General features: G+C 53.2%; 49 protein-coding genes, 2 tRNA genes and 1 pseudogene (1 of these 52 running past the window's edge). 33 read left to right on the forward strand and 19 right to left on the reverse strand.

Annotation, left to right across the window (positions count from 1 at the left end; all coding sequences use genetic code 11):
* A pseudogene (locus AMM48_RS15730) lies at positions 1 to 1,072 on the reverse strand (methyl-accepting chemotaxis protein); the annotation flags it as partial.
* Positions 1,073 to 1,616: 544 nt separating this feature from the next.
* Between AMM48_RS15730 and AMM48_RS15735 the strand changes: the two are divergent.
* From AMM48_RS15735 to AMM48_RS15810, 15 genes are all read left to right on the forward strand, one after another.
* On the forward strand, positions 1,617 to 2,363 hold the full coding sequence (locus AMM48_RS15735; protein WP_102784816.1) for a YebC/PmpR family DNA-binding transcriptional regulator: 747 nt from the start codon (positions 1,617 to 1,619) through the stop codon (positions 2,361 to 2,363).
* A 79-nt stretch (positions 2,364 to 2,442) separates the two neighbouring features.
* Entirely contained in the window at positions 2,443 to 2,991 is a 549-nt protein-coding gene (gene ruvC / locus AMM48_RS15740) for a crossover junction endodeoxyribonuclease RuvC (protein ID WP_102784817.1), read from the forward strand.
* Complete coding sequence (ruvA, locus tag AMM48_RS15745; protein ID WP_102784818.1) at positions 2,988 to 3,689, forward strand: Holliday junction branch migration protein RuvA; 702 nt, start codon at positions 2,988 to 2,990, stop codon at positions 3,687 to 3,689. The genes ruvC and ruvA overlap by 4 nt, the downstream gene beginning before the upstream one ends.
* Positions 3,686 to 4,762 carry a Holliday junction branch migration DNA helicase RuvB gene (gene ruvB, locus AMM48_RS15750; RefSeq protein ID WP_101304872.1) on the forward strand — a complete coding sequence of 359 codons (1,077 nt, stop codon included), beginning with the start codon at positions 3,686 to 3,688 and terminating at the stop codon, positions 4,760 to 4,762. The genes ruvA and ruvB overlap by 4 nt, the downstream gene beginning before the upstream one ends.
* Positions 4,759 to 5,220 (forward strand): YbgC/FadM family acyl-CoA thioesterase, encoded by a 462-nt coding sequence (locus AMM48_RS15755; RefSeq protein WP_102784819.1) that lies wholly within the window; start codon positions 4,759 to 4,761, stop codon positions 5,218 to 5,220. The genes ruvB and AMM48_RS15755 overlap by 4 nt, the downstream gene beginning before the upstream one ends.
* A 7-nt stretch (positions 5,221 to 5,227) precedes the next feature.
* A complete protein-coding gene (gene tolQ / locus AMM48_RS15760; protein WP_102784820.1) occupies positions 5,228 to 5,959 on the forward strand; it encodes a protein TolQ in 732 nt (243 codons plus the stop codon).
* A gap of 2 nt (positions 5,960 to 5,961) precedes the next feature.
* Positions 5,962 to 6,417, forward strand: coding sequence for a protein TolR (gene tolR / locus AMM48_RS15765; protein WP_022730348.1), 456 nt, complete (start codon positions 5,962 to 5,964; stop codon positions 6,415 to 6,417).
* Between the two features lie 6 nt (positions 6,418 to 6,423).
* Complete coding sequence (locus AMM48_RS22205; RefSeq protein ID WP_158246476.1) at positions 6,424 to 7,383, forward strand: energy transducer TonB; 960 nt, start codon at positions 6,424 to 6,426, stop codon at positions 7,381 to 7,383.
* A 41-nt stretch (positions 7,384 to 7,424) separates the two neighbouring features.
* On the forward strand, positions 7,425 to 8,795 hold the full coding sequence (gene tolB / locus AMM48_RS15780) for a Tol-Pal system beta propeller repeat protein TolB (RefSeq protein ID WP_102784823.1): 1,371 nt from the start codon (positions 7,425 to 7,427) through the stop codon (positions 8,793 to 8,795).
* Between the two features lie 128 nt (positions 8,796 to 8,923).
* On the forward strand, positions 8,924 to 9,418 hold the full coding sequence (gene pal, locus AMM48_RS15785) for a peptidoglycan-associated lipoprotein Pal (RefSeq protein ID WP_022730351.1): 495 nt from the start codon (positions 8,924 to 8,926) through the stop codon (positions 9,416 to 9,418).
* Between the two features lie 405 nt (positions 9,419 to 9,823).
* Positions 9,824 to 10,990: a tol-pal system protein YbgF gene (gene ybgF, locus AMM48_RS15790; RefSeq protein WP_244271256.1), complete on the forward strand. Its 1,167-nt coding sequence runs from the start codon at positions 9,824 to 9,826 to the stop codon at positions 10,988 to 10,990.
* 26 nt (positions 10,991 to 11,016) lie between these two features.
* A complete protein-coding gene (gene tilS, locus AMM48_RS15795) occupies positions 11,017 to 12,474 on the forward strand; it encodes a tRNA lysidine(34) synthetase TilS (protein WP_102784824.1) in 1,458 nt (485 codons plus the stop codon).
* 86 nt (positions 12,475 to 12,560) lie between these two features.
* A complete protein-coding gene (gene ftsH / locus AMM48_RS15800) occupies positions 12,561 to 14,504 on the forward strand; it encodes an ATP-dependent zinc metalloprotease FtsH (protein ID WP_102784825.1) in 1,944 nt (647 codons plus the stop codon).
* Positions 14,505 to 14,517: 13 nt separating this feature from the next.
* Positions 14,518 to 15,633, forward strand: a complete 1,116-nt coding sequence (gene folP, locus AMM48_RS15805; protein ID WP_102784826.1) for a dihydropteroate synthase — start codon at positions 14,518 to 14,520, stop codon at positions 15,631 to 15,633.
* A gap of 305 nt (positions 15,634 to 15,938) precedes the next feature.
* Positions 15,939 to 16,679: a response regulator transcription factor gene (locus AMM48_RS15810; RefSeq protein ID WP_244271257.1), complete on the forward strand. Its 741-nt coding sequence runs from the start codon at positions 15,939 to 15,941 to the stop codon at positions 16,677 to 16,679.
* Positions 16,680 to 16,693: 14 nt separating this feature from the next.
* Here AMM48_RS15810 and AMM48_RS15815 read toward each other — a convergent pair whose 3' ends face one another.
* Positions 16,694 to 18,709: a sensor histidine kinase gene (locus tag AMM48_RS15815; RefSeq protein WP_158246477.1), complete on the reverse strand. Its 2,016-nt coding sequence runs from the start codon at positions 18,707 to 18,709 to the stop codon at positions 16,694 to 16,696.
* Positions 18,710 to 18,780: 71 nt separating this feature from the next.
* Complete coding sequence (locus AMM48_RS15820) at positions 18,781 to 20,871, reverse strand: ATP-binding protein (RefSeq protein ID WP_102784829.1); 2,091 nt, start codon at positions 20,869 to 20,871, stop codon at positions 18,781 to 18,783.
* A 212-nt stretch (positions 20,872 to 21,083) separates the two neighbouring features.
* Between AMM48_RS15820 and glmM the strand changes: the two genes are divergently transcribed.
* From glmM to AMM48_RS15840, 4 genes are read left to right on the forward strand one after another with little or no spacing between them, the layout of a single operon-like run.
* Entirely contained in the window at positions 21,084 to 22,433 is a 1,350-nt protein-coding gene (glmM, locus tag AMM48_RS15825; protein ID WP_102785117.1) for a phosphoglucosamine mutase, read from the forward strand.
* Between the two features lie 59 nt (positions 22,434 to 22,492).
* The gene (gene thiD, locus AMM48_RS15830; protein WP_102784830.1) at positions 22,493 to 23,290 is read left to right on the forward strand and encodes a bifunctional hydroxymethylpyrimidine kinase/phosphomethylpyrimidine kinase; all 798 of its coding nucleotides are present in this window, start codon (positions 22,493 to 22,495) and stop codon (positions 23,288 to 23,290) included.
* Between the two features lie 37 nt (positions 23,291 to 23,327).
* Entirely contained in the window at positions 23,328 to 23,909 is a 582-nt protein-coding gene (locus tag AMM48_RS15835) for a DinB family protein (protein WP_102784831.1), read from the forward strand.
* On the forward strand, positions 23,902 to 24,255 hold the full coding sequence (locus AMM48_RS15840; protein ID WP_102784832.1) for a hypothetical protein: 354 nt from the start codon (positions 23,902 to 23,904) through the stop codon (positions 24,253 to 24,255). The genes AMM48_RS15835 and AMM48_RS15840 overlap by 8 nt, the downstream gene beginning before the upstream one ends.
* Before the next feature lie 6 nt (positions 24,256 to 24,261).
* On the opposite strand, the gene AMM48_RS15845 is transcribed toward AMM48_RS15840, so the two are convergent.
* Positions 24,262 to 25,137: an AEC family transporter gene (locus AMM48_RS15845; RefSeq protein WP_022730363.1), complete on the reverse strand. Its 876-nt coding sequence runs from the start codon at positions 25,135 to 25,137 to the stop codon at positions 24,262 to 24,264.
* Positions 25,138 to 25,326: 189 nt separating this feature from the next.
* On the opposite strand from AMM48_RS15845, the gene gmhB reads away from it, so the two are divergent.
* Positions 25,327 to 25,968 carry a D-glycero-beta-D-manno-heptose 1,7-bisphosphate 7-phosphatase gene (gmhB, locus tag AMM48_RS15850; RefSeq protein ID WP_102784833.1) on the forward strand — a complete coding sequence of 214 codons (642 nt, stop codon included), beginning with the start codon at positions 25,327 to 25,329 and terminating at the stop codon, positions 25,966 to 25,968.
* Positions 25,969 to 25,979: 11 nt separating this feature from the next.
* Here gmhB and AMM48_RS15855 read toward each other — a convergent pair whose 3' ends face one another.
* Positions 25,980 to 28,049 carry a tetratricopeptide repeat protein gene (locus AMM48_RS15855; RefSeq protein ID WP_102784834.1) on the reverse strand — a complete coding sequence of 690 codons (2,070 nt, stop codon included), beginning with the start codon at positions 28,047 to 28,049 and terminating at the stop codon, positions 25,980 to 25,982.
* A gap of 525 nt (positions 28,050 to 28,574) precedes the next feature.
* On the opposite strand from AMM48_RS15855, the gene ilvD reads away from it, so the two are divergent.
* Positions 28,575 to 30,428 (forward strand): dihydroxy-acid dehydratase, encoded by a 1,854-nt coding sequence (gene ilvD, locus AMM48_RS15860; RefSeq protein ID WP_102784835.1) that lies wholly within the window; start codon positions 28,575 to 28,577, stop codon positions 30,426 to 30,428.
* A 91-nt stretch (positions 30,429 to 30,519) separates the two neighbouring features.
* Here ilvD and ald read toward each other — a convergent pair whose 3' ends face one another.
* Positions 30,520 to 31,635 carry an alanine dehydrogenase gene (ald, locus tag AMM48_RS15865; RefSeq protein WP_102784836.1) on the reverse strand — a complete coding sequence of 372 codons (1,116 nt, stop codon included), beginning with the start codon at positions 31,633 to 31,635 and terminating at the stop codon, positions 30,520 to 30,522.
* 226 nt (positions 31,636 to 31,861) lie between these two features.
* Between ald and AMM48_RS15870 the strand changes: the two genes are divergently transcribed.
* Positions 31,862 to 32,320 carry an Lrp/AsnC family transcriptional regulator gene (locus AMM48_RS15870; RefSeq protein ID WP_022730369.1) on the forward strand — a complete coding sequence of 153 codons (459 nt, stop codon included), beginning with the start codon at positions 31,862 to 31,864 and terminating at the stop codon, positions 32,318 to 32,320.
* On the opposite strand, the gene AMM48_RS15875 is transcribed toward AMM48_RS15870, so the two are convergent.
* Positions 32,321 to 33,418 carry a M48 family metallopeptidase gene (locus AMM48_RS15875; RefSeq protein ID WP_158246478.1) on the reverse strand — a complete coding sequence of 366 codons (1,098 nt, stop codon included), beginning with the start codon at positions 33,416 to 33,418 and terminating at the stop codon, positions 32,321 to 32,323.
* Between the two features lie 10 nt (positions 33,419 to 33,428).
* Positions 33,429 to 34,832 carry a DUF898 family protein gene (locus AMM48_RS15880; protein ID WP_102784838.1) on the reverse strand — a complete coding sequence of 468 codons (1,404 nt, stop codon included), beginning with the start codon at positions 34,830 to 34,832 and terminating at the stop codon, positions 33,429 to 33,431.
* A 382-nt stretch (positions 34,833 to 35,214) separates the two neighbouring features.
* On the opposite strand from AMM48_RS15880, the gene AMM48_RS15885 reads away from it, so the two are divergent.
* Complete coding sequence (locus AMM48_RS15885; protein ID WP_101304892.1) at positions 35,215 to 35,931, forward strand: TetR family transcriptional regulator; 717 nt, start codon at positions 35,215 to 35,217, stop codon at positions 35,929 to 35,931.
* Between the two features lie 101 nt (positions 35,932 to 36,032).
* On the opposite strand, the gene AMM48_RS15890 is transcribed toward AMM48_RS15885, so the two are convergent.
* From AMM48_RS15890 to AMM48_RS15910, 5 genes are all read right to left on the reverse strand, one after another.
* Entirely contained in the window at positions 36,033 to 36,866 is an 834-nt protein-coding gene (locus AMM48_RS15890) for an ABC transporter permease subunit (protein ID WP_102784839.1), read from the reverse strand.
* Positions 36,863 to 37,804, reverse strand: coding sequence for an ABC transporter permease subunit (locus AMM48_RS15895; protein WP_102784840.1), 942 nt, complete (start codon positions 37,802 to 37,804; stop codon positions 36,863 to 36,865). Before AMM48_RS15895 ends, AMM48_RS15890 begins: the two co-directional genes overlap by 4 nt.
* Complete coding sequence (potA, locus tag AMM48_RS15900; protein ID WP_102784841.1) at positions 37,801 to 38,967, reverse strand: polyamine ABC transporter ATP-binding protein; 1,167 nt, start codon at positions 38,965 to 38,967, stop codon at positions 37,801 to 37,803. Before potA ends, AMM48_RS15895 begins: the two co-directional genes overlap by 4 nt.
* A gap of 412 nt (positions 38,968 to 39,379) precedes the next feature.
* Positions 39,380 to 40,486: a polyamine ABC transporter substrate-binding protein gene (locus AMM48_RS15905; protein WP_102784842.1), complete on the reverse strand. Its 1,107-nt coding sequence runs from the start codon at positions 40,484 to 40,486 to the stop codon at positions 39,380 to 39,382.
* Between the two features lie 224 nt (positions 40,487 to 40,710).
* The gene (locus AMM48_RS15910; protein ID WP_102784843.1) at positions 40,711 to 42,060 is read right to left on the reverse strand and encodes a glutamine synthetase family protein; all 1,350 of its coding nucleotides are present in this window, start codon (positions 42,058 to 42,060) and stop codon (positions 40,711 to 40,713) included.
* 270 nt (positions 42,061 to 42,330) lie between these two features.
* Between AMM48_RS15910 and dgcN the strand changes: the two genes are divergently transcribed.
* The 3 genes from dgcN to AMM48_RS15925 all read left to right on the forward strand — a co-directional run bounded on the left by dgcN (position 42,331) and on the right by AMM48_RS15925 (position 45,927).
* The gene (dgcN, locus tag AMM48_RS15915; protein WP_101304897.1) at positions 42,331 to 43,335 is read left to right on the forward strand and encodes an N-acetyltransferase DgcN; all 1,005 of its coding nucleotides are present in this window, start codon (positions 42,331 to 42,333) and stop codon (positions 43,333 to 43,335) included.
* A gap of 2 nt (positions 43,336 to 43,337) precedes the next feature.
* Positions 43,338 to 44,318, forward strand: coding sequence for an N-acetyl-D-Glu racemase DgcA (gene dgcA / locus AMM48_RS15920; RefSeq protein WP_102784844.1), 981 nt, complete (start codon positions 43,338 to 43,340; stop codon positions 44,316 to 44,318).
* Positions 44,319 to 44,709: 391 nt separating this feature from the next.
* Positions 44,710 to 45,927 carry a GGDEF domain-containing protein gene (locus AMM48_RS15925; protein ID WP_244271258.1) on the forward strand — a complete coding sequence of 406 codons (1,218 nt, stop codon included), beginning with the start codon at positions 44,710 to 44,712 and terminating at the stop codon, positions 45,925 to 45,927.
* A gap of 828 nt (positions 45,928 to 46,755) precedes the next feature.
* Here the strand turns inward: AMM48_RS15925 and AMM48_RS15930 are convergent.
* From AMM48_RS15930 to AMM48_RS15940, 3 genes are all read right to left on the reverse strand, one after another.
* Positions 46,756 to 47,025, reverse strand: coding sequence for a hypothetical protein (locus AMM48_RS15930; RefSeq protein ID WP_146030417.1), 270 nt, complete (start codon positions 47,023 to 47,025; stop codon positions 46,756 to 46,758).
* 182 nt (positions 47,026 to 47,207) lie between these two features.
* Entirely contained in the window at positions 47,208 to 47,792 is a 585-nt protein-coding gene (locus tag AMM48_RS15935; RefSeq protein ID WP_101304901.1) for a GNAT family N-acetyltransferase, read from the reverse strand.
* Positions 47,792 to 48,658: an N-formylglutamate amidohydrolase gene (locus AMM48_RS15940; protein ID WP_102785118.1), complete on the reverse strand. Its 867-nt coding sequence runs from the start codon at positions 48,656 to 48,658 to the stop codon at positions 47,792 to 47,794. The genes AMM48_RS15935 and AMM48_RS15940 overlap by 1 nt, the downstream gene beginning before the upstream one ends.
* Positions 48,659 to 48,892: 234 nt before the next feature.
* Here AMM48_RS15940 and AMM48_RS15945 point away from each other — a divergent pair.
* Together AMM48_RS15945 and AMM48_RS15950 are read left to right on the forward strand one after the other, a co-directional pair.
* A tRNA-Val gene (locus AMM48_RS15945) sits at positions 48,893 to 48,969 on the forward strand.
* A 17-nt stretch (positions 48,970 to 48,986) separates the two neighbouring features.
* Positions 48,987 to 49,063: transfer RNA gene (locus tag AMM48_RS15950), tRNA-Val, on the forward strand.
* Positions 49,064 to 49,138: 75 nt separating this feature from the next.
* Here the strand turns inward: AMM48_RS15950 and AMM48_RS15955 are convergent.
* Positions 49,139 to 49,828 (reverse strand): FadR/GntR family transcriptional regulator, encoded by a 690-nt coding sequence (locus AMM48_RS15955; RefSeq protein WP_102784847.1) that lies wholly within the window; start codon positions 49,826 to 49,828, stop codon positions 49,139 to 49,141.
* A 175-nt stretch (positions 49,829 to 50,003) separates the two neighbouring features.
* On the opposite strand from AMM48_RS15955, the gene AMM48_RS15960 reads away from it, so the two are divergent.
* From AMM48_RS15960 to hydA, 5 genes are all read left to right on the forward strand, one after another.
* The gene (locus AMM48_RS15960; RefSeq protein WP_102784848.1) at positions 50,004 to 50,801 is read left to right on the forward strand and encodes an ABC transporter substrate-binding protein; all 798 of its coding nucleotides are present in this window, start codon (positions 50,004 to 50,006) and stop codon (positions 50,799 to 50,801) included.
* 79 nt (positions 50,802 to 50,880) lie between these two features.
* Positions 50,881 to 51,549, forward strand: coding sequence for an amino acid ABC transporter permease (locus AMM48_RS15965; RefSeq protein WP_102784849.1), 669 nt, complete (start codon positions 50,881 to 50,883; stop codon positions 51,547 to 51,549).
* Positions 51,549 to 52,286 carry an amino acid ABC transporter ATP-binding protein gene (locus tag AMM48_RS15970; RefSeq protein WP_102784850.1) on the forward strand — a complete coding sequence of 246 codons (738 nt, stop codon included), beginning with the start codon at positions 51,549 to 51,551 and terminating at the stop codon, positions 52,284 to 52,286. The genes AMM48_RS15965 and AMM48_RS15970 overlap by 1 nt, the downstream gene beginning before the upstream one ends.
* 35 nt (positions 52,287 to 52,321) lie before the next feature.
* Positions 52,322 to 53,584, forward strand: a complete 1,263-nt coding sequence (locus AMM48_RS15975; protein WP_102784851.1) for a cysteine desulfurase-like protein — start codon at positions 52,322 to 52,324, stop codon at positions 53,582 to 53,584.
* A 25-nt stretch (positions 53,585 to 53,609) separates the two neighbouring features.
* Complete coding sequence (gene hydA / locus AMM48_RS15980; protein WP_102784852.1) at positions 53,610 to 55,013, forward strand: dihydropyrimidinase; 1,404 nt, start codon at positions 53,610 to 53,612, stop codon at positions 55,011 to 55,013.
* A 138-nt stretch (positions 55,014 to 55,151) separates the two neighbouring features.
* On the opposite strand, the gene AMM48_RS15985 is transcribed toward hydA, so the two are convergent.
* Both AMM48_RS15985 and rbbA read right to left on the reverse strand, forming a co-directional pair.
* The gene (locus AMM48_RS15985; RefSeq protein WP_102784853.1) at positions 55,152 to 56,297 is read right to left on the reverse strand and encodes an ABC transporter permease; all 1,146 of its coding nucleotides are present in this window, start codon (positions 56,295 to 56,297) and stop codon (positions 55,152 to 55,154) included.
* A gap of 3 nt (positions 56,298 to 56,300) precedes the next feature.
* Positions 56,301 to 57,671: the 3' end of a ribosome-associated ATPase/putative transporter RbbA gene (gene rbbA, locus AMM48_RS15990; RefSeq protein WP_102784854.1), read on the reverse strand. 1,398 nt of this gene lie beyond the right edge of the window; 1,371 of the gene's 2,769 nt are visible here — the last part of the coding sequence; its start codon lies beyond the right edge, outside the window; the stop codon is at positions 56,301 to 56,303.

Raw genomic sequence — 57,671 nt, forward strand, 5'->3', positions numbered from 1 at the left:
GCAATCCGCCAAGACGGCGCAGTACGTTGCCACGAACATAGAGGACATAAATCGCAAGCGAAATCAGGATCGCAGCAATTGCAACCACGAACAACGCGGTCAGGCCTTGTTTTTGGACAACTTTTGCCTCGTCTGCAGCGGCGTCGACTTCAGCGTTTAGGGCTGTGACCAGCTCATTTACACTATTGCGCATCGCGGTGGCATATTCGGCACTTTGAACAACCAGTGCCTGACTGCTTTCGGTCGCGGCAAGTTCACGTTTGCGAAGATCGGGAAGGCTGCCGTCGCCAATCGAAAGCGCCTGCATTTTGTCGATCAGATCAACATAGAATGTCTTGAGACGATCGTTGTCGAGCGCCTCCAGCTTGTCGAGTGCATCGGTATAAACACCACGAATACGAACAGGAATGATCGAAAGACGAACAGCCTGTGTTTCCGTCGTGCTGGCAATAATCATGTTGGACGCAGCAGAGCCAAGGCGCTCGATCTCTAGGATCGGCGTGCGCGTATCAATCGCAGATGCCAGTTTCAGGAAGGTCTCAAGGATTTGTTCCTTGCTCTCGCTATACTGGCGTGAGGAGTCCTCCGCGAATGACGCCGCATATTGCCCGCCTTGGGAAATGTCGTTCTGGGTATAGGACAGAACCGGCTTCAAAGTATCGGCATATCGCTTTGCCAGGTTCTGGAATTCTGTCAGCTTCTCGGCTTTTTCATTGGAGACGGAAAACCGTTCCTGAGTAACTGTATGAAGCTGCTCAAGCGTACCCTGAAGAAGGTTGCGACTGTCATTGATGCTGGCGATGACTTCTGGCATGAAACCGGTGGCTTCAATTTCGTTGATGTCAGTCACCAGTGCCGAAAGACGCACAGCAAGTTCATCATTGATGGCAATTTCTTCTTCGGTATTTGCCGCGGCAACGATACGTGGTGCGATGGCAACAATTTCTGCACTACCGGTTGCCAGTCGTTGTGCGGCGGCAATTGGTGGAAGTTTTTCCTCGGTGATGGTCGTAAGCGCATCACCGAATTTGGTAAATGATACGCCACCGACAACAGCCGAAACGACAGCCATCAATCCAACCACAGCAAACGAAATCAATAATTTGCTTTGGACCCCGAATTTAGTTCCCATTCTTTCTACCTTTTTGTTTCCTGACTTTTCCCTGACAGCTTCTGCGTCCGTCGAGGTTCTTGTAACCGCCCGGGTGGGTGAACCCATTGATTTTGTGGGCAGTCGTACAATCCCTAAGAGTTCTTTTTTGTTTATTGCCTAAGCGATACCCATTAATGGAAGAATATTATCGCGACTGCAACATTTAACCTTTAGTCGCATAAAAAACTCAATGGAAATTTGTGTGTGCGAGCCGGTGCAACATCGTTATCTGATGGCAAACATGGTTTTCGACCTGTCGTTTCGCTAAGCATGGCTGGACCTTGCAGGGTAAACAGGCTATAGGAGCGGTCGAAATTTTCGTTCGTGCGTTTTGCAGATGCCGCACTTTATTATATCTGCAAATGCCCGGACAGGCTGGCCTGAATGGGGCATGCTCATAGGGCCAGCGTGGTGCCAGTCGGCACCGATCCACATGAAGTTCAATGAATACAGGTTGTAGGTTATGGCCGGCCATTCCCAATTTAAGAACATTATGCACCGCAAAGGTGCCCAGGATAAAAAACGCGCCAAGATCTTCACCAAGATTGCGCGCGAAATTACCGTTGCTGCAAAAATCAGTGACGATATCGATAGCAACCCGCGTCTTCGTGCGGCAATTTCCGCAGGGCGTGCTCAGAACATGCCCAAGGACAACATCGAACGTGCCATCAAAAAGGCGACCGGTGCTGGCGAAGGCGATAACTACGAAGAAGTCCGCTACGAAGGATACGGCACCGCAGGTGTTGCCGTCATCGTCGAAGCGTTGACCGATAATCGTAATCGTACCGCATCCGAGGTCCGTGCTGCTTTCACCAAAAGCGGTGGTAACCTTGGTGAAACCGGTTCAGTTGGCTTCATGTTCAACCGTCTTGGCGAAATCGTTTATCCGGCGAGCGTTGCGGGTGCTGACGAAATCTTTGAAGCCGCCCTCGAAGCTGGGGCTGCCAATGTTGAGTCTGACGATGACAGCCATATCGTTGATACCGAGCTCGAAGACCTCAACACGGTACGCGAAGCTTTGACCGAAAAATTCGGTGACCCGGAAAGTGCCAAAATGGTGTTCCGTGCCGTCACCGAGGCGGATGTCACAATCGATCAGGCCCAAAGCATCATGAAGCTTGTTGATGTTCTTGAAGACAACGATGACGTTCAGAATGTCTGGACCAACGTTGCCTGGACCGACGAAATTGTCGCTGGCCTCGATAACTAATTAGTATTTGCCAACACCCGCCTTTCGCTTTTGAATGGCGGGTGTTTTGTATCTAATCGGTAAATTATAGGGTGACACTGTGGTCAGAGTCCTCGGGATTGATCCCGGTCTTCAACGTACTGGCTGGGGGGTGATAGACCTTCAGGACAACCGCATGCGTCATGTTGCCAACGGGGTTGTGAGCTCGACCCAGTCTCTGTCGCTTGCCGAACGTCTTGATCAGCTCCATACCGGATTGATGGAAGTGATTGAAACATGGACCCCTGACGAGGCCGCGGTCGAAGAAACCTTTGTGAACAAGAACCCTGTTTCAACGCTAAAACTTGGTCAGGCACGTGGTGTTGCCTTGCTTGCCCCGGCACGAAGTGGCATCCCGGTAACGGAATATACACCCAATGCCGTCAAAAAGACGGTGGTCGGTGCCGGTCACGCAGCCAAACAACAGGTTGAAATGATGGTGTCGACCTTGCTGCCGGGATGTGAAATTGCCGGGGCCGATGCCGCCGATGCGCTTGCAGTTGCTATTTGTCACGCGCAACATGCTGGAAACCGCGCTCTTGCCGCAACCATGGCAGCCAAACCGACAGGCAACAGCAGACCAACAGGGAATGGGAGAAAATACAGGTGATCGCGAAACTGCGTGGAATTATCGATTTCATCGGCGAAGACAGCGTCATTATAGATGTGAATGGCGTTGGCTATCTTGTTTTTGCATCCCGTCGGACCCTGTCGATGCTGCCTGCAAAGGGCGGTGATGCAGGCTTGATGATCGAAACCCATGTCCGTGAAGATCATATTCATCTGTATGGATTTGCCGACAACGCCGAGAAGCAGTGGTTTTCGCTTTTGACCACGGTGCAAGGTGTTGGCGCAAAAGTCGCCTTGGCCCTTTTATCTGTTTTGAGCCCGACCGATCTTTTGCGCGCCTTGGCCGCACAGGATACAACGGCACTCTGTCGTGCGCCGGGCATTGGCCCCAAGGTCGCCACACGTATTGTTGGTGAACTTAAAGACAAGGCCGCCAAGCTGAACCTTGGCCCGGTTGCCGCCCCGGCACCTGTCACAGAGGCCGCTGCACCAGCCAAAACAGCCTCAAAATCAAAGAAAACGTCAAAATCATCCGATGATGTGAGTGGCGACACAGCAAGTGTTGAGCCGATTGTTGATGATGGTGTGGTGTTGGCCGATGCCGTATCGGCCCTTGTCAATCTTGGCTATGGCCGGTCCGAGGCCTTTGGTGCGGTCGGAAAGGCCGCCCAGTTGGCCGGTGAGGACAAGTCGATTGATACTCTGATCCGCTTGGGACTAAAGGAGCTTAGCGCGTGAGCGAGGAAGAAGACCGTCTGCTCAGTGGCGAGCGTCGCGACGAAGATCAACAGGATGGATCGTTGCGTCCGCGTCGGTTGGACGATTTTACCGGCCAGAAAGAAGTGCGTGAAAACCTTGATGTCTTTATTCGGGCTGCCCGGGCCCGCGAAGAAGCCATGGACCATGTTCTGTTCTTCGGTCCGCCCGGTCTTGGTAAAACCACCTTGTCGCAAATCGTTGCCAGTGAACTAGGTGTCGGCTTTCGCGCAACGTCGGGGCCGGTCATTTCCAAGGCCGGTGATCTTGCCGCCTTGCTGACAAACCTTCAGCCACGTGATGTTCTGTTCATTGATGAAATTCACCGTCTGAACCCGGCCGTCGAAGAAATTCTGTATCCGGCGATGGAAGACTTCCAGCTTGATCTGATCATTGGCGAAGGTCCGGCCGCACGGTCTGTACGGATTGATTTACCCCCCTTTACCCTTGTCGGGGCGACAACCCGTTCGGGGCTTTTGACCACACCGCTGCGTGATCGGTTTGGTATTCCGTTGCGTCTTCGATTCTACGAACCCGAAGAACTCGTCACCATCGTTGCCCGTGGTGCGAAACTTTTGAATTTCGATATGACCCGCGAAGGGGCCATGGAGATCGCACGCCGGTCGCGCGGAACACCGCGTATTGCCGGACGTTTGTTGCGCCGGGTGCGCGATTTTGCATCTGTGGCAGAAAAATCACCGGTTGATAAATTTATTGCCGATGCAGCTTTGATCCGGCTTGAGGTCGATAACCTTGGTCTGGACAGTCAGGATCGGCGCTATTTGAATTGTATCGCCGGAAACTATGGCGGCGGCCCTGTCGGGGTCGATACGCTTGCTGCTGCCCTGTCTGAAGAACGCGATACAATCGAAGACGTGATCGAACCTTATTTGCTGCAACAAGGGTTGATCCAGCGCACGCCACGTGGCCGTATGCTTGGGATTAAGGGGTTTAAGCACCTTGGTCTGACACCGCCACGCGAAGCAGGGGGCGTACCACTTTCTGATCTGTTTGATGGTCAGGTTGATGGCCCGGCGGGGGATCAATCAGAATGACACAAAACGATCATGACGCGTTGCTGGGCTATCTTGATGGCAACCGGCATATCTATCCGTTGATTGTGTTTTACGAGGATACGGATGCGGGCGGTATTGTCTATCACGCCAACTATCTTGCATTTGCCGAGCGTGCACGTTCAGCGATGCTTAACCTGTTGGGCTTTACCAATCGTAATGTTGCAGAACGCCACAAAGTTGCCATAGCCGTTCGACACTGTACGCTCGATTTTCGTCGTGCGGCCCGGTTGGAAGACCGTCTTACGGTGGAAAGCCGCGTGATAAAGCTTGGGGGTGCGTCGCTTGGGTTCGAACAAAAAGTGATGCGCGATCACGAGGAACTTGTGGTGATCGAGATTTATCTCGCCTGCATGTCGCTTGAAGACCTTCGGGCTCAAAGACTGCCCGAAGAACTGAGAACAGCGTTCAATCGCTATCTGGATGTGGACAAGGACTAAAGAGAATATGGAAAATCAAGTGGTCGACGCGGTAACGCTGGGGCAGTCGGTCATGTCGCATGACATGTCTCTGTGGGGGCTTTTCATGCAGGCTGGGCTGGTCGTCAAAGTCGTGATGATCGGACTGTTAATGGCTTCGGTCTGGGTATGGGCTATCGTTATCGAAAAAATGCTGCGCCTTCGCAAGTTGCGCGCGCAGGCTGGTACTTTTGAAGAAGCCTTTTGGTCGGGCGGTTCGCTCGAAGATCTGTATGACCGGATTGCCGATAAGCCGCGCGATCCGATGTCAGCGATTTTTGTCTCGGCCATGCGCGAATGGCGCCGGTCGAATGCCCGTGGGATCAAGGGCGATACAATGCGCGCACGTTTGCAGCAGCGCCTTGAAAGAGCCATGGAAACGACGCTTGGTCGTGAAATGGACCGGGTGGAACGTTATATGACGTTCCTGGCATCGGTCGGCTCAACCGCGCCGTTTGTTGGTCTGTTCGGAACCGTTTGGGGCATCATGGTATCGTTCCAGGCGATTGCTGCGTCGAAAAACACATCGCTTGCGGTGGTTGCGCCGGGGATTGCCGAAGCACTTTTGGCAACCGCAATGGGCCTTGTTGCCGCTATCCCTGCGGTGGTGGCCTACAACAAGATTTCCAGCGACCTGAACCGGTATAACAACCGTCTCGAAGCATTCGTTGATGAGTTTACTTCGATCTTGTCGCGCCAACTTGACGACGCGAGAGACTGATCATGGGCGCACAGCTTTCATCCCGATCAGGTGGCAGCGGACGTCGCGGGCGTCGTAACAACCGCCGTGCCGCCATGAGCGACATCAACGTCACACCGATGGTGGACGTGATGCTGGTTCTGCTGGTGATCTTTATGGTCGCGGCACCGCTGATGACGGTTGGCGTCGACGTCGACCTGCCTGAAACCAGTGCGGCCCCGATGACCGGGCAGGATGAGCCGCTTGTGGTATCGGTTTCGCGCGAGGGCACTATCTATATTATGGACAGTGAAATCGCACAGGAAACCCTGACCGAAAAACTCGATGCCATCACCGACAACAAACAGGAAACCCGCATTTTTGTACGCGGTGACAAGGCCATTGATTACGGCCGTGTGATGGAAGTGATGGGACTGATCAAGGATGCCGGCTTTACCAAGGTCGCCCTGATCGCTGAATTGCCCAAAAAGGGTTCGTAACCAGACATGCTGCGCTACGCTCTCATATCGTTTGGTTTGCATTTTGTGCTGTTTTTGATCGCATGGTTCGGTTTGCCCGACCTGTTCGAAGAAACGCCAATGGATTTGCAATCGATCTCGGTCGAAGTTGTGACGGTGGATGAATTTTCCGCCGCACCGACCAAGGCCTTGCCAAAGCCCGAGCCGAAAGAAAAGCCAAAACCTAAACCGGTTGCAAAGCCAGAACCCAAGCCAGAGCCAAAACCGGTGGCGAAGCCTGAGCCGAAACCAGAACCGAAGCCTGAGCCGAAACCAGAACCGAAACCAGAACCGAAACCAGAACCGAAACCGGTTCCCAAGCCCGAGCCGGTTCCGACGCCCGAGGTGAAAAAACAGCCGGAACCGACACCGGAACCACAACCTGTTAAGGAATTGGCCGAAGTAACGCCGCAAAGCAAACCGACGCCACCTAAACCTGAACCGGTCAAAAAGACCGAACCGAAAAAGGAAGAGCCCAAGAAGGAGGAGCCGAAAAAGCGCCTTCTGGACAATATCCTAAAGGACGTTCGCAAGCTTAAGGAAACATCAGAAGCCAGCCCAACAGAGCCGCAGCCCGAGGAAACCCCGGAAGAAAATGCGAGCGAAGTGGTGGCAACCCGGCTTGATGCGAATCTGACCATGAGCGAACTTGATGCGGTCAAACGTCAGATTGAAAAATGCTGGAGCCCACCGGCTGGGGCGAAGGAAGCAGGCGCGTTTGCGGTGGAAATCCATGTCAGCGCAAACCCGGACGGGACTGTTCGACAGGCGCGAATCAGCAACCTGAACGATATTCAGGGTGATGCATCACGTCGAACAATTGCGGAAAGTGCACTTCGAGCTGTGCTAAATCCGCAATGCAGCCCTCTGAAACTGCCGCTGGATAAATACGAAATGTGGCGCACATTCACGTTCAATTTTGACATGCGTGAAATGTTGGGCCTTTGAGTTATAAGTTCTTGAACACGCGTGGAAAATAGCGAGGCAGGATGACGATCAAGACCAACGTACGAACACAAAATATGGTGAGCCGCGGCCTGGCAGGGCTGTGCGCGCTTGCTGTCGTCGCTGGCCTGAATTTTGGTTTCATTGCGCCGGCACAGGCAGAACTTCGGATTGATATCACCAGAGGTGAGCTTAAACCGATGCCAATTGCTGTTGCCCGGTTCCCGGGCGACGGGGTTGCCGAAACGGAAATCGGTCAGAACATGACGCAGGTCATAAGTGCTGATCTGGAACGTTCGGGGCTGTTTTCGCCGATCAATGAAAAGGCGTTTATCCAAAGTGCCGCGTCGCTTGCGGTGAACCCGAACTTTGCCGAGTGGCGCGCGATTAATGCGCAGGCCCTGGTGAATGGACGGGTGGTCACCGAAGCAAACGGTCTTCTGCGTGTTGAATTCCGCCTGTGGGACGTGTTGGCTGAAAACCAGATGGCGGGTGTTGCGTATCGCACACAACCCAATAACTGGCGCCGCATTGCCCATAAGATCGCTGATGAAATCTATAAGCGGATCACAGGCGAAAGCGGTTACTTCGATACCCGTATTGTTTATGTTTCGGAAACAGGTCCGGCTGATAACCGCAATAAGCGGTTGGCGATCATGGATCAAGATGGTGCAAACCACCGGTTCCTGTCCGATGGTCGGTTCCTTGTGCTGAACCCGCGGTTCTCGCCGACAGCACAGGAAGTGGTCTATATGTCGTACTTTAACGACAAGCCACGCGTGTATGTTTTGGATATTGATACCGGCGAGTTGGAATTGCTGGGCGATTTTCCGGGGATGACTTTCGCGCCCCGATTCGCACCAGACGGCAACTCGGTTGTGATGTCGCAGGCGTTAGACGGTAACAGCGAAGTTTATGAACTTGACCTTCGCACCCGTGAAAAACGTCAGCTTACGCGACATCCTGCCGTGGATACGTCGCCATCCTACTCGCCAGATGGGTCGCGCATTGCGTTCAACTCCGATCGCAGCGGCGCACAACAAATCTATGTGATGAATGCCGACGGTAGCGGCGTACAGCGCATCAGTTTCGGTGGTGGACTTTATTCCACCCCGGTCTGGTCGCCACGCGGAGACCTGATTGCATTCACGAAATCGCAAGGAGGAAGGTTCTATATCGGCGTAATGCGGCCAGACGGTAGTGGAGAAAGACTGCTGGCCGAAGGGTTTCTCGTAGAGGGCCCAACATGGGCGCCGAACGGCCGGGTGTTGATGTATCATCGCCAGCATCCGTCCAAGGACGGAACCAAGGATCGCTTTCGTTTGTATTCGATTGATCTGACAGGTTATAACGAGCGAGAGATCGTTACACCTGCGGATGGGTCGGATCCTGCATGGTCGCCCTTGATTCCCTGATATCTCAAGAGTATAGTCATCGCGAAGCACTGAATGCGATTCGCTTAAATCGCGGGCATTTTCGGTGTCGCGAGACATGGAAAACACCAACTCGGGCGAATGCGTCCGGTGTTAAGGGGAAATTTTAAATGAAACTTCGTATTCTCAGCGTCTTTGCTGCTGCCGCCCTTCTGGCTGCATGTGAAACTGCTCCTGATAGCTCAGCTACCACCGGTGGCGAAGGTGTATCGACTGTAAACCAGCCGTCTACCAGCACCTCGCTTTCCGAAAGCAGCCCTGAGTGGTTTGCTGTTAACGTTGGTGACCGCGTATTCTTTGGCCTGGACAAATATGACCTGGCTGGTGAAGCACGTCGCACCCTCGAACTGCAGGCTGCTTGGCTGAAAAAATACCCGCAGTACAAAGTTGTTGTTGAAGGTCATGCCGACGAACGCGGCACCCGTGAATACAACCTTGCACTCGGCGAACGTCGCGCAAGCTCGGTCAAAGATTATCTGATCGCTCTGGGCATTGACCCGTCGCGCGTTGAAACCATTTCCTATGGCAAAGAGCGCCCTGTTGCTCTTGGCCATGACGAAGAAAGCTGGGCCAAAAACCGCCGCTCTGTATCGGTTATCCGTTAAGCGCGTGTGGGCTAAAGCCTGACTGAATATCAAGGCGCCTGTCCCGTTTGGGGCAGGCGCCTTATTTTTGCCGCCTGAAAATGTTTGAAAATGTAGTCGTGCCCTGTTCAAATCGGCATTTGGTAATATTGCATTGACGACAAAGGATCGAGAGGCTGTTGCATTTAATGTGTCCCTTTTTGCCAGACGCATCCTGCGATACTGGAAGGATAAGGTCCGTAGAAGCGCAGCGTGACTATGGTTACAAGGGGTGACATACCAATGCAGAGAGACATCCCGGTCCGAAGGGTTTGCTTTTCGCGGCGTTTCGCTGCGTTATATTGTTTCGCCGATGCGCCGCATCATCCTGCACGCAGTGCTTTGCCAAACGACACGCCAAAAAACAAACAAAATGGAGCAGATTAAATGCACCAGGCTCTGATGATGATCCGAGTTCGCTCAACCACTGAAACACAGGAAATCGTGGAGTCGGCAAATCGCGCTGAAACCGTTTCCCGCCTAACCGGCCGTGGAAAAGTGGCTGTATCTGTTCGCAAAGGTCCTGGCTTGTTGGTTGCTTTGACGATTGGCGCTCTGGTGGGGATGACGTCCCTCGGATCGGTTTCGGCCTTTGCTCAGGATGCAAACGTTGGCCGGCAGGTCGAACAGCTGCGCAAGGATCTCGATTTGCTGCAGCGTTATGTTTACCGCGAAGGCCCGCCCGCAGGTGATGCCGCCTCGGCGGTAACCGGTGGTGATCCATCGACCCCGGCGGCGGCCCGTCAGCAAGTACAGATCAATGATCTGCAACGCTCTGCAACCCAGTTGACCGGGCAGATCGAACAGTTTGATTTTCGAATCCGCAAAATGGAAGACCGCCTTGAACGGTTGGTCTCCGACATCGATTTTCGCCTGACACAGCTTGAAAACGGTTCGGGTGCCGGTTCTGGTGCGCCACTTGCCAATAATGGCAACGGCGCATCGGCAGAACCGCTTGCGGGTAGTGCTGCGGGCCAGACCGCAGGATCCACAGGTGGCGCCGCTGGTAACGGTTCGGCCGGTTCGGGCGAACCTCTTAATGATCGTGGCACCAAACTGTTTGGTGTAATCGAAAACGAGGGCCAACCACCGCAAATTCCATCCGGAGCGGCTGCGGGTGCGTCTGCCGGGGCGGCGGCGACCGCGACGCAAAGTGCGGCTGCTGGCGTGACGCCAGAAGAGCAATATCGCAATGCCTTTGGCTTGCTGCGCCGTCAGGAGTTTTCCGAAGCCGAAAGCGCGCTTTCGACCTTTGTTAAAGATCATCCCAACGATCCGCTGGCCGGTAATGCGCAATATTGGTTAGGTGAAACCTATTATGTGCGCGGCGAATTTGAAAATGCTGCCATCGCCTTTACCGAAGGTTTCCAAACCTATCCCGACAGCACGAAGGCACCCGATAACCTTCTCAAGCTCGGTATGTCGCTGGCCAATCTTGGCAAGAATGAAGATGCCTGCACGACCTTTGGGCACCTGATCGATAACTTCCCGAATGCATCGGCAGTTGTCCTTGATCGCGCGCGTCAGGAACGCAAAAGTCGTGGGTGTTCATAAGCGAGAGACCCGAAGAATGCGGCATTATGAGCAATCCCGATAAGCCAACGACAGATGATCGCGCGGCGTCCGATGGTACACCATTGGACGCCGTTGCTTTTGCGCATCTGATAGATGGTTTCGCGCCATTTGAAACCGCCCCTGTTTTGGCGGTTGCGGTGTCTGGCGGGGCTGACAGCGTGGCCTTGGCACTGCTGGCACACGAATGGGCGCAAACGCGGGGCGGTAAAATTGTCGCAATGACAGTGGATCATGGCTTGCGGTCAGATTCTGCGCATGAAGCCAAATGGGTCGGGCAGGCATTGCGCACACACGGGATTGACCACATTGTTCTGCCGTGGCTTGGCGATAAGCCAAGCGGCGCGGTGCAAGAACGCGCACGTATTGCCCGCTATGATTTGCTTGATCAGGCCTGTGCCACACGTGGCATTCTTCATCTTTTGGTCGCCCACCATCTCGATGATCAAATCGAAACCATTGCCATGCGCGATTCCCACGGGACGAAACCGATGGGACGTGCGGGCATGTCTTCGCGTCGTTTTCTAAAATCCGTTCGGTTGCTGCGTCCGTTTTTGTCCGTGGCAAAAAACGATTTGATTGCGACACTGAAGGCACGCGGGCAGGACTGGGTCGAAGATCCGTCCAATCAGAACCCGAAATTTGAACGCGTGCGGATTCGTAAAGATACAAGGATCACGGTTGCCGCGGATCAGGAAAACATTCCATCTGATGCGGTGGAGACCCGTCTTGCGCTCGAAGAAGCGATTGCCAATGTTCTGGCCCGGTCAGTGATGATCCTGCCGGTTGGGGTTGCGGTTGTTGATACGGCGGGAATTTATCGCTCTCAGGACCGCGATGTCCGCTGCTATGCCCTTGGTCAGGTCATTCGAACCATCGGTGGGGCGGCGTATATGCCGTCTTTTGATGCCTTAGCCAACCTGCTCGACGTCGCATATAAAGATGCGTCACACCGCAGCAGTTTGGGCGGATGTGTCATTCATCGCAAATCAGACCGGATTTATATCTTCCGCGAAGTTGGCCGCATGGATAAAACTCCGATGGTCATTGACCCCGACGTTTTGCGTTCTGGTGGATGTGTGCGGTGGGATAATCGCTTTGAATGGGCCGCTTTAGCGCCTGTTTTTCCCCCGTTGGCAGGGATATGGATTGGGCCGCTGGTGCTTTGTGATGTGTTTCACACGAAGGCATTTCGCGCCGCATTTGGGGAAATAGTCGGATTTATTGCTGATTTACCCCGCGCAGCCCTTGCATCCATGCCTGCTCTCTACGATAAAGAAGGCTTGCGATCCGTTGGCGGGCTTGAGGTTTCGGCACTTTCCGACGTATTATCCGCAGCCGGTTGTGTGACGCCCCAGAGTAGGGGGGGAAATGCAATTGATGGACGATGGCGGTTTGCACCTCACACCCCTTTGTGGGAAAGTGGGTTCAAATCGTTACCGAAACCCGTCAGCCTACTTGCGTAGCCGAGGCTTTTGACTATTTGTTAGCCATGCCTTGCGCAGGAGTATTGTGCGCGACGGTAGAAATATTTTGCGACCAGTAGCTTGGAATGAATATGGGAAAAAATCTCGCACTGTGGGTTATCATTGCCATCCTTTTGGTGGCCTTGTTTAACCTGTTTCAGTCGCCTTCTGGACAGTCCGGTCAATCGTCGATGGCGTTTTCGGACTTCCTGGCAGAAGTTGATACCGGCCAGATTTCAGAAGTCACAATTCAGGGCAATACCCTGAGTGCGCAAACGCGCGATGGTCGCTCTGTTAATGTTTACACCCCCGATTACCCGAACCTTGTTGAAAGACTCAACGAAAAGGGCGTTCGGATTATCGCAAAACCGGAAGAAAGCCTGTCGCCGCTGATGAGTGCGCTGATCAGCTGGTTGCCGATGCTGCTGATCATCGGGGTTTGGATTTTCTTCATGCGTCAGATGCAGGGCGGTGGCGGCAAAGCCATGGGCTTTGGCAAATCAAAGGCGAAAATGCTGACCGAAAAATCCGGTCGGGTTACCTTTGAAGACGTCGCAGGCATCGAAGAAGCCAAAAACGAACTTGAAGAAGTTGTCGACTTCCTGCGCGATCCGCAGAAGTTCCAGCGTCTTGGCGGTAAAATCCCCAAAGGCATGTTGCTGGTCGGTCCTCCGGGCACGGGTAAAACGCTTCTGGCACGTGCGATTGCGGGCGAAGCAAACGTACCGTTCTTCACCATTTCGGGTTCGGACTTTGTCGAAATGTTTGTTGGTGTTGGTGCATCTCGTGTGCGCGACATGTTCGAACAGGGCAAAAAGAACGCTCCTTGCATCATCTTTATCGATGAGATCGATGCTGTCGGTCGTCATCGTGGTGCCGGTCTTGGTGGCGGTAACGATGAACGTGAACAGACGCTCAACCAGCTTCTGGTTGAGATGGATGGTTTTGAGGCCAACGAAGGTGTGATCCTTGTTGCCGCAACCAACCGTCCGGATGTTCTCGATCCGGCGTTGCTGCGTCCGGGCCGTTTTGACCGTCAGGTTGTTGTGCCGAACCCCGATCTTGAAGGCCGTGAACGCATTCTTGGTGTGCACGCCCGCAAAGTTCCGCTGGGTCCGGACGTTGAGCTGCGCACGGTGGCACGTGGCACCCCGGGTTTCTCGGGTGCTGATCTTGCAAACCTTGTCAATGAGGCTGCCCTTCTTGCCGCCCGTCTTGGCAAGCGTGTAGTCACCATGGCCGACTTTGAAAATGCCAAGGATAAAGTCATGATGGGGGCGGAACGCCGTTCCATGATCATGACGGATGACGAGAAAAAGCTGACAGCCTATCACGAAGGCGGTCACGCACTTGTTGCACTCCATACACCGGCGTCCGATCCGATCCACAAGGCAACCATCATTCCGCGCGGTCGTGCGTTGGGGATGGTGATGCGTTTGCCTGAACGTGATCAGGTCTCGAAATCCTATGAACAGCTGATTTCTGATCTGGCTGTTGCCATGGGGGGCCGTGTTGCCGAAGAGCTTATCTTTGGCAAGGACAAGGTCACAACCGGTGCGTCTTCGGACATCAATATGGTGACGCAATATGCGCGCAAGATGGTGACCGAATGGGGCTTCTCGGATGTTCTTGGTAACGTCAAATATGCCGACAACCAGGAAGAAGTGTTCCTTGGCCATAGTGTCGCACAGCACAAGAATGTTTCGGAAAAAACCGCTCAGCTGATTGATGACGAAGTCCGTCGTTATTCTGATGAGGCCTATGAATTCGCCAAGCGGGTTCTGACCGAATATCTTGATGATTTGCACATTCTTGCCAAAGGGCTTTTGGAATACGAAACCCTGTCGGGCAAAGAAATCGACGCGCTTCTGCGTGGCGAGGAAATCAACCGTTCTGGCCATTCAAGTGGCAGTAACGGCAAAGATTCCGGTGGACGTCGCTCCACCGTGCCAAGCTCGGGCGCTGCACGTAAAGACAGCCCGGATGAAGGTGGCGGGGATATGTCCCCTGAGCCGCAGCCGGGCAGCTAACAGAAAGAGACTGATGGACAAGATCACTCGATCGGTCCTGCGAAGCCCCGCCGATGTGCGGGGCTTTGCTGATTTTGACGGACCGCTTTATTATGCACCTACCGGTTTCATCGACCATTCCGATGATCCCAATACACTCCCGCTGGCCGGATCGCGCCGCGGCTTTTCGGCCCTTGAAATTATTCGTCGCCGTGAAGGCGGTGGTGCCGAAAGCATGATCCTGCCGCTCCTTGCTCTTGAAGGCTGGGTTCAAAATAGCGGGCGTGTTGATGAAATTAACAATGTGCTTGATCGTTTGATGACCAAGCGCGCCGATTTTGCCGGACTTGATATGGCTTCATGCCACGTCATGGGCATTGTCAATGTGACACCTGACAGCTTTTCTGATGGCGGGGATTACAACACGACCGAGCAGGCGATTGCCCGGGGGCGTGAACTTGCCGACTTTGGCGCATCAATCCTTGATATTGGCGGGGAATCCACCCGTCCGGGGGCGGATGACGTTACCGAGGCTGAGGAAATCGACCGTGTCGTGCCCGTGATCCGTGCTTTGGCCGAGAAGGGCCATGTGGTTTCGATTGATACACGCCACGCCAATGTGATGGAAGCCGCCATAGAGGCCGGTGCTGCCATCATTAATGACGTCACTGGGCTCGAAGGCGATGAACGATCGCTTGAGGTGGCTGCACGTTTGGGGGCACCTGTAATGCTGATGCATATGCAGGGCGAGCCTGGCACCATGCAGGTCGATCCGCAATATGATTGTGCCGTTCTTGATGTGTATGACTATCTGCTTGATCGCATCGAAAGTTGCGAACGAGCCGGGATATCGCGCGACAAGATTTGTATTGATCCGGGGATTGGTTTTGGTAAGACGCTGTCGCATAACCTTGAGTTGCTGTCGCGGTTGGCGGTTTTCCACGGTTTGGGATGTCCAATTTTGCTTGGAACGTCGCGCAAATCGTTCATCGGGAAAATTGATCCCAAAGCAGATCCAAAACAAAGGCTCGGTGGATCAATTGCATCTGCCGTCAATGGATGGCGGCACGGGGCGCAGGTAATTCGCGTCCATGATGTTCAAGAAACCGTGCAGGCGATCTCGGTCGCGAGTTCGACGGCTCTGGTATAGGAAGCTCAGCTTACCTTTGCTTCCTGTATAGGTTGTCATTTTTACCCGATTGATTAAAAGCAAGACCGTTCAACATTTTAGGGGTGTATATCCTTTTGGTTGGGTCTTGCTTTTTTTATATTTGGAATCTGGCATTTTCTGACCTTTTGCGGTTGAGGCTTGCGCATTTGCAAACCGCACCACATACCAAAGAGTGAAATAAACAAAGTGGCGCAAAGTCACGCTTATTGGTTGAGTAAACGAGCTACTGCAAAGGTCTGTATATGAACGGAATTGTTGGCCTGACCGAGGTCGGAAACAAAAGTATGACATCAAGTCGAAGTCTGACGGCGCAATGTGTGTTTGTCGTAGAAGACAACACCGATCTTAATAAGGATCTGTGCGAGTATCTTGAGATGTGCGGCTTTGACGTGATTGGTTGCGAAACCGGTGCGAGTTTTTTTCGCGCGCTTAAGGCTAAACAGCCCGATGCAGTGATCCTTGATATCATGCTGCCCGATGCCGACGGCTATGATCTTGCCAAATACGTCCGTCAGAACATTGATTGCGGTATCATGATGCTGACGTCCCTGTCGGGGATGGATCATCACTTGACAGGCTACAAGTCCGGTGCCGACGTCTATCTGACCAAAGATAGCCCTTTGTCGGTAATAGAAGCCGCTTTGCAGCCGTTATTGCGCCGTTCCTCGCGTGCAGACGAGGGTGCTGATGCCGCTGGTATGGAAGCGGGCTGGGTTCTTGATCTGCTCAATTGGACATTGGTTAATCCGCTTGGGAAGTCGGCATCCTTGACCGCAACCGAACGGACAATCATCAAGTTATTGATTGACGCGAACGGGGCATGGTTGACCCGGCCGGAAATCGTTATCGCCTTGAGGAAGGCCGATACGGCTGAAAACTGCCGCAACCTTGATACGGCAATCCGACGTGTGCGCCAGAAGGTTCTCAAGGAAATTGGTGAAGAGCTTCCGATACGCACAGCATATGGTCGTGGCTATGCCTTCACATCGCTTGGCGCCGTTTCCGGTGAAACAGAAAACCTTTGACGTTTGGTGCGCCATCACGCAAGTGGTGCCGCGCTGTCCTGATTGGAAGTTTCGCACGGTAGCAGCACACACAGCGCAATTCCCATCGGCCCCAGATCACGCAATTTGATTGACCCGCCGTGCGCGTCAACAATGCGTTGTGAAATATGCAGGCCAAGCGCACTGCGCAGGGCCTTTGTTTCCATTTCGCGGCGAAACAGCGCATTTCCAATCAAACGGATTTCATCGCTATCAAGTCCTTCGCCCTGACAGGGTATTGATATTTCCGCCAGCCAGTTACTTTGCGCGCGCGCGGTAATATGGATTGGTTGTCCATGGGCAAAACGCCGTGACGTTTCGACCAGGTTGGTCATCGCCAGACCAATCAGTGTTTCATCGATATAGGCTTCAACACCGTTGGTTCCCGTACAGGTCACCAGAATTTCGGCATCATCGCGTGTCGTATTGGCGACGAAATCATTCATGAAATGATCCAGCCCGACAAGTTCGCGCGCCAACGAGAATTCCTTGTCGTCAATACCATCCTTGCTTAGGAAAATATCAACCAGACGGGCAAGTTTTCGGGCTTGAAGCTCAATGCGTTTTAGCCGGTTCTGAATATCATCGCTGTGATCCTGTAAACGGAGCATCAGCATTTCTGACGAACGTTGAATAACCGCAAGCGGGGTTCGGAATTCATGCGACAGCATTGAAATCAACTTGCGCTGTTCACCGACAAGCGATGTTGTTTCTTCGGCTCTGGTCGATGCGAAGACCTGTTCCCTGTCCATTTGGGTCAGACGTATGGCCATCAATATGCCCATCGCGATGATGTGGAAAATGAAGGTGAATTGATGGAGGCCGATGCGTATCGGGGTGACCTCGATAAGTCCCGCATGGGCCAATTGCAACATGATGACAGGGCCGCAAGGCAAGGCAAGGGCTATCAAATACGCCCAAAGCGTCTTGTTTCTGATATCTGCGGCAAGCCTTTTGACAAGAACCAAACAGGCGCAGGCCATGAAAAGTGCGACAGACGGAACGATATAGGTGCCAAACACGGTATAGAGTTCATTGGTCGTACCAATGAGAAAACTTAAAATGACGATGCAGTAGGCACATCCGAGCCAAAACAAAATTGGTGTGCGTTGGCGAAATTCAAGAATATGTATCCATAAAAAGACAACGGCTGCCTGTGAAACGATGTTGGTGGTCCCAATGAGAAAATCATTCATCCACGGGATTTCCGAGCGCAGCTGACTTAATCCGACACCATTTACAAGTGAAATGAGCATGCCAGCACACGCAATCCCGATGCCATAGCTGACAACAACCGCATCGCGGGCGATAAGCCCAAGGCTGAAATACGTAATGCCAAGGGTGAGAAACACCCCAAAGAAGATGTTTGTTGCCAGATTGCGAAGCGTCATTGATGAAATAAGGTCTTTGGCCTGCCAAAGGGTGACAGTTAGCAAGTTCGTACTGTTACTTTGTACCCGGATAAACAGGTGATACGCACCCGCATCAAGTTTCGGCCAAGATGCGACATGCGTGCCGCTGGTAAAGGGGCGCTTGCGCGCAGGAATGCGGTCGCCCATGCTTTCCTGCCAAATGGCATCGGAAAGCTTGGCCGTTGCGACATCCTCAAAAAGATACAGATCTATATGATTAAGATAGCTTGGATTGGCCTCAATGTATGGGGGGGCGGTCAACATCTGATCGACGCCGAAATCGATCCTGTACCAGATGATATCTGACGTATACCCAAACGATGGGATTGATGTGCTTTGCTGAAAGTCGTCAAACGGCAGTTGGCGAACATCATCAAGTGACATCTGCTGGCTTTGGTCGACATACCATGACAGATAGGGTGTCAGATCAAGCTTGCCGGGAAGATCACCGTTTAAAACAATTTTATCGGTGTGCCCGGTGGTTAGTGGCGTAGTCCCATGCGCGTGCAGACCATTGGGCCCACCAATCATTGCGACGATCAGGGCGACGAACAAGATGAACAAAATGCGCGGTAACTTGGTGCGTATCAAGGTGGCCACGGGCGTTCGGCCCACGTTTTGACGTGCGGTTAAGACGGTCCACATATGACGGTGGAATGATGTGAAGGCGCTCATGACGGCGCACCATCGTCATCTTGTGTTCGGGGCTTTTTTCGCGATACATGGGGGGCGGCCAAACCAAAGAAGTTTTGACGGGACGCTTTGACCGTTTCTTCCCGGTTATAGGGAATTTTGATCATTACCGTTGTGCCGGATGTCTCGCCGACACTGATCGACATCGACCCATTATGAGATTGCACTATACGGTTGGTGATGTGCAGGCCCAGACCAACACCTTGTGTGACACCTGCGTCGCGTCCACGGTAAAACGCGTTGGATACATTCGTCAGATCGTCAATGGGAATGCCCGGTCCGGCATCGATAACACGGATATAGACAAATCCATTCGACGACCGATTGCATGCGACCCAGACAGGAGCGTCGGGGGCGTATTTACGGGCATTGTCGATCAAGTTGATGATCGCGCGTTCAAACAGAATGCGATCAATATCGACAATGGCAAAATCGATATTTTTCAAGCTGACTTTCTGGTCCGGGATTTCACGGTTCCGTCGATTGATCAAATCACTTAGCAACTGATCAATGTTGGTCGGCTGCAAGGATGTTGTGAAGTTCGCACTATCGAGCGTTTCCTTGGTCAAAAAGGCATCGACCAACCCCGAAAGCTGACCGGCATTCCCACGAATGGTGGCAAGACGGCTGTGAACAGGGGCAGGCTCATTGCGTAAATGCAGGCCGAGAATTTCTGCTGATCGCTGAATGATCGCCAGTGGTGTTCGAAATTCGTGCGACAGCATGGTTATGAAAGTCCGCTGTTCGCCAGCAAGCTGATCGGCCCGCGCATTGGTTTGATGCGCATCAAACCAATTGTAGGTCAGTCTCTGGGTGCGATAGGCCATCGCAATTGCAACCATCACAAGATGTATCGACGAGCTAAGCGGGTAGACCTTGGTTGTAAAGGCTGTGATCGGCAGGATACCCAGCAGTGTCAAAACATGGATGTTGGCCGCAAGGGTCGGCAGAGCAAGTGCGATCAAAAAGAAGCTGTTCGATGCCAGACGCCTTTCACGATAGCTGACGTAAATCAGATACATCAAAAGCGTGAACAGCAAAATCACATTGGGAATAAAGAAGATCTGCGTGAAATAGATATAGGCATCCGATATCGCAGTGACCGAACCGATCATCGCCAATATGGAAAAGGCCATCATCACCCGAAACAGAACCGGGTTATAGTGATCAAGTCTGACGATATGGGTCCACATCGCGACACTGGCGCCCAAGGCAAACGCGGTTCCTGTTCCGGTAATAAGGTCGCTGGCAAGTGGCCAAATCCCCTTTAGCAGAAGCTGGGCATATCCTGACGTACCAAGGTTGAACAGAAAGACAGATAAAACATATCCGCTGTACCACAGCACCGATTTGTCGCGTGATATGATGCCAAAGGTCAGATAAACACCAAACCCGATCAGCAGAACACCCAGAAAACTGCTTTCAACAAGGTTATGTTCTTCGGTGTCGGAAATAAGCTCCGCCTCGGGGTATAGTTTGGCATGGAAAACATGGGCGCTGTTGGTGCGCACACCGATCATCAACCAATAGTGTCCTGATGGTAAATCCGGCCATTCTGATAAATGCCGGAGGCTGATCAAACTGTCTTTCGTGTTGGGGATCCGGTCACCAACAACATTTTTCCAGATGACATTGCGCGTCTCATCGTCAATCACGGTCAGGCGGATCTCGTTGAGATACGGCTCCCCCAATTCGATGAAGGCCCGTGAAATGTCATTGCCTTGCGGCGCGGTAAGCGAAAAGGCCAGCCGATACCAAATAATGCGTGGGGTGTAACCGGGCCCTGCGGTGCTGGCAACGGGTTCAAATTCAGAAGACGGAATATCAATCAGTTGGGCAGGATCGGTGACGTTGCGATCAGATGTCAGGCGCTCCATAAACCGGTTTAGATCGATACTTGTTGTCGCGCCATTTGCCGGCAACACAAGGTGTGCCATATCAGTCCGTGCCGATGCAGGCGGCGAAAACCATGTGATGGATGCGATAAGGGCAATCGTCAGGACACTTATGACGTCGCGCCAAGTCAACATCTGGCGAAAATCGCGCAAAGCGCCCCCAATTTCAGACAATTAAACAAGTCTATTTTTGATAGCGTTTTTTTTTGATCAGGTCATCGGTTTTATCAGAATAGTCTGATGGTAGCGCGTTAACGGAATGGTCGCCAACAAGGCGTTAAAATGTGTCACTTGCCGGTAGCATTGAAACGTCACTTTGATATAACCGGCAGTCAGGATTTATGGACCGGGCGTTAAAAACCGGCACACAGACAGAGAACACAAGCATGAGCCGCAAATATTTTGGCACCGACGGCATTCGCGGAACCGCCAATACCGCACCCATGACCGCCGAAGTCGCACTAAAGGTCGGTATGGCCGCGGGCAACTACTTCACCCGTGGTGATCACCGCCACAAAGTTGTGATCGGCAAGGACACGCGTCTGTCTGGCTACATGCTTGAACCAGCGTTGGTGGCGGGCTTTACGTCCATGGGCATGGACGTGATGTTGGTCGGGCCAATGCCGACCCCCGCTGTTGCCATGCTGACCAAATCGATGCGTGCCGATATCGGTGTGATGATTTCAGCATCCCACAATCCGTTTCAGGATAATGGCATTAAGCTATTTGGCCCGGATGGTTTCAAACTGTCTGACGAGGTGGAACTTGAAATCGAAGCGCTGATGGACAGTGATCTGTCGCATAAGCTCGTTCCGGCAAATGCGCTTGGCCGTGCACAGCGTATTGACGATGCCCCCGGGCGCTATATCGAAGCTGTGAAATCATCGCTTCCGGGTAGTGTCACACTCGAAGGGCTCCGCATTGTTCTTGATTGCGCTAATGGTGCGGCTTATTCGGTTGCACCGAAAGTCCTGCGCGAACTTGGTGCCGAAGTGGTTGAAATCGGCACAAAACCCAACGGTCTGAACATCAATGACCAGTGCGGTTCGACCCATACCAAAACCATGTGTGATCGGGTCCTGTCTGAAAAGGCCGATGTCGGGATTGCCCTTGATGGGGATGCAGATCGTATTCAGATGTGCGATGAAAAAGGCCATCTGATTGACGGTGATCAGTTGATGGGGCTTGTGACCACGCACTGGAAACGCACCGGTCAGCTGCGCGGCAATGCGCTGGTGGCGACCGTGATGTCCAATCTGGGGCTTGAACGCTATCTTGAAAGCAATGGTTTGCGTCTGATCCGAACCAAGGTGGGGGACCGCTATGTGGTTGAACAGATGCGTGCACTTGATTGCAATGTTGGCGGTGAGCAGTCGGGCCATATTGTTCTGTCTGATTTTGCCTCAACCGGCGATGGTCTTCTGGCCGGGCTGCAGGTCTTGGCCGTTCTGGCATCGCGCAGCGGGCCGGTGTCTGAAATGAGCCGCGTATTTGAACCGCTGCCGCAGATTTTGAAAAATGTCCGCTATGCCGCCGGGGCTGATCCGCTGTCACAAAGTAGTGTGATCGATGCAATTTCTTCGGCTGAAAAGGCCTTTAATGGCGATGGGCGTGTTTTGATCCGAAAATCAGGAACTGAACCGCTGATCCGCGTCATGGCCGAAGGCGATGACGCCATAAAGGTCGAACAGATCGTTGATAGCATCGTTGCTGAAATCACCGCTGTTGCGGGCTGATTTCTGGATGGTTTCGTGAAGATACTTACGTGGGTTTTAGGGCGTTAAGGAGGACGATCATGAAGGGTCGCGTCTTGATTATTGCCGGTTCTGATTGTTCCGGCGGGGCAGGTATTCAGGCCGATATCAAATCGGTTACCGCCCTTGGTGGCTATGCTGCAACCGCAATCACCGCCCTTACGGTGCAAAATACCACCGGAGTCTTTGATGTTTTGGGGATTTCGCCTGAAATGATCGTATATCAGGCAACCGTAACACTTGATGATATTGGTGCGGACGCGATTAAAACCGGGATGCTCCATAGTGTGCCCGTGATCGAAGCTGTGGCGGAATTCATCAAGTCAAAGTGTGATGGAATACCTGTAGTAATTGACCCTGTGATGATTTCACAAAGCGGGTCGCGGCTACTGAATGAAGACGCGGTCGAAGCCTTGATAACCCATATGATACCCCTTGCAACGGTCCTGACCCCGAATATTCCCGAGGCAGAAGTGCTATCGGGCATGAATATTTCCAGCGAAGGTGATATGATTGCTGCAGCGCACAAAATCGGAGAGTTGGGCGCAGAGGCGGTGTTGATCAAAGGTGGTCACGCCGAGGGTGATAAGATTGTTGATATTCTTTGGCGTCGCGACGGGGACATCGAAGGGTTCGAAGGTGATCGCATCCCGTCTGAAAATAATCATGGTACGGGCTGCTCGCTTGCAAGTTCGATTGCAACCGGGCTGGCACAGGACATGGGGCTGAGTGACGCGGTGGCGCGTGCACGGGCTTATGTTCGCGAAGCCATCCGCACCGCCCCGAATTACGGCAAAGGAAACGGTCCGCTAAACCACGCGCACCCTGTCACCGGATAAAAACGCGGCAGGACGCGCCAATCTAGGATGTCGTGGTATGCCGGGAACGTCGTTTTTCCACCAGGCCCGTAACAACGCCTGGTCTAATCATCGCCTGTTGGGGGCATGTCAAAAACTCACCACCACAGAACTTCGTGCACGCCGTGCGTCTCTCATGCCATCAATCTTGCAAACCCTTAATCACAGCCTGATTGTCGATTGGTATTATCTGGATGCCCTGATCAAAGGTGGGCGCGGGCAGGATTGTTTTGCCAACCAGATGCCGTATATCACCATCGAGACGTTTGGCGCGGCTCAGCGCAATGCCGATGTCAGACTGATGGCATTTTGTGAAAAACTCGATGACAAGGATGTGGTGCGCGACGTAACCCTCGTTAGACCCGACGATGTGATGGTCAGTGAAAGCATTTCAGCGGTTTTGTCACATCTGTTTGTTCATCAAACCCATCATCGTGGGCAGATCCATGCGATGCTATGCGAAACCACACAATCGCCACCGCAACTTGACGAATATCACCTTGAATCCGGTGCAGAATTTCGCAAAAGTGACTTCGCTGTATTAGGTTGGAATGTCGCCGGATTATCGGCTGCTATGGTCTATAAGGATAACCATGAATAAAACAATGATCCGCCGTGCTGTTCTTGCTGGCGGGATTGCGATCTTGGCCGCGGCAACTTATGGCAGTCCGGAACGCTACATTGCCGACATTATCTGGACCGATGATGCCGCACCGTGGGAAAAGGTGACGGCTGTTTACGTGCCCGATACATCAAAGCCAAACAATGTCCTGGTTTCAGATGCGCAATTTGCCGATCTTGAAGCCTGTCGTGCCCATATCCACAATCTGGCTGTCGAGCACGACGACCCCGACCTTAAAAAAGGTCGCTACGATTGCGCAATCGGATTTTATGCGCAGGAAGACGATAAAGGCGTTACCGGCGATTATCGCCTGACACTGCAATAAGATCCCTTAAAGCACATACCAAAGCAAGGCGGGCAGGGCGATGGCCGCAAGGAAGCTTGAGCTGATGACAACACCGGCGACTTCTTCGGGGTCGCGGTTATATAGCTGGGCAAACAGATAGCAGAACACTGCAACCGGCATCGAACATTGCAAAATCACAACGCCGCGTTCGACCCCGGTAAGCCCCATGACTTCGGACAATCCAAGACCAACGCCAAACCCCATACCCAGACGCAAAGCACTTAATGCTGTGCTACGCGCCAGGCTGACCGGGCGCAGTTTCGCCAGCGACACGCCAAGGGTAAACAACATCAACGGGATGGTCAGCTGACCAATCAGGTTGGTGGTATTGTAAAGCCAGTCGGGAACGGTGGTATCGGTGGCAAGAAAGCCCGTCGCGATCAGGGTTGCCGGGATAATCGGCATTTTGGCCAAAGACCGAAGCGAAAAACTGCCCGATACAAACGCCACCCCGATCGTTAACTGGATCACGACGTAAGTGGCAAAAAACGCAACCGATAATGCCAGTCCTTCGGGGCCATATGCCAGCATGCAAAGCGGCAAGCCGACATTGCCAACATTTGGCCAGGTCAACGACTGCAAATAGGTGCGCGGCGAAAGTTTAAACACCTTAAGGATCGGCCAACCGATCAGGGCGAAAATGACGTTGGCAGCAAGTGCGGCGGTCCCCATCGAGATCAGGGTGTCACCACCAAGCTCCACCGTCGCAAGGGCGGCAAAGGTCAGGCAAGGTGTCGCAAAATATGTGACAATCGATGTGACCAGATTGGTGTCAAAATGCTTGCCAGCACGGGCCCAGAAATAGCCAAGCCCGGTGGTGATGAAAACAGGTGCCAAAATGGCAAAAATATCGGCAAACATTGATCAAACGGTCCCCAAGAAAGCGATTTGCGCCCAAATTGTCATGTGACGCAGTAATTCTGCAAGAAAATAATGGTAATACCAATTTTTAGGTATGTGCATAAAGTCGCAGTTTGCATGTCGCCACGCTTGTCTTTGGCCCTACGGATACGGCATTGTTGTTAAACGCGCATAATCAACAGGTCTTGCATGAACGATACGCCAACAGAACCCGTCAAACGTCACTTCATTGATCCGGCTCCGCGTTTTCGCGACCAGCGCAATCTGCTACCGGCGGTGTTTTTGGATCGTGATGGGGTGATCAACGAAGAAGTTCACTACCTGTCGCGGATTGAAGACCTGAAACTTATTCCCGGCTCGGCGCGCGCCATTGCGCGTCTCAATGATGCCGGTATTCCGGTTATTGTCGTGACAAACCAGTCGGGTGTTGCGCGTAGCTTCCTTACCGAAGATCAGCTTTGCGATATCCATCAGGAAATGATTGCCATGCTTGCGCGCGAACATGCCGCCTTGCAGGGCATTTACTATTGCCCGTTTCATAAGGACGGTGACGGTGAATACCGCCGCGAAAGCACCTGTCGCAAACCAAAACCCGGCATGCTTTTGGCGGCTGCGGCGGAGTTTGCAATTTCCCTGACCGATAGCGTCATGGTCGGTGACCGGATCAATGATCTGCGTGCCGGACATGCGGCGGGCACGCGAACCATTATGGTGCGCACCGGGCACGGCGCGAAGGAATCAGCACTTCCCGATGCGACCAAGGCCGATGTGGTCGTCGATGATCTTGCGGCTGCCGTTGATTATATTATCACATCCGTCATTGGCCGTTAAGTCCGTCGATCTTACGGTTGCTTGATGCACCAGTTCTGCCACATCTCGCGACAGGCATCTTCAAATTCGCGCGCAACAGCGGGTGCATGCAGGGCTTTGCTGTTTTGCAGGCGCTCGCGCATGTTTTCACGAATGCTGCCAAGTGCAGAAAGGTCTGCTGTCAGCATGATGCATTTATCGACATAGCCCTTTTGCGTATGTGCACAAAGCGCACCAAGCCCGATATCGCTCAAAAGGCCGAGACCCATCCGCGATCCGGTCAACTCACCGGCCAGCGACACAAACGGAACCCCGTGCCACAGCATCTCGAAATGGTTTTCAAGGCAGATGGCCGGGAATGGTGCCAATCCAACATCAATCTGGGCATAAAGGGTGGCACGGTCTTGCTGTTCAATGCGCCCGGCAAGATCAAGCTTGTCGCGTTTGATCCCGGCCTGCCGTGCACGATCCAGAAACGTCTTGGCCGCATAGGCATCTTCAAGGACTTCGTCCTGAACAACAATGCGGCTGTTTTTGACCTTGTTAAGGATCCGCGCAAAGCACATCAGCGTCTCGTCACTGATATGAGAAAGCCGGTCAATACAGCCAAACCGGATCACATCGCCAAACGCCGCGGGCAGGGGCGACACCGGTATAGTGTCATCAAACTCACCGGGCAGGTACGGCCCGAATGACAAGACTTGTGGCTGTTCAGAAAGCAATTTGTTTGCCGCAAGTTTGCCGCTAAACAGTTCCTTATGTCCGATCAGATAATCCATCTGGGGCATGCCGGTGCTGTTTGCCGCCATGCTGGCCTGTACCGGCGCACTGTGCAGCGCGAAAACCTCAATCGGTTGGGCTGGATGCGGGCCGCACAGATCAATCAGGATATCGATCTTATCCTTACGAATGCGGTTGGCGATATGCATCGGGTCCTGGCCATATACCTCGCGCCATCCATCGGCCATTACTTGCCACGCATGGGTTACCTGATCGGGGCGTGGTGTTGCTGAATATAAAAACAGCTCAACGTCGTTACGGTTTAAATGCCGTGCAAGTGCCCCCAGAAGCTTAAACGACGGATGATCACAAAAGAACGGCGAAATCCAGCCGATGCGCAATCGTTTATCGGTTTGCTTGCTGTTGGTGAATTCAGGCTGGGCTGCGATGGGCATGTGATGTTTGGCCCAGTTTTTCACCGCCTTGCTTAAGGTTACGCCATCCGTGGTCGACTGTTTGGCCAGTGACCGCAAAAGAATGCTATCAGCATTAACATTGTCGGGATGCTTTTTAAGAACCGCCTCAAGGATTGCGATGGTTTCGGGTAAATCACCACATTTCAGCATGATATCGGCCAGCACAAGGTCAATATCGACGGTATCCTTGGTCAATTGCCGTGCGGTTCTAAGAAGGGCAATCGCCTTGGCATATTGTCCCTGATGGGCAAGTGCCTGCCCCAACCCGCGCAGACCCGGAACAAACTTCGCATCAATGCTAAGGGCGCGTTGATAAAGGTTCTGTGCCGGTTTTGGATAGCCAAGCCGCAATAACATTGCCCCGACACGGGCAATCATGATCGGCGTAATGCCTGCGGCCTCGGCGGCGTGGTCAAGCGACTTTAACGCCGCTTCCTCCTGACCAAGCGCATGTAGCGCCTCGCCAAACAAAAGAAGCCCTTCAAAATGATCTGGCTGAAGCCCCAGCAACCGCCCCAAAAGATCAACCGACTGGCCAAGATGGCCGCGCGGTAATTCCAGACGGGCCAGATGATAAAGGGCGGTGGGGAAATCACCGTGATAGCTGATGGCCTGTTTGAACTGATCAATCGCCTTTTCAAGCTGTCCGGCACTTTCTAGTGCGATGGCATAATTGCACCGCGCTGCCGGATTGGCACCAAACCGCCCAAGACAGCTTTCAAACAGATCAAGTGCTTCACCGTACCGTCCGACACTTGTCAGAAGTGTCGCCAGAAGGTGTTCGGCCTCTGGGTTACCTGGCGCGATATCAAGAACCTGCCGATAGATTTCTTCTGCTTCGTCGGCGCGATTGCCTTCATGCGCACTCAGTCCGCGTCGCAACAGTGTCTTGAGTTGGTCGGACATGGGTGGGGGCTGCTCCGCCTTGCTTTGATCGTAAAATAATCTATGTGAGAGAGTAGGCGCTCACGCACTACGGCTCTGTAATGGTATAAACATTAAATGGTTCCGGATCGCCTTTAAAGTATTGAGTTTTAAGCTGTGCGACCGAGGTTCTTGGATTTAGGGCAAAAAAAAGCCCCGAACCGTGAACCGGCCCGGGGCGAGAATGGGAGTGGGAGAATCGCCTGGCGGCGATAATCACCTACTAAGATATGGTGTGATGGCGCAGAGGTCGCCTATCTAATAGGATAGTATTTAGGGTCTTTAGGATAGGTTTTGCCGGTGGCTACGCCTCTGGTATCCGCACATTAAATGCACGTCCGTTCTGATGAATGATATGGCTGGTGGTCTGGCACTTGGGTATCAATCGTGCCATATGATGGAATATGGCGAAATTTTCGGGCAAAAAACTGTCAAAATGCGCGAAGACTGTGCTAGAACGCACCCATATCACGAAAATGCAATCCGCGAATAAGAGAGGTTCCTTCCATGCCTGAATATAGGTCCCGTACAACAACACATGGCCGCAATATGGCTGGTGCGCGCGGCCTTTGGCGCGCCACTGGTATGAAAGACGAAGATTTCGACAAGCCAATCATCGCGGTCGTCAACAGCTTCACCCAGTTTGTGCCCGGTCACGTGCACCTCAAAGACCTCGGTCAGATGGTCGCGCGTGAGATTGAGGCCGCTGGCGGTGTTGCCAAGGAATTCAATACCATTGCCGTTGATGATGGCATCGCGATGGGCCATGACGGCATGCTTTATAGCTTGCCATCACGCGAAATCATTGCTGATTCCGTTGAATATATGGTCAATGCCCATTGCGCCGATGCCATGGTTTGCATTTCCAACTGTGACAAGATCACGCCCGGTATGTTGATGGCGGCAATGCGTCTTAACGTTCCCGCCGTGTTTGTATCGGGTGGCCCGATGGAGGCCGGCAAGGTTACCATCGAAGGTAAAGAACGCCACCTTGACCTTGTCGATGCCATGGTCGAGGCCGCTGATCCGAATGTCTCGGACGAACAGCTTGGCGTTGTTGAACGATCTGCCTGCCCGACCTGCGGGTCGTGCTCGGGCATGTTTACCGCCAACTCGATGAACTGTCTGGCCGAGGCACTTGGTTTGGCTCTTCCGGGTAATGGCTCGGTGCTGGCAACACATGGTGCACGTAAGGAACTGTTCCTTGAGGCGGCCCGCACGTCGGTCAAGCTTGCCCGACGTTATTACGAAGAAGAAGACATCGGTGCGACCCCGCGCGGCATCGCAACGTTCGAGGCGTTCGAAAATGCCATGGCGCTTGATATTGCGATGGGCGGCTCGACCAATACCGTGCTTCACCTTCTAGCGATTGCCAAGGAAGCCGAGGTCGATTTCACCATGTCTGACATGGATCGTCTGTCGCGCAAGATTCCGTATCTTTCCAAAGTCGCCCCGAACCACCCGATGTTCCATATGGAAGACGTCCATCGTGCCGGTGGCATCATGCGTATTTTAGGTGAACTTGAACGCGGTGGTTTGCTCCATACCGACGTTTCGACGGTTCATGCCAAAACCATGGCCGATGCCATTGAAAAATGGGACATCAAGCGCACGACGAATGACGCCGTTCACAAGTTCTTCCGTGCTATGCCCGGTGGCGTGCCGTCTCAGACAGCGTTCAGCCAGGAACGTTATTGGGATGACTTGGACCTTGATGAAAAAGAAGGTTGCATTCGTGACGTTGAGCACGCCTACAGTCAGGATGGTGGGCTGGCCGTTCTGTTTGGCAATATGGCGGTCAATGGTTGCGTCGTTAAGACTGGTGGCGTGGATGAAAGCATTCTGAAATTCACCGGCCCGGCCGTGATCTGCGAAAGTCAGGATGAAGCCGTCGCCAAGGTTCTTGGTGGTGAGGTCAAGGAAGGCGACGTTGTCGTCATCCGCTACGAAGGCCCCAAAGGCGGTCCGGGCATGCAGGAAATGCTCTATCCGACCAGCTATCTGAAATCCATGGGCTTGGGCAAGGCGTGCGCGCTGATTACCGATGGTCGTTTTTCGGGCGGGACGTCGGGGCTGTCGATTGGTCACGTTTCCCCCGAAGCAGCCGCTGGTGGGGACATTGCACTGGTCGAGCCGGGCGATACCATTGAAATCGACATTCCGAACCGCACGATCAAAATCGCGGTCGATGATGCGGTGCTTGCCGCACGTCGCAAGGCGATGGAGGCCAAAGGCCCCGAAGCATGGCGTCCGGCCAAACTGCGTAAACGTAAAGTCACAACCGCCCTTCGCGCCTATGCCGCCATGGCAACCAGCGCTGATCAGGGTGCTGTCCGTGACGTGACACAGGTCGAATTTTGATCTGAGATAAAGTTTCGGCCCATCTTAGGGACGTAAAAGCAAAGCGGGGCACCATTGGTGCCCCGCTTTGTTGGTTAATGGATATTTGTGATCAGGAAAGCGCGCTTTCCAATGGCAGGTGTTTGTATCCCAACGCATCGGCAACCGCCTGATAGGTCACCTGACCGGCATGGACGTTCAACCCGGCGGCCAAATGCGGGTCATCCTGACAGGCCTGTTTCCATCCCTTGTTGGCAAGGGCCAGCGTAAAGGGCAGGGTGGCGTTGTTTAGGGCGAACGTCGATGTGCGCGCCACAGCACCCGGCATATTGGCAACACAGTAATGTACGACATCATCAACGATATAGGTCGGATCGGCATGGGTGGTGGCTTTGGATGTTTCAAAACAGCCCCCCTGATCAATCGCGACGTCAACAATGACAGAGCCCGGTTTCATTTTTGACAACTGATCGCGGTGGATCAGTTTTGGTGCGGCGGCACCGGGGATCAGGACCGCGCCAACCACCATGTCGGCCTCATAAACCAGCGCCTCGGTATCATCAATCGTGGCATATTGGGTTTTGATGCGCGGGCCAAACAAATCATCAAGATAGGTCAGGCGTTTGATGTTGCGATCAAGGATCGTCACATCCGCCCCCATGCCCGCCGCAATGCGTGCGGCATTAGTGCCGACAACACCGCCACCGATCACAACCACCTTGGCCGGGGCCACACCGGGCACGCCACCCAGCAACATGCCACGCCCACCATTGGCTTTTTGCAGGGCAGCTGCACCAACCTGTGGCGCCATGCGTCCGGCCACTTCTGACATCGGGGCCAGAAGGGGGAGGCCGCCATTGCGGTCGGTTACGGTTTCATAGGCAATCGCAGTGACACCCGATTTCACCAATCCGGCGGTCTGGTCCGGGTCCGGTGCCAGATGCAGATAGGTAAACAAAAGCTGCCCATCGCGCAGCTGTTCATATTCGACTTCTTGCGGTTCTTTGACCTTGACCACCATCTCGGCGGTGGCAAAGATTTCTGATGCCGTCCCGATGATTTGCGCACCGGCGGCAATATAGTCTGCGTCGCTGCACCCGATACCATCACCGGCACCAGTTTCAACGATAACCTTATGTCCATGCGTGGTGATTTCCCGGACCGAGACCGGGGTTAATCCCACGCGGTATTCATGGTTTTTGATTTCCTTTGGAACACCAATAAGCATTGCGTTCTCTCCCGACGAATGTGGTGACACTTGGGCTTTCCGCTGGCATGTCCGGCGGTGCCCCTAGCGCATTGCGCTATTTGGGTCAGGCTTTGCGCCTTCCTTTTTATTATTTGTGCATGATACCCTAAAAATTGGGCAATTAATCTTCAATTCATGGTGAGTTTGGTGGTATAATTGCTAGATAATTTTAAAGAACAACCGTGTTGTCGGGGGAATATTCGAAATGCAGATTGATGAACGTGATCGCATGATCCTGCGCCTGCTGCAGCGAGACGGGCGCATCAGCAATGCCGAACTGGCCGAAAAAGTGAACCTGTCAGCATCGGCATGTCTGCGCCGTGTGCGCCTTCTCGAAGAAGCCGGGTTCATTGATCATTATACGATGTTGCTCAATCCGGCCCGCATCGGTAAACCGGGCAACGCGTTCGTCAATATTTCCATCACTCGCCAAACCCGCGAAGCTCTGGAAACTTTTGAAAAAGAAGTCCAGAAGGTACCCGAAGTTGTCGAGTGCTACTTGCTGGCCGGGCAAAGCGACTATCTCGTGCATGTGGTCTATAGCGACACCAGCGACTACGAGCGCATCCACAGCGAAGTCCTCACCCAGCTTCCTGGTGTTGAGCGGGTTCAAACCATCATCACCCTGCGCGAAGTCAAACGCACCACCGAACTGCCTGTCTGATCATTCGTCACAAGCTGATTTAAGAGCCTGCCAGCCTTGGTCGCTGATATCAACGGCCCCTGTTGAGGGGGCATTTTCAAATTGTGCGATACGCGCTTCCATATCCGGGTGGGAACTAAACATCTCGGGTAAGTCGAGCCCGTGTGCACCATCTTTCAGAGTTTTGTTGAGCTTGCCAAACAGGACCGCGGTATCTGTCATGCGGATGTTGGCGCGCTCCATGGTCTCAAGTGCGAACTGATCAGCTTCGCGTTCCATGTCACGGGTATATCCCTGTTGCAGGATAAATTCCGCCGGGACCGTCGCCGAACCACCACTGATCAGACGGATCAACTGGGTGACCGCGATATTGGAAAACATGTTGCGCAGGCCATGGTGCTTTTCGCTGTGCCCGATTTCATGGGCCAGAACTCCGGTAAAGGCTTCGGGACTTTCCATAATGTCGAGAAGACCGGAAAACACCAGAATTTGACCACCGGGGAGCGCAAGCGCATTGGGAATCTTGCTCCGCACAAAGGTGACGTCGTAGTCATACTCAAATGGCTTGCTGCTGCTGAGTTGGGCAACGATTTGTTGCACCGCCCTATGTGCCGCGTTTTTGGGAGTGCAGACCGCAAAGTCGTCCTCAAGCTGTTCTAGTGCAAACAGGATTTGCTCACGCCCCGCCTTGCCAAGAGCGATTTCCGACTGCCGTGGATAATGATCCGCCACAATGTTTACCGCCACCGGCACACCAAGCCAGATGGTAAGCCCCACCAATACGGTAAAACCAACAATGCCAGAAATCAGGCGCGTCATAGACTTGCGCGATGCCTCGTCTACGGCAACTGCCGGCGAACCATGTCGGAGTGCGTCGGCAACCGAACTGGCGTCTTGTGCATCAAACACAATTCTCATGCCGTTATCGTGGGCGCGACGCAGGCGTAGCGGGCGGTTGGTTTCGGGTTTCTCGCATAAAAGCAAATCCTGACGGGCGATTTTGCAAATCTCGCCGTCAGGATCGGCAATCAGGACGTCACGGTCATCAATGATGACCGTGACGTTTTGGGCTGCGGATGTCTTCCCGTCAAAGTAACGGGCGGTGACGTTAAAGTTCATGTTCCATCCACTAAATTCCACCAAGATCAAACGCCTCTGCCAATCCTTCGCCAGTGCGTGGGATGTTCTGGGCCTCGGCGTTGGCATGAAGGTCGGTAATCTCTCCCTGATACGCGAGGGATGAAATGTCGGCGGCCAACATTGAATGGATCATAAAGGTAAACCCGACAATGCTAAGCAGCGGGCCGATCAAAAGCATGACGATCACGATTGGAATAAACACCGAGGCAATCTGTTGTGGACTACCGGCATTCCCTGGATTGAAAGCGGAAAATGCCGCAAATCCGCCAAAGACAAGCATCAAAAGTCCCGCAACAATCAACAGAAGCAAAGATAACCCCAAAAAGCGCAAGATGATCTTGATGTATTGCGACGTCTGCAGATTACTTGAAAACCGGATGGCGCCCATTTCTGTGCAATCGGCCTGATACCGGAAAAGCCAGACATTATAATTCAGAAAAACAAAAGCGACCCCAAAATAGGCGATCACTCCTGCCGCAATCGGAAGCCAGATCATGCTAGGTCCGGAGGCAACAGCACTTAGGGCAAGGACGCTGCCAACGACCAGAACCAATATTGCCCAGCTTTTGAACCAGCGTTTGAAAGCAGCACCGAACGTGCCATTGAAGCGCGCCTGCGTATCACCGATCCATGTGTTGTCGGTTTGATAACGGGTGGTGGCAATGAAGCCAAGCGGCGCAAGAAGACCGAGCGACAAAAGTGTTACGATTGAGGTGCCAAACCCGATCAGGGCATATTTGAATGCTGATCCACTAAGACGTGCACGAATGCCACGCCAGAATGTCCGGCTGTAGCGATACCGTGTAGCGCGATAGGTTGCGACAAAGAACAGGAACGCAACTGCAATATAAGTAAAAATCATCGGCAACATCATCAGATGTGCCGGCAACATCGATCCGATGAAATTAAAGGCCAGAATAACCGGCACCAAAATGAGCGTCACAATGACAAAGCCAAGGAACAGTTCCAACCCGCGCCCGGTATATTCAAGGGCGTCACCGTCAATGACGATATTGCTCCAGATATAGCGCCGCATGCGTGTTTTGGCCCAAAACCGGAAAATGCCCAGTGTCAGTATGGTCCATAACGTGTTCCAGCAACACAACTTCAAGACGTCTTGCCAGCGTCCGAAATATGAGATGTCACCGGGTTGTCCATGCGATGGTGCGCCGTCTGACGGTCCGTTGCCCCACGGTTGGCCTGTATGGGGAGGCTCATTGCCACCAGTTCCCGATGTGGTCGGTCCTTCCATGTAAACCGGATGATCTTGTGAACTGGCAGTATTCTGCGAAGTGACATCATCGTAAATGTTCGCGGTGGGTTCTGATGTCGAATTTTCAGATAGAAGTTTGTTTGGGTCGTCATTTCGCGGCTCGGTGTTTTCTGTGCTCATATGCCCCTCGGTCTCTAATTGGGTGTCTTTCAAGCTGTCGTGAAAGTTCTCTGATTTTTCAGATGTTTATTTCCCCCAAGTTTGTTTTATCGCTCTTTCATGAGGGGCGCACTCACTCAAAAGGTTAGGCAAAGATACCTTTTGTCGGGGCGACTCGGAACGGAAATGGACAGATATAGTGAATTTGTTCAGGTTTGATCGTTATGGTTGATGTTATATGACCTTTATTCATTTATTTTTAGTGCAGCCATAGGGGCGAAGCGATTGTTTTGCCAATGTTTCATAAATTTTGTCTATTTAATCGGGTCACGTGATTTGACTTTGAGGTGAATTAATATGCAATAATATGTGTCAGGGGAAAAATGTTGGGGGAAGACATTTTATGGAACAAGAAAATCTTGTTCGGGCGCGTAGCCACGAACAGAAATTGCAGCGTCGTGCGGATATCCTAGATGCCGCGCGCGAACTTTATCTTGAAGGCGACGGCACCTTGCCGTCCGCAGCCGAGGTTGCGCGTAAGGCAAACCTCGCTAAAGGTACGCTGTATCTTTACTTCTCAAGCAAGGAATCGCTGTTTCTTGAAGTGCTTCGGCACTTTCAGAAAGGCTGGTTTGAGAACAATCTTGATATCATTGATCAGGAAGCCTTGCGGCGTCCCGAAGACCGGGACTCAACGCGGGTTGCACGACAGTTTGTCGACTATCTCGTGAAGAACGAGAAATTCCTGTATCTGGCGTCATTGTCACAAGGTGTTCTGGAATCGGGTTCTGATGATGAAATGGTCGTCGGTCAGCGGCGTTTTCTGGCATCCATGGTCAAACGTACCGCCGATGCCTTGGCCGAGCTTTATGAAATCACACCAGATGAAGCCAATAAGCTGATGCGCTCATCCTATGCGCTGGTCATTGGCCTGTGGCAAATGTCGCAGTTGCCCGACCGGGTCAAGAAGCTGATGGAACAAAATGCGCTCAACAACCTGATCATTGATTTTGCCGAGGCCGCAGAAGAAGCGGTTGTGAGCTATTGGCGGGTTGTTGCACCGGGCATGAAATGCCGTGAAATGATGCGTCGCGCCAGCGAAGGCATGACCGTCAAGTAACGTCGCGATAGTACAAAAATACCCCTAAAACGAAAGCAGCGCCCGACATAACGGGCGCTGCTTTTTTATTGGGTTTGTCACGGTCTTTTGGAGGCCGCGCCTTAGGTTTCCTCAGTCGAGGACGCCCGACTGCGGTTGCGCTCCGACCGCAGGATCAGCAGGCTGGAAATCAGGATCATCGCCGATACCGCCAAAATGATCAGGGTCGCCAGCGCGTTGATTTCCGGCGAGACCCCAAGCCTTACCGATGAGAAGACTTTCATCGGAAGGGTGGTCGATCCCGGCCCGGCGACAAAGCTTGCAATCACAAGATCATCAAGTGACAGGGTGAACGACAAAAGCCACCCGGCCAAAAGGGCAGGCAGGATCATCGGCAAGGTAATGACAAAGAAGATCTTTGCTGGTTTTGCGCCAAGATCCATGGCCGCTTCTTCGACCGATGTATCCATGCCCGACAGGCGCGATTGCACAACAACCGCGACATAGGCGGCACAGAATGTTGTATGGGCAATCGTGATCGTCGAAATACCACGTCCTGCAGGCCATCCAACCATTTGCTCAAGCGTCACAAACAGCAACAGCAACGAAAGGCCGGTGATGACTTCGGGCATGACCAATGGTGCGGCAATCATGCCTGAAAACAGCGTACGGCCTTTAAACCGGCCGAACCGCGACATAACAAGCCCGGCAGGCGTGCCAAGGGCCAAGGCGAGTGTCGCCGACATCACCCCAATGCGCAGGCTGTTCCATGCGGCATCAATCATGCCGTCATTGGAAAACAGTGACACATACCATTTGGTCGAAAATCCGGTCCAGACGGTGACGAGTTTGCCCTCGTTAAACGAATAAATCATCACCAGCAGGATCGGCACATAGAGAAAGGCAAAACCAAACACCAGTGCGGACAACAGGAAGGTAGATCTTTTACCGCTCATGACTGGCGCTCCTCCTGCTTGGTCTGGATATGCTGGAACCACATGATCGGCACGACAAGGAACACCAGCATGGCAATCGCCACAGCCGATGCAATCGGCCAGTCACGGTTGGCAAAGAATTCGTTCCAAAGCGTTCGCCCGATCATCAATGTATTGGGTCCCCCCAGAAGTTCCGGGATGACGAATTCACCAACCGACGGAATAAACACCAAAAGTGATCCAGCCAAAACGCCCGGCATCGACAAGGGCAGGGTGACCTTAAGGAAGGCCTTCCATGGCTTGCAGCCAAGATCAAGTGCGGCCTCAATCAGGCTCACATCCATTTTTTCCAGTGTGGAATAAAGTGGCAGGATCATGAACGGCAAATAGGTGTACACAATCCCGACAAAAACAGCCCCCTCTGTCTGGCGCATGATCAAGGGTTCCGTGATGATACCCGTCCACAGAAGGAACGCGTTGATCAATCCTTCGCGGTCCAGAATGCCGATCCACGCATAAACACGGATCAGAAAACTGGTCCAGAACGGCAAGATCACCAGCATCAAAAGAATACTGCGAACCGACCCGCGCGCACGGGCAATGCCATACGCCATCGGATAGCCGATCAGAAGCGTGATGACGGTCGAAATGGCCGCAATCCGGATCGAATTGAGATAGGCCGTAGCATAGAGGCTATCAGACAGCAGAAACAGATAGTTCCCGAAATTCAGCGTGACAGTCACGCCTTCTTCGATCCAGTCAAACAGCGAGCTATAGGGCGGCTGGGCATATTCCGCCATGGCAAAGCTGATCTTGAGAACGATCAGGAACGGCACAAGGAAAAATAGAAACAGCCAGACATAAGGAATGCCGATCACCAGCACGCGACCGTGCTTGATCATCCAGCGGTCAAATCGTTGCTTTAAGCTAAGAGACTTCTCTGGTGTGTCACTGGTCATTTGTTCAGAACCGAAGCAGCCCCGGCCTCCCACGATACCCAAACCGGGTCTTCCCACGTATAGCGGGGTTCAATCTGGCGTGTGGAGTTGGGTTCGGTGACCTTGATGCGTTTGCCACTAGCAAGGCGCACGTGATAGGTCGAAATACCCCCCAGATAGCCGATTTCCTCAACCTTGCCCGATACGCAGTTATATTTGGTATCTTCTGGTGGTTCTTTGGTCAGGCGCAGACGTTCGGGGCGAAGGGCGGCCCAGAAGGTCATGCCGCGGTGGCCCTGAACCGCGTGATCGATATAGATTTCGCAACCACCTTCGTCCGATTTGATGACGGCATATTTTTCATCATCATCAATCAAAACGCCCTCGACCAGATTAACCTGACCAAGGAAGTTCGCGGTATAGCGGCTGTTGGGATATTCATAAAGTTCAAACGGAGTGCCGATCTGGTTGATCACACCTTCATTCATCACGGCAATGCGCGATGCCATGGTCATGGCTTCTTCTTGGTCATGGGTCACCATGACAAAGGTGGTGCCGATTTTTTCCTGAATATTGACCAGTTCGAATTGGGTCTGTTCGCGCAGTTTTTTATCAAGCGCGCCCAGCGGTTCGTCAAGCAACAGCACCTTGGGGTTCTTCACAAGCGAGCGGGCCAATGCCACGCGCTGGCGCTGCCCGCCTGAAAGCTGATGGGGTTTGCGCTTGGCAAACTTGGTCATCTGCACAAGGGCAAGCATGTCTGAAACAAGGGTTCGGATTTCCGATTTCGGCAAACCATCCTGATGCAGGCCAAAGGCAACATTCTGTTCGACATTCATATGCGGGAACAGGGCATAGGACTGGAACATCATATTAGTCGGGCGTTCATAGGCTGGAACACCGGCCATATCGACACCATCAATATAAATCTTGCCCGATGTTGGTTCTTCAAACCCGGCCAGCATTCGCAGCAAGGTTGTTTTCCCACAGCCCGAACCGCCCAAAAGTGCGAATAGTTCGTGGCGATAAATATCAAGGGAGACATCATCAACGGCGTAAAAGTCGCCGAACTTCTTGGTCACACTCTCAAAGCGGATATAGGGAACCGCGTCTGGATTGTTCCAAGGTTGCGTCTTGTGCACGTCTTCATGTGCACGATCCAAAACCACCTCTGGCACCAGCATTCTCCCCTTGATCAATGTCACGATGAACCGATTTCATTGGGCGACAGTCCCTGATGACCTGCTGCGCAATCATTGATTGTTGCGCCTGCGCCAAGATGTCGGTCCGTTCTGATAACAGGATGAAGCAATTCTTCAATCTGTAAAGAGGGGTGTGCGATATTTTGAACAACAATCGGTTTCTGCCGCTATAAACGGCAGAAAATGGCCTTTGGGTGTTCAGAAAATATGCATTATTCGATTGTGGGAGTGATGTGTGACTTCGAGAATTCAGGGTGGAATTGATGGTGTGATCGCGAGTCCGCGATATGGTGGCTCGGACAGGGAAACCGTGGAATGCTGCAAAGCAAAAGGGCGCGATTGCAATCGCGCCCTTGCTCGTCCGGTAGGTTAGATCGTAATTGGCAAAGATGCCTTACTGACCGGTTTTAAGCTTGGTCCACATGCGGGTCCTGGTCCGTAGAAGACGAGAATCCGGCTCGACCTTGGAACGCAGACGTTCTTTTACTTCCTGCGGCGGATAGATGCCCTGATCTTCCAGAAGGGACGGGTCAACCATCTCCATTGCTGCAAGGTTCGGGGTTGCATAGGCAACGTAGTTTGCGATTTCAGCCTCGACATCGGCACGCAGCACATAGTCGATAAATTTGTGTGCCAGATCCGGGTTCGGTGCATCTTCCGGGATCATCATCGCATCAAACCAGATCAGCGTACCTTCCTTTGGAATGACATACTTGATCTCGTTGCCATTGCCGGCTTCTTCTGCACGCAGGGCCGCCATACCGACATCGCCCGACCAGCCAACAGAAATGCAGGTATTCCCGTTTGCAAGGTCGTTGATGTACTGCGAGCTATGGAAATAGGTCACATAAGGACGGATTTTATCAAGCTGCGCAAAGGAGCTTTCGATTGATTCCTTGGTCGGCTCGCCTTCCGGCACATTGCCAAGATAGAAGTTCACCAGCGGCGCGATCTCGCCCGGATCATCCAGAAGCGACAGGCCACATTTCGACAGTGGCTCGGCATATTTCGGATCAAAAATCATAGCCCAGCTATCAACCGGTGCATCATCACCAAGGACTTCCTTGACCTTGGCAACGTTATAGCCAAAGCCGTTGGTGCCCCAGAAATATGGCACGGCATAGGTGTTGTCCGGGTCGTATTTTGCCTGCTGCTGCAGGATGACCGGATCAAGGTTGCCATAGTTCGACAGCTTCGATTTATCAAGTGGCTGGAACAGCTTGGCCCGGATCAGGCGTTCTGCATCTGCAAGGGTCGGAACCACGATGTCATAGCCGGAGTTACCCGCAAGCAGCTTGGCTTCAACCAACTGGTTGCTGTCATAAACGTCATAGTTGACCTTGACGCCATATTCCTTTTCGAAATTCGCAACGGTTTCCTCGCCGATATAATCAGACCAGTTATAGATGTTGAGAACTTCCTGTGCGGATGCGCCAAAGGCAAAGCCGGAGACGGCTGTTGCAAGCACAATCATGCTTGAGGTTTTAAGAAGAGATTTCATTTCGCTGAGCCTCCCATGTGGCAGCGTTTGAAAATTTAATGGTCTTGTTGTTTGGTTTCCCCAAGACCGAGGGACACTTCTAATATCCTTTGAATGGATCAGGATATTGTCAAACACAAGATGGAAAATTGTGCATTTTTCGCATCAAGTGAAAATTTAGGCATACGCAATGCAAGAATCTTGCGCCGGGCGCGATCTCCCGGCGCAAAATTCGATCATCGATTTTAAACGTTGAGCAAAAGATGCTCGCGTTCCCATGCGCTGATCACGGTCTGATAGGCGTCCCACTCGGCTTCTTTGACCGCAATAACCGCGGTTGAGAATTCCTCACCCAGCAGCTCTTTAAGCGGCTTGCAGCGATGGAATTTTGCCAATGCTTCGTGGATATGGCGGGGCAGGGAATGCGCCCGATCATAGCCCGATCCTTCGATCGGGGACGTCGGATCGATTTCTTCGATAATACCCAAAAGTCCACAGGCAAGCGATGCCGCCACCGCCAGATACGGATTGGCATCCGCACCCGGAAGCCGGTTTTCAATACGGCGGGCAGCAGGCGGGCCGTTGGGCTGGCGCAGGCCAACCGTGCGGTTATCAAGCGACCAATGCATGTTGATCGGCGCGTCCGACCATGGCTGCAAACGGCGATAACTGTTCATGTTCGGGGCCAAAAGTGGCATGGCCGCAGGCAAATAGCGCTGCAGACCCCCGATATAGTTCAGGAACATCTTCGAATTTTCGCCGTCATCATCGGCAAACAGGTTCTTGCCGCTGGTGATGTCGAGCAAGCTTTGATGAATATGCATCGAACTGCCCGGCTGGTTGCCCATCGGTTTGGCCATGAAGGTGCCATAGACGCCGTGCTTAAGCGCTGTTTCACGCAAAGTGCGCTTGAACAGGAACGCCTGATCGGCCAGTTCGAGCGGCGCCCCATGATTGAAGTTCATTTCAAGCTGGGCCGGACCCGATTCGTGGCTCATGGTATCGGCATCGATATTCATTGCTTCGCAATAGTCATACAGGTCTTCAATCAGCGGATCGAACTCGTTGATCGCATCAATCCCGAACGCATTCGATGCCCGTTCCGGGCGGCCTGATCGGCCAATTGGCGGCTCAAGCGGGTTGTCCGGATCGGTGTTTTTCGCCACCAGATAAAATTCAAGCTCCGGGGCGATGATCGGTTTCATGCCGCGTTCTTCAAAGGCCTTGAGAACACGTTTGAGCACACCACGTGGCGAGATTGAAACCTCCTCGCCCGAGAAGTGATAACAATCGCAGATGATCTGGGCGGTGGGCTCTTCGTACCACGGCACGACGCGAATCGTCTCCGGATCGGGCACCATGACCACGTCTTTTTCAGCCGGATCAAGGAATGCGTCGGTTTCTTCCGGGTAGCCGCCTGTCACAGTCAGGCAGAAAATTGCCTCTGGAATGGCAAGGCTTTTGGCCTCCAGCCCGCGCAGAAACTTCTGTGTCGGCAAAACCTTGCCCCGGGCCACCCCTGACATGTCCGGTACAATGCATTCGACTTCTTCGATTTTTCGCTCAGATAGCCACTTCGTGAGATCGGTGCTCATATGTAGTCGGGCGCTTTCACGCCAGTCCTTCAAAATTGCATTTTCTTGCGTTTTTCGGGCCATTCCCGACAAAATTCACAAGAAAGAGTGATGGTCTTCAAAGAGTTTTGTATTTTATTTTGTTTTTGCTTTTCATAGTCGAATTATAGTCGAAATATCGGGTGTATCGTCGAAGATATCAATTCATATCTCTGGAACGGGTCCACCATATTGCGCTATAGTTACCACAGATTATAAGGGCACCGTTTGGATGCTGGTCAAGGAGGTATTATGAAAATCGATCATCCCTATCTTATGTTTCTTGGTGACGCGCCCGATGAACTGGCGGCAAAAACCGCACTCGGGATCAAGCAATGGCGCCCGGAATGGTGCATTGGGCAGCTCAGCCTGCCGGGCTGCAAGGCCGATCTGGGCCTGACGGAAATGACGATTGCCGAGGCAAAAGCCGCCGGCGTTAAAACGCTTGTGCTTGGCGTTGCCAACCGCGGCGGGATCATTGGCCCGGCATGGATGGAAACGCTTTTGGCCGCAATTGATGCGGGCATGGACATTGCCAACGGCCTGCATACCCGCCTAAGCACGATTCCCGAGTTGGTCGAAGCGGCCGCTGCCAAGGGGGTCCGCTTGTTTGATGTGCGCCATTTTGACGGCAAAGTTCCCGTCGGAAATGGTGAAAAACGGTCCGGAAAGCGCGTTCTTGCTGTGGGAACCGATTGTTCGGTCGGTAAAATGTACACCACCCTTGCCATTGATGCAGAAATGAAAAAACGCGGCATGAAGTCTGACTTCCGCGCCACCGGCCAGACCGGTATTTTCATTGTTGGCGAAGGTATCTCGGTTGATGCCGTGATTTCTGACTTTATCTCGGGTGCTGTTGAAACCATTGCACCGGCAAACGACCCGGATCACTGGGACGTCATCGAAGGGCAGGGCAGCCTGTTCCACGCCTCCTTCTCAGGCGTCACCATGGGCCTGATCCATGGTTCGCAGCCAGATGCGCTTGTGATTTGCCATGAACCGACCCGCACGCACATGCGTGGTCTTCCGGGCTATAAATTGCCAGATCTGAAAACCTGTCTGGAAGTCAACTTGCAGCACGCAAAACTGACCAATCCCGATTGCGTTGTTGTTGGTTTTGCCATCAATACCAAGTCGCTCGATGAGGCCGCCGCCACCAAGCTTCTGGCCGATATCGAAGCCGAGTTTGGCCTGCCGGCCGTTGACCCGGTTCGTATTGGTGTCGCGTCGATCGTCGATAAGCTCCAGGAGATTTAATCTTGCCCCAACTCAGTGTGATTTCTGAAGTCTTCCCCCTCGCACAGGTTTTTAAAATCTCGCGCGGGGCACGGACCGAGGCACATGTGGTCAAGGTGACCCTGACGGACGGCGAACACACCGGGTATGGGGAATGCGTTCCCTATGCCCGGTACGACGAAACCGTTGAAGGTGTCATCGCCGACATCAAGGCACAGGAAGACGCCCTGTCACGCGGCATGACGCGCAAGGAACTTCAGGATGCCATGAAGGCCGGGGCGGCGCGCAATGCTGTTGACTGTGCCTATTGGGATCTTGAGGCCAAGCGATATGGCCGTCGTGCTTGGGAACTGGCAGAATGTGACGCGCCAGAAGGTCTGGTCACGGCCGAAACGCTCAGCATCGATACGCCCGATAAAATGCGTGAAGCCGCGCGTAAGATTGCGCATGCACCCTTGCTAAAGGTCAAGCTCAACGGCGAAAACGTGCTCGAATCGGTGCGTGCGGTCCGCGAAGGTGCGCCAAAGGCACGGATCATTGTCGATGCCAACGAGGCATGGTCGATTGAGCTTCTTGCCGACATTGGCGAGGAACTTGATGCGCTGGGTGTGGAAATGATCGAACAGCCCCTGCCTGCCGGGCAAGACGATGGCTTGATGACGATTGATTGTCCGGTTTTGCTCTGTGCCGATGAGTCGGTTCATACGATTGCCGACATCCCGCGTCTGGCCAATCTTTATGATATGATCAATATCAAGCTCGACAAAACCGGTGGTCTTACCGGTGCGCTTGAGCTGGCCGAGGCCGCAACCAAAGCCGGTTTGCAACTGATGACCGGGTGCATGGTCGGCACATCGCTTGCGATGGCACCGGCCATGATTATTGGCGCAAAATCGCGCATTGTCGATCTGGATGGTCCGATCTGGATGGCCAAGGACCGTGAACACGGTCTGACGTTTGACAATGGCGTGATGGGACTGCCTGATCGGGCGCTTTGGGGCTAGCTTCTTTGGGGCACGTATTTCGATAAACAACACGTGCCCAAAGTGTCTGGAAGTGGGCTTTTACTGATCAAAAGAATCATCTGTGCGGCATGTTGTTATGGCATGCCGCACTTTTTGTATCTCAGGGTGGGCTCAGGCCACGCCGAATCGCTTGAACTTTATAAAAAGTTAAATTATTTTTCTTTGATTAACTTTTCCGGTTTCAGGAAAATACATTTATTTATCAATATACTATTTGATGATTTTCACCTGAACTGTTGTCGCAAAACTGGCGCAATGTATACATACCCTTCTTATGGATAGTTGTATCTGTGGTTAAATAAGGGAACGATCATAGGCAGTTCTACGGAGCAATTGGCTCCTGCAATTTTTGATGTTGGAGCTGTTTTGCGTGCTGTCTGGTTCAGCCATAGATGCTAAGCGCCGCGTAGGGGTTCTGCGTTGTCGCTGCAAAGACTTTTTCTATACACCTCGGCATGCAGAAATCCTGCATCTGCGGCGTAAGGAGTCGATCCAGCTTACAGCCCGTTTTGCCGCCGTATTTATGTGTGTGCTGCTTGCCGTCGTCCCGTTCTGGGATGGTGCGTACGACAGTCAGATGTGGCTGTCGCAAACCTCCATCATGCGTCTTCTTGTTGTTGGTATCGCAATTATGGTTCTGGTCAACCGCGCGGTTAGTGCGCGCTGGCGTCGGCATTTCCCGTATCTTCCGATGTTGATGCTGGTGATTGCGGCCTGTCTTTTGTGTGGTTTTGGCGCGCATGACCTGCTGGCCACACAGCGCATGTTTTCCGCACACAGCTTCCTGTTGCTGGGGCTGGTGTTGATGATTGCCATCATGCCGCTGACCTTGGTCGAGGCCGCGATACTGTCGTCCCCGATCATGGTGTTGCTGGTGATTGGTGCACAGGCATCGCTTGCGACGGGGTTTGTTGCGCTTGAGATGATCCTGGCTGTCTTGCTGCCCTTGGCAATCCTGTCTTCTTTGGTGCAGCTTTATCGTACGATTGTTGCCGCGCAGGAGGTGGCGATTGATCCTTTGACGGGCTGCTTTACCCGTGCGTTTGGCATGGAAATGATCCGGGTTACCTTCGACAGTTCGATGCGCAAAAATGCGCCCTATACAATGGCCTTCATCGACCTTGATGATTTTAAGCAAATCAACGACCGCCATGGCCATGATTACGGTGACCGGATTTTGGCAGAAGTCGGCAATAACCTTGTTGATCGCTTCCGCAGTTCGGATCTTGTGGTGCGCTGGGGCGGTGAAGAGTTCCTTGTGCTTCTGCCGGAACTTCCAATGGCGCAGGCAAATGAGGTTCTTGCACGTGTCATGGCGCCGGGGCTTGCCAGCCTGCAAGGTGGTCAGACACAATGCGCCAGTGTCGGCCTGTCAGAGCGCATTGAAGACGCCATTTCAATCCCGCAGAACCTGATCGATCTTGCTGATCAGCGGATGTATGACGCCAAAAAGCGCCGCGATCATGATGACATGATTGCCGAAAGCATGTCGGGCCGTAAACGCCCGGCCGACGCCGCCGCGATTGCTGCCACGGCTCACAAATCAAGCCGCGCAGACAGCAAGACCGCCAATCAGACAATCAACTAATGTCTGGTACTGTGGGCGTCACCGCCCGCGACGATCCTTTCCCTGTTGTCATCCAAAATCAAACTTGATGCCTGTCGACCAGAGGGTGCCATTGACCGTCACGTCGCCACGCCCGATGCTACTAGACCGTAGCGCTGGCGCTCTGGGGCGATGATGTTGCCAGTGTGCCGTTTCGTAAATGCCCGTTGATGATGGCCTGCAGCGACACGAAACCTCTGTGTGCATGTGTCTTCACCCTCTCCGATCCGCGGACCGTTCTCCCTGCATTTGTAAAATGCCGGGGAGTGCTGCTTTGGGGATCGCCGGGTGGTGAATGCTTCTTTTGTGGAAATTTTGGCCCAAAATGATTCGTTTGCGATGATTTCAATGTGGAATCGCTGCAGAACAGCCAAATTTTATCGCGCGATTCGCATTCAAAGCACAGTGGGGCAGGCGGTGGGGCCCGTGTATGGAGTCCGCAGGTGATCAAAATTTAACCCAGACCCGCCTGAAATCAGCACGAAACAGTGTCAGTTCTGTGAAATTGTGATGAAAAAAGGTGCAGGAATAATTTTGATAAAAAAATAGTCAAAAAGCTATTGCGTCCTGTCGGGCAAATGGGTAATCTCCATTTGTGCGCTGCGGTAGGACGCAGTGCATTCCGGCGAGCGACTTGTTCGCTCGTTTCTTGGACGTTTCCTCCCTAGACTTGGGCCGCTTTCATAGGCGGCCTTTTTTTTGTCTAAATTCAGCCATTTAGCCAAATTTGGGCATATACTCATCGTCTGAGCATATCGCTGTTTTCGGTTTGCGCGAAATGGTGCGGTGCAAATCAATTGCCGGTCGAAATTAGCTGCAGCTATCCTTGAGCGCGCCAATTTGAGTGTTCTGATCTGCTTCTGACAGGGCCGGATCGCGCAATTCCTTGATCATATAACGCAATTTGATGCGAATGGCGGCCTCGCTTTCCGGGCTGGGCTTTTCTGATGCATTGGCAACAGCGCGCTTGATCCAGATTTCTGCATTGTTCGTCTCGGTCGCGGCGGTGGGATTGATCTCGTAATAGGCCGCACAGGCCAGATCTTCGCGCCAGTCTTTGGTGTTGGTCAGAAAATCCATGTCATAAAAGCCTACCGCTGCAATCACGATGACTGCAATCGGCAATGCCTTGTGGCTGCCAAGTTGGCGCAAGCCATCAGATAGGGAATTGTGCGACGATATGATTCCGACCTCAGTTCAGAGTGGGGCACCAGATATGTACAGCCGCTGATGCGTGATCTGTGTCGCGATTGCGGCTATACTCACTTCTCGCGCTCTGGATTGCCGTCTGGGAAATTGCCATCGCCATCCCCCAGCCCGCGCTGCATGATCACGCTATCGACCCAGCGACCCAGTTTAAAACCGGCCGACTGCAAAGTTCCGGCAACGCGAAAGCCAAGCCGCGCGTGCAGCCCGATCGAGGCAACATTGGCAGAATCGCCAATCACCGCCACCATCTGGCGATAGCCAAGGGCCGTGCAGCGCGTCAAAAGCTCTGCCAGAAGCGCGCGGCCCGCTCCCTTACCAACCACGTCAGGCGCGATATAGATCGTGTCTTCGACGGTAAACCGGTATGCCGGGCGGGTCCGATAAGCCCCGGCATAGGCAAACCCCTCAACCCGGCCATCAATCTCGGCCACCAGATAGGGCAGGCCGCGTTCACGCACATGCTGCCAGCGCGACGTCAGTTCGGCGATTTCTGGTGCGCGTTCTTCAAACGATGCCAGGCCATGCAAAACATGGTGGCCATAAATTTCGGTAATGCGCGCGAAATCTTCGGGTTCGGCATCCCGGATGATCAGGTCGATTAAGGGAACACTGGCATCAGTATGGGCGGGGCTGGTCATTAAAACGGGTTCCCGTCAAGATCGTGGAAGCTTGAAATCAGATGGGTCATTTGTTCGCGCAAGGTATCAAATCCGCGATGCGGCGTGATCGTTGCTTCATCCATATAAAGCGATCGGGCAAGCTCGATCTGAAGGCTGTGCACATTGGTCTCCGGGTGGCCGTAATGGCGTGTGCAATAGCCCCCGGCATATGGATCATTGTGCGCCGGGATAAAGCCCAGATTGCGCACGCAATCATCCACAAACCGCGTCAATGACGGGTGGCAGGAACTTCCATAGCAATCGCCAAGCACCAGATCAACGCGGTTTTTGGCACTATCGACAGAATCACCGGGCATCGAATGGCAATCAATCAGGATGCAGTAGCCAAATGCGTCACGCGTCGCCTTGATCAAATTTTGCAGGGCGCGATGATATGGCCGGTAATAGGTGTCAATGCGATCAAATGCCTCGGTGACGGGCAGGCGGGATTTATAAATCTCAACCCCGCCGCTGACCACGCGCGGGATTGATCCCAGGCCTGACAGGGCGCGCATGGAATGGGTTTCGGCATCGGCGGGCAACTCACCGTCAAACATGCGTGGATCCAGCTCCATCGCGCCGCGATTAACATCGACATAGGCGCGTGGGAACGTTGCACACAGCAAGGGCGCGCCCAGTTGCGGGGCAGCGGCAAACAGCTGATCGACAAAGGCGTCTTCGGACGCGCGCAGCTCAAACGATCCGATCCGCGCGCTGGCAATCAGGTCTTGCGGATACTGGCGTCCCGAATGCGGTGATGCAAAGACCACGGGCAGGGTTTGCCGTGCTGGAAGAATAACGGTGGCGGGGCCGGTTGTGGCCATTTCCGAAGGCAACTGGTTCATTGTCTTGGTATCATCCATCCCTGATGGCGGTTTGGTTATATCCCGACTCCGATCTCTCACAATCTGATCTATAGCATATGGGAATTGGCTGGCAATTGATGAAGAATTTTTGTCAAAAACCCATTTCTGGGGTTGCGCCTTTGTCTGCCTTGGGCTAAATACCGCCTCGCCGACGCAAACGGCAGGGCCACTTCTTCTTACGAGATGGAGCGGTCTTTCGAAAGATGGATTTGCGGGCCTATAGCTCAGTTGGTTAGAGCGTTCGCTTGACATGCGAGAGGTCACAAGTTCGAGTCTTGTTAGGCCCACCATCTTTCACACAATTTACGGGCCTATAGCTCAGTTGGTTAGAGCGTTCGCTTGACATGCGAGAGGTCACAAGTTCGAGTCTTGTTAGGCCCACCATTCCCGCCCCGCCGGTTCACCGCGCGGGGTTTTGTGTGTCTGGGGCAAATTTCCTGCGACGATGTCTTAAGGGGGTTATGCCTTAAGACCTGCGCAGCGTGCGGTGTTTCGGATGTGGTTTTGCATCTCTTCGCGTGCTGCATTGGCATCCCCATCCGACAGGGCCTTGATGATGCGCCGATGTTCGCCGATGGATGCGCGCATCCGTTCCGGGTCGGTGATCGGGATTGGTTGGCGCTGGGTTTCGGTGATCTGATCGCGCACGGTTTTATAAAGGTCGCGCAGCATGCTGTTGCTACATGCCTGAACAATCGTGTTGTGAAATTCCAGATCCGCATCGACGTTGGCAATCAAATCCTGTGCGGCCCAGCCTTTTTCCATCTGATCGGTCGCATCTGCCATATGTTCAAGCTGCCCGGCCGTAAGGCGATGGCACGCAAGGGCGGCAATTTCACCTTCAAGGATCATGCGGGTCTGAAACACGTCAAACACCGTATGGCTTTCGGAATAACGCCACGGTGCCATGTCGCCTGGTGTGCGGCTGTTGGGGTCGGTGACGAATGTGCCGCGCCCGGCCTCGGTCTTGATCATGCCGAGCGTCTCAAGGGTCAGCAGGGCCTCGCGAAGCGACGCACGTGAAATGCCGAACTTCTGGGCGAACTCGCGTTGGGACGGAATTTTGTCCCCGGGTTTCAGGGATCCGTTCTGGATCATTTCCTGAATTTGGCGCGCTACCGTTTGCGGCAGAAGTGTACGGTTGAACATTCCTGCTATTCCTCGTTGCTTATTTTTTATCCAATTAACGCCATAAAAGCGCATATGACTCATTTTTGCACAAACAATCTTGCATGGCACATTCAAATATGTTTGTTTGGTCGGACTGGTCTGACCAGTTAGACCAGTACTATTCAGGGATGGCTAAAAACACAAGGAAATCATCATGAAATTTCTTACTTTTCTGACGTCTTCAGTCGTTGGTGGGGTGCTCGCACTCTCGTCGCTGTCGTCCGCAAACGCAGCTGACCTGACGGTTGGGGCAAACATCGGCAACGTTCCGTGGGAATTCCAGGATGCCAATGGCAATGTCGTTGGTTTCGAAGTTGACCTCGTCAACGAAATCGCCAAACGTCTGGGCAAATCGGTTGAATTCGTCAACATTCCGTTCAACGGTCTGTTCCCGGCTGTTCAGTCGGGCCGGATTGATATGGCGGTATCGTCGATCACCATCACCGACAAACGTCTTGAGTCTGTCACCTTTGCACAGCCCTATTACGACAGTGACCAGTCACTGACCGCCACCACCGAAAGCGGCATTTCCGGTTTGGGCGATATGAACGGCAAGGTCGTTGGTGTGGATACCGGCTCGACCGGTGACATGTGGGCGGGCGAACACACGGGCGAATACTCCCTTGGTGAAATTCGCCGCTACGAAGGCCTGTCACCAGCAATGCTTGATCTGGTTGCCGGTCGCATCGACGGCTACATCAGCGACATTCCAGCCTTGCTGTATTACGTCAAAGACAAGCCGAACCTTAAAGTGGTCGAACGTATCACCACCGGTGAAAAATACTCGATCATGTTTAACAAGGATGCCCCGCTGGCAACCGAAGTAAACGCGATCCTCACCGACCTTAAAAAAGAAGGCTTTATCGCTGGCTTGCATGAAAGCTGGTTCGGCGCAAAACCCGAAGACACCACCTCAACCGTTGCTGTGATGGACATGCCGTCGATTAAATAATCGCCGCGCCTTGATCCTTCAGACTTATGCCGACGGTGAATAGCCGTTCACCGTCGGCGCATATTTTATCGGTGGTGTTATGGATTTATTTTCAACCTTTTTTAACATGCCCGTCCTGCTGAACAGTTTGCCGCAGCTTCTAAGCGGCCTGTTGGTGACGGTTCAAATTGGCATCACAAGCATCATCTGTGGCCTCATCGGTGGTCTTTTTCTGGCCATTACGCGCCTCTATGCCCCGACCATAGTTCAGGTGCTTGTGCGCGGCTATATCGATATCTTCCGCTCGATCCCGCTTTTGGTGTTGCTGATTGTTGTCTATTACGCGCTGCCGTTTGTCGGCATTCGCTTGTCGCCCTTCTTATCCGCCGTGACCGCTTTAACGCTGGTGTCTGCGGCCTACACGGCTGAAATTTTCCGCGCGGGCATCGAAGCCATTCCCCATGGTCAGTTCGAAGCCTCCGCCGCACTTGGTCTTTCCAACCGTCACACGATGGTTGATGTGATCCTGCCCCAAGCCATCCGCATTGTCATTCCGCCGCTGACCAACAATTGCATCAATGTCATGAAAGACACCGCATTGGCGTCGGTTGTCGCCATGCCCGATTTGCTTAAACAGGCAACACAGGCACAGGCCTTGTCGGCCAACCCGACGCCACTTATCGGGGCGGCACTCATTTACCTGATCCTGCTGTGGCCGATGGTCTATGTCGTTGCCCGGCTTGAAAAACGCTACAGCAGGGGGCGCTAATGTCTGCTCAGATTAATATTCATAATCTTAAAAAGTCCTATGGCGATTTTCAGGTTTTGCACGGCATCGACCTTGAAATTGCCCAGGGCGAAGTTGTCTGCGTCATCGGCCCGTCCGGGTCGGGAAAATCCACCCTGATCCGCTGCATCAACCGTCTCGAAGCCTTCGATGATGAAAGTGAAATCGCGGTGGACGGGATTGCTGTGGTGCCGGGCAGGGCCCTGGCTGCTGTTCGCGCCGAAGTCGGTATGGTGTTTCAGTCGTTCAATCTGTTTCCCCATATGACGGTGCTGCGCAATGTGATGCTGGCCCCGATGCGGGTCCGCCACAGCAGCGTCAAGGATGCCGAAGCACGGGCGCGTGTGTTGCTCGACCGTGTTGGCATTTCCGAGCAGGCTGACAAATACCCCGAAAACCTGTCTGGCGGGCAGCAGCAGCGCGTGGCGATTGCCCGGGCGCTGGCGATGGAGCCCAAGGTTCTTTTGTTTGACGAACCAACATCCGCCCTTGACCCGGAAATGGTCGGTGAGGTGCTTGATGTGATGAAAAAGCTGGCTGGAACCGGGGTCACAATGGTCATCGTTACCCATGAAATGGGCTTTGCCCGTCAGGTCGCCGACCGCGTGATCTTTATGGATGGCGGCAACGTGATCGAAGCCGGCCCGCCTGCAGAAATTTTTGACAATCCCAAGGAAGAGCGCACGCGGAGTTTCCTGCACGCCGTTCTTGACCATTAAAAACAAAATGAGACGCTTTTCGGAGGAATGCCCCAATGGCCCCAACCAAGTCGCTTGATATGGACTTTGTCCGCAGCCAGTTTCCCGCCTTGTCGAACGGATGGACGTTTTTTGACAATGCCGGTGGCTCGCAAATCCTGAAATCTGCTGTCGATCGCATCAATACGTTTTTGTATGAAAAGAACGTGCAGATTGGCGGATCTTACGACGTGTCACAAAGTGCCGCCGCCGCCCTGCTAGAAGCACGCACCAATGCGATGCATCTGGTCAATGCCAGCCGCCCCGAAGAAATCGTCTTTGGCAGTTCGACCACGGCGTTGTTGCAAAATCTGGCAAAGGCCATGACCAGTCAGCTTTCCAAGGGCGATGAAATCATTGTCACCATTGCCGACCATGAATCCAACATTGGCCCATGGGATCGCCTGCAGGATGCCGGGATCAAGATCAAGTTCTGGCCACTTGATCGCGATCAGATGAAGCTTGATCTGGCAGATCTTGAACCGCTGATGACGGACCGGACCAAGCTTGTCTGTGTCACCCATGTGTCCAACATTCTGGGCTCGATCAACCCGATCCGCGAAATTGCCGATTTTGTCCACGCACGCGGGGCGCGTCTGTGTGTGGATGCGGTGGCCTATGCCCCGCACCGCGCAATTGATGTGCAGGCCTTTGATGCCGATTACTATGTCTTTAGCTTGTATAAGACCTATGGTCCGCATTACGCGATGATGTACGGCAAATATGACTGTCTGCTCGAACTCGACACGCTGTATCACTATTTCTATGGCAAGGATAAAGTCCCGGGCAAGCTGGAGCCGGGCAATCCGAACTATGAACTGGCCTATGCCACCTGCGGCATTGTCGATTACCTGCAAACGCTTGGCGAAATGGCCGGTGAAACCGGTTCAGTCCGGGCCAAAATCGTGGCGGCCTTTGATGCGATTACGCAGCAGGAAAATGCCCTGTGCGACCGTCTTTTGACCTATTTGCGCGGGCGCAATAACTGCACCATCGTTGGGCATGCCGACAACAAAGACGGCACGCGCATTCCGACGATCAGCTTCCGCTTTGATGGGCTGGATGCCGATAAGGTCTGCCGCTATATCGATCAGTCAAAAATCGCCATCCGCTTTGGGGATTTCCATTCGCGCCGTCTGGCTGAATATCTTGAAGTCACCGACAATGGTGGTTTGGTGCGTGTTGCGATGGTGCATTACAATACGATTGAAGAAGTCGATAAACTGACCGCCGCGTTGGATCAGATGTTTAACGATACATCCGCCCAACTTGGTGCGTAGGGCCAAGGCGGCAAAGGGGGATAACATGCAGTTTGACCGCATTATCAAAAACGGCACCATTGTCACCGCCAGCGACACCTTCGTTGCCGATGTCGGCATCATCGGTGGTAAAATTGCGGCACTGGCCAACGACCTGACCGACAGTGCCGACATCATCGATGCCACCGGGCTTTATGTCATGCCCGGCGGGATCGACAGCCACGTCCATATTGCCCAGCCATCTGGCGACGGCATCGTCATGGCCGATGATTTTGAAAGTGGCACCCGCTCCGCCGCGATGGGTGGCAATACCTCGATCCTGAGCTTCTGCATGCAGGAAAAGGGCGACAGCCTGCGTCACTCGCTTAAGGTCTATCACGACAAGGCAGACGGGGAATGTCACATTGATGTGGCATTCCATATGATCGTCACTGACCCAACCCCGGCTGTGCTGGGCCAAGAACTCCCGGCATTGGTCGAGGATGGCTACACCTCGTTCAAGGTTTTCATGACCTATGAAAACCTGCGTCTACGCGATGATGAAATCCTCAACACGCTTGATGCGGCCAAAAATACGGGCGCGCTTGTCATGGTCCATTGTGAAAACGAAGACGCCATTCGGTTCCTGATCGGGCAGCACGAAGCCAATGGCGAATTTTCCGCCAAGTCCCACGCGACAACCCGCCCGATTGCCGCCGAACGCGAAGCCACGCACCGTGCGCTGTCGCTGGCCGAAATTGTCGATACCCCGATTGTGATTGTCCATGTTTCGAACCGCGAGGCGATGGAAGAAATCGAACGGGCCCGTGTGCGCGGCAGCAAGGTCATTGGCGAAACCTGCCCGCAATATCTGATGCTGACGGCGGACGATCTTGATCAGAACGAGATGGAGGGCGCGAAATTTGTCTGTTCCCCACCGCCGCGCGATAAGGCCAGTCAGGATGCCTGTTGGGATGGTTTGCAACGTGGTGTGTTTGATCTGTTTTCATCCGATCACTGCCCGTTTCGCTTTGACGACCCCGAGGGCAAGCTGATTGAAAAGGGTAAGAAAAGCTTCCGCTGGATTCCCAATGGCATTCCCGGTGTGGCAACCCGCCTGCCGATCCTGTTTTCCGAAGGGGTTAAAAAAGGCCGCATTGACCTCAACCGCTTTGTTGCCCTGACCGCGACCAACCATGCCAAGCTGTATGGCATGTATCCGCAAAAGGGCACGATTGCGATTGGCTCGGATGCCGATATCGCGCTTTGGGACCCGGAAAAGAACGTTACCATCACCAATGACTTGCTCGCACAGGGCTGTGATTACACCCCATATGAGGGACTGGAAGTAACCGGTTGGCCGGTTCACACAATGGTGCGCGGTAAAACCGTCGTCAAAGACGGTAAACTTTCGGGTGAAAAGGGCTATGGCAAATATTTGACGCGTCAAAAGTCATCTTTGACGGCCTGATCAAGACATCACATTTTGCGCAGCATTTTGGTTCTTTGGGACTGAAATGCTGCGCTTTTTATATGTTCTTGGGATATTTCTTCAAAAACGAACGCCAAAGTGATCGACGTTAACTTGGAGCCCGAAATACAAAGCTCTTTAACGCATCTTGGCGATGCTTTTGCGAAAACGCATCGCACTAAACGCAAAGAACCCGGTGGCGATAGCAAACACCAATAGGAATTCCGGCCACACCACGTCAATTCCGGCGCCGCGAAACAGGATCGCCTGAGCATATTTCACGAAATGCGTCGAGGGCGAGAACTCCATGATGCTCTGAAGCGTCTCCGGCATGCTTTCAATTGGCGTGCTGCCGCCCGACAGCATCCGAAGTGGCAATACCACCAAAATAAACAGCAACCCGAATTGCGGCATGGAGCGGGTCAAGGTTGCCAGAAAAATGCCAAGGGCAGTGGCAAAAAACAGATATAGCGTGACCCCGGCCATAAACAGCAATTTGGAGCCAATCACCGGCACGCCAAGGATCAGTTCGACCACAAAAATCAGTGACACCATGCTGGCGATCAAAATTACCAGCCCATTGGCCCAGACCTTCGCCATCATGATTTCAAACGGATCAAGCGGCATCACCAGCAAATGTTCAATCGTGCCATGTTCTCGTTCGCGAATAAGCGCTGCCCCCGACAAAATGATCGACAGCATCGTGATCGCATTGATGATTTCCATTGTGCTGGTAAACCATGAGCTTGTCGCGTTCTGGTTATAGGCATAGCGCGTAACGATCTTGGCCGCAGTATCCTGATTTTTGGCCCCGGCATAGGATGACTTGCCGCCAAGCCATGTTGTAACTTCCTGCGCGACGATATTGCTGACATAGCCCTGGCCGATACCGGCCTGCATCATTGCGGTGGCATCAATGTTCAACTGCACTTCGGGCTTGTGTCCGGCGACCACGTCCTTTTCAAAATCGGGCGGGATCACCAGAACAAAGGTAAAGGCACCACTGTCCATGGCCGCGTCAATGTCACGTTCGGCGATCCGGACCGGATTCTGGAAAAAGGGCGCAAGGAATGCATCGGAAATCCGAAGCGACAAGGCCGATCCATCTTGATCGGCAATAGCGATCGAGGCGTTGTGCAAATCATGCGAGAACCCGGTGGCGGCGTTATAAATCGCAAAGGTAAACGCCCAGAATATCAGGATGATCAAAACCACATCGCGCTTGAGGCTATAAAGCTCCTTGATGCCAAGGCGGTAAATATTGCTGATCTTTCTGCCTAGCATGCCTTACGCCTCCTGCTTTTTAAGAAGCAGCATCGAAAGCACGGTCAGAACCGGGAAAAATAGCGCAAGATGCAGCAGTTCGGGGTACAGCGCGGCAAAGCCGAGCCCCTTGGTGAAGGTGCCGACACTGATCGACATGAAATGCGATGTCGGAATAATGACCGACAAAACCTCTGGCGCGCCTTCAAGCGATGACACAGGTTGCATCATCCCGGAAAACATCACCGATGGCACCATGGTGATAATTGCTGTGCCAAAAAGGGCGGCGATCTGGGTGCTGGTGAACGATGAAATCAAAAGCCCTAACCCGGTGGTGGCAAATACAAACAACACAGCCCCCAGCAACAGGGTAAATTCATTGCCCCGGATAGGGACCCCAAACCAGAACAGTGCCATCGCGGTCATCAAGACAAAATTGACCATTCCCAACCCGACATAAGGCAATTGCTTGCCCAACAGGAATTCAAGCCGCGATACCGGTGTGACATAAAGATTGGTGATCGATCCCAGTTCCTTTTCACGCACCACCCCGACGGCCATCAAAACCGCAGGGATAAACATCAAAAGAAGCGCAATCACTGATGGCACCATCGAAAAGATGCTTTTAAAGTCCTGATTATATCGGTACCGCGCTTCAATCTGCATCGGCTGGGCCTGATTGGCGTTTCCCACGTCGCGTTTGCTATGTTCGGTAAGGTATCGATTGTGAATACCTTCGACATACCCATGGATGGTTTCGGCACGAAACGGCATGGTGCCATCAATGGTTGCGGCAATTTCCGGGCTGGCCCCGCGGCCGACATCGCGGCCAAATCCCGGTGGAATCTCAATTGCCAGCGCAATGTCGCCCGACAGCAACCGTGCCTCAAGATCGTGATTGCTGATCAGGGGCGGCTGTTCTTCGAAATACCGCGATCCGGCCAGATTTTCGATATAGGTCCGGCTTTCCGGTGTCTGGTCACGATCAAGCACCGCATAGGTCAGGTTTTCAACATCAAACGTAATCCCATAGCCAAATACCGGCATCAGGATCGCGGTCCCGATCAGGGCAAACATCAACCGGATCGGATCGCGCACAAGCTCCATGGTTTCACGCAGGGAATAGGCCCACAATCGCCGAAAACTAAACAACGATGCCGTGGCAGGCTGCCAGTCTTCCACGCTTGTTTCATCTGCCGACAGGGTGGAACGGGGATCGCTATCCGTATCATTCTCGCCGCCCTCTCCACTGGCTTCTTCCAGATGGCTAATAAAGGCTTCTTCCAGTGTGTCGCAGCCCCGTTGTTCGGTGATCGCAGCAGGGGTGTCACTGACTAAAACCTTACCGGCATGCATCAAGGAAATGCGATCACACCGTTCGGCTTCATTCATGAA

Origin of the sequence: Thalassospira sp. GB04J01 (assembly GCF_000751115.1) — a bacterium.
Classification (GTDB): domain Bacteria; phylum Pseudomonadota; class Alphaproteobacteria; order Rhodospirillales; family Thalassospiraceae; genus Thalassospira; species Thalassospira lucentensis.

Bases quoted from the DNA above. Each gene is read 5' to 3' on its own strand.
- AMM48_RS15835 (WP_102784831.1), top strand. From the start codon at position 23,328: ATGCCGGGAACGTCGTTTTTCCACCAGGCCCGTAACAACGCCTGGTCT.
- AMM48_RS22205 (WP_158246476.1), top strand. From the start codon at position 6,424: ATGCTGCGCTACGCTCTCATATCGTTTGGTTTGCATTTTGTGCTGTTT.
- AMM48_RS15905 (WP_102784842.1), bottom strand. From the start codon at position 40,486: ATGAAATCTCTTCTTAAAACCTCAAGCATGATTGTGCTTGCAACAGCC.
- ilvD (WP_102784835.1), top strand. From the start codon at position 28,575: ATGCCTGAATATAGGTCCCGTACAACAACACATGGCCGCAATATGGCT.
- AMM48_RS15960 (WP_102784848.1), top strand. From the start codon at position 50,004: ATGAAATTTCTTACTTTTCTGACGTCTTCAGTCGTTGGTGGGGTGCTC.
- AMM48_RS15845 (WP_022730363.1), bottom strand. From the start codon at position 25,137: ATGTTTGCCGATATTTTTGCCATTTTGGCACCTGTTTTCATCACCACC.
- tilS (WP_102784824.1), top strand. From the start codon at position 11,017: ATGAGCAATCCCGATAAGCCAACGACAGATGATCGCGCGGCGTCCGAT.
- thiD (WP_102784830.1), top strand. From the start codon at position 22,493: ATGAAGGGTCGCGTCTTGATTATTGCCGGTTCTGATTGTTCCGGCGGG.
- AMM48_RS15890 (WP_102784839.1), bottom strand. From the start codon at position 36,866: ATGAGCGGTAAAAGATCTACCTTCCTGTTGTCCGCACTGGTGTTTGGT.
- AMM48_RS15930 (WP_146030417.1), bottom strand. From the start codon at position 47,025: ATGGATTTTCTGACCAACACCAAAGACTGGCGCGAAGATCTGGCCTGT.
- tolQ (WP_102784820.1), top strand. From the start codon at position 5,228: ATGGAAAATCAAGTGGTCGACGCGGTAACGCTGGGGCAGTCGGTCATG.
- AMM48_RS15840 (WP_102784832.1), top strand. From the start codon at position 23,902: ATGAATAAAACAATGATCCGCCGTGCTGTTCTTGCTGGCGGGATTGCG.
- pal (WP_022730351.1), top strand. From the start codon at position 8,924: ATGAAACTTCGTATTCTCAGCGTCTTTGCTGCTGCCGCCCTTCTGGCT.
- tolB (WP_102784823.1), top strand. From the start codon at position 7,425: ATGACGATCAAGACCAACGTACGAACACAAAATATGGTGAGCCGCGGC.
- gmhB (WP_102784833.1), top strand. From the start codon at position 25,327: ATGAACGATACGCCAACAGAACCCGTCAAACGTCACTTCATTGATCCG.
- AMM48_RS15965 (WP_102784849.1), top strand. From the start codon at position 50,881: ATGGATTTATTTTCAACCTTTTTTAACATGCCCGTCCTGCTGAACAGT.
- tolR (WP_022730348.1), top strand. From the start codon at position 5,962: ATGGGCGCACAGCTTTCATCCCGATCAGGTGGCAGCGGACGTCGCGGG.
- AMM48_RS15940 (WP_102785118.1), bottom strand. From the start codon at position 48,658: ATGAACCAGTTGCCTTCGGAAATGGCCACAACCGGCCCCGCCACCGTT.
- ald (WP_102784836.1), bottom strand. From the start codon at position 31,635: ATGCTTATTGGTGTTCCAAAGGAAATCAAAAACCATGAATACCGCGTG.
- ybgF (WP_244271256.1), top strand. From the start codon at position 9,824: ATGCACCAGGCTCTGATGATGATCCGAGTTCGCTCAACCACTGAAACA.
- AMM48_RS15975 (WP_102784851.1), top strand. From the start codon at position 52,322: ATGGCCCCAACCAAGTCGCTTGATATGGACTTTGTCCGCAGCCAGTTT.
- AMM48_RS15885 (WP_101304892.1), top strand. From the start codon at position 35,215: ATGGAACAAGAAAATCTTGTTCGGGCGCGTAGCCACGAACAGAAATTG.
- ftsH (WP_102784825.1), top strand. From the start codon at position 12,561: ATGAATATGGGAAAAAATCTCGCACTGTGGGTTATCATTGCCATCCTT.
- dgcN (WP_101304897.1), top strand. From the start codon at position 42,331: ATGAAAATCGATCATCCCTATCTTATGTTTCTTGGTGACGCGCCCGAT.
- AMM48_RS15755 (WP_102784819.1), top strand. From the start codon at position 4,759: ATGACACAAAACGATCATGACGCGTTGCTGGGCTATCTTGATGGCAAC.
- AMM48_RS15735 (WP_102784816.1), top strand. From the start codon at position 1,617: ATGGCCGGCCATTCCCAATTTAAGAACATTATGCACCGCAAAGGTGCC.
- AMM48_RS15810 (WP_244271257.1), top strand. From the start codon at position 15,939: ATGACATCAAGTCGAAGTCTGACGGCGCAATGTGTGTTTGTCGTAGAA.
- AMM48_RS15870 (WP_022730369.1), top strand. From the start codon at position 31,862: ATGCAGATTGATGAACGTGATCGCATGATCCTGCGCCTGCTGCAGCGA.
- AMM48_RS15880 (WP_102784838.1), bottom strand. From the start codon at position 34,832: ATGAGCACAGAAAACACCGAGCCGCGAAATGACGACCCAAACAAACTT.
- AMM48_RS15935 (WP_101304901.1), bottom strand. From the start codon at position 47,792: ATGACCAGCCCCGCCCATACTGATGCCAGTGTTCCCTTAATCGACCTG.
- AMM48_RS15875 (WP_158246478.1), bottom strand. From the start codon at position 33,418: ATGAACTTTAACGTCACCGCCCGTTACTTTGACGGGAAGACATCCGCA.
- AMM48_RS15970 (WP_102784850.1), top strand. From the start codon at position 51,549: ATGTCTGCTCAGATTAATATTCATAATCTTAAAAAGTCCTATGGCGAT.
- folP (WP_102784826.1), top strand. From the start codon at position 14,518: ATGGACAAGATCACTCGATCGGTCCTGCGAAGCCCCGCCGATGTGCGG.
- glmM (WP_102785117.1), top strand. From the start codon at position 21,084: ATGAGCCGCAAATATTTTGGCACCGACGGCATTCGCGGAACCGCCAAT.
- hydA (WP_102784852.1), top strand. From the start codon at position 53,610: ATGCAGTTTGACCGCATTATCAAAAACGGCACCATTGTCACCGCCAGC.
- AMM48_RS15910 (WP_102784843.1), bottom strand. From the start codon at position 42,060: ATGAGCACCGATCTCACGAAGTGGCTATCTGAGCGAAAAATCGAAGAA.
- potA (WP_102784841.1), bottom strand. From the start codon at position 38,967: ATGCTGGTGCCAGAGGTGGTTTTGGATCGTGCACATGAAGACGTGCAC.
- AMM48_RS15955 (WP_102784847.1), bottom strand. From the start codon at position 49,828: ATGTTCAACCGTACACTTCTGCCGCAAACGGTAGCGCGCCAAATTCAG.
- AMM48_RS15895 (WP_102784840.1), bottom strand. From the start codon at position 37,804: ATGACCAGTGACACACCAGAGAAGTCTCTTAGCTTAAAGCAACGATTT.
- AMM48_RS15985 (WP_102784853.1), bottom strand. From the start codon at position 56,297: ATGCTAGGCAGAAAGATCAGCAATATTTACCGCCTTGGCATCAAGGAG.
- AMM48_RS15855 (WP_102784834.1), bottom strand. From the start codon at position 28,049: ATGTCCGACCAACTCAAGACACTGTTGCGACGCGGACTGAGTGCGCAT.